The 57,671-nt window shown below is 34.5% G+C and carries 59 protein-coding genes (2 of these 59 running past the window's edge); 50 read left to right on the plus strand and 9 right to left on the minus strand.

All coding sequences use genetic code 11. From position 1 onward, the window contains the following. The 7 genes from Q2T76_RS02455 to Q2T76_RS02485 all read left to right on the plus strand — a co-directional run. Positions 1-460 carry the 3' end of an OFA family MFS transporter gene (locus tag Q2T76_RS02455; RefSeq protein WP_302083763.1) on the plus strand. Its footprint begins 737 nt before the window's first position, so 460 of the gene's 1,197 nt are visible here — the last part of the coding sequence; its start codon lies beyond the left edge, outside the window; it ends in the stop codon at positions 458-460. A 2-nt stretch (positions 461-462) separates the two neighbouring features. Beyond that, on the plus strand, positions 463-1,392 hold the full coding sequence (locus tag Q2T76_RS02460; protein WP_302083765.1) for a 2-dehydropantoate 2-reductase: 930 nt from the start codon (positions 463-465) through the stop codon (positions 1,390-1,392). 277 nt (positions 1,393-1,669) lie between these two features. Next, positions 1,670-2,554 carry an aspartate carbamoyltransferase catalytic subunit gene (locus tag Q2T76_RS02465; protein ID WP_302083766.1) on the plus strand — a complete coding sequence of 295 codons (885 nt, stop codon included), beginning with the start codon at positions 1,670-1,672 and terminating at the stop codon, positions 2,552-2,554. Beyond that, positions 2,554-3,813, plus strand: a complete 1,260-nt coding sequence (locus tag Q2T76_RS02470) for a dihydroorotase (protein ID WP_302083768.1) — start codon at positions 2,554-2,556, stop codon at positions 3,811-3,813. The genes Q2T76_RS02465 and Q2T76_RS02470 overlap by 1 nt, the downstream gene beginning before the upstream one ends. A gap of 101 nt (positions 3,814-3,914) precedes the next feature. Further along, positions 3,915-4,613: an orotidine-5'-phosphate decarboxylase gene (gene pyrF, locus Q2T76_RS02475; protein ID WP_302083769.1), complete on the plus strand. Its 699-nt coding sequence runs from the start codon at positions 3,915-3,917 to the stop codon at positions 4,611-4,613. Next, a complete protein-coding gene (gene pyrE, locus Q2T76_RS02480; protein WP_302083771.1) occupies positions 4,613-5,242 on the plus strand; it encodes an orotate phosphoribosyltransferase in 630 nt (209 codons plus the stop codon). The genes pyrF and pyrE overlap by 1 nt, the downstream gene beginning before the upstream one ends. After that, the gene (locus tag Q2T76_RS02485) at positions 5,243-6,232 is read left to right on the plus strand and encodes a quinone-dependent dihydroorotate dehydrogenase (RefSeq protein WP_302083773.1); all 990 of its coding nucleotides are present in this window, start codon (positions 5,243-5,245) and stop codon (positions 6,230-6,232) included. A gap of 17 nt (positions 6,233-6,249) precedes the next feature. Here Q2T76_RS02485 and Q2T76_RS02490 read toward each other — a convergent pair whose 3' ends face one another. Both Q2T76_RS02490 and Q2T76_RS02495 read right to left on the minus strand, forming a co-directional pair. Next, positions 6,250-7,221 carry a 1-phosphofructokinase family hexose kinase gene (locus tag Q2T76_RS02490; RefSeq protein WP_302083774.1) on the minus strand — a complete coding sequence of 324 codons (972 nt, stop codon included), beginning with the start codon at positions 7,219-7,221 and terminating at the stop codon, positions 6,250-6,252. Between the two features lie 10 nt (positions 7,222-7,231). Next, positions 7,232-7,966 (minus strand): DeoR/GlpR family DNA-binding transcription regulator, encoded by a 735-nt coding sequence (locus Q2T76_RS02495; protein ID WP_302083776.1) that lies wholly within the window; start codon positions 7,964-7,966, stop codon positions 7,232-7,234. Between the two features lie 198 nt (positions 7,967-8,164). On the opposite strand from Q2T76_RS02495, the gene Q2T76_RS02500 reads away from it, so the two are divergent. Genes Q2T76_RS02500 through Q2T76_RS02520 form a run of 5 tightly spaced genes read left to right on the plus strand, consistent with a single transcriptional unit; the run spans position 8,165 to position 11,401 of the window. Then, complete coding sequence (locus Q2T76_RS02500) at positions 8,165-8,644, plus strand: PTS sugar transporter subunit IIA (protein ID WP_302083778.1); 480 nt, start codon at positions 8,165-8,167, stop codon at positions 8,642-8,644. Positions 8,645-8,656: 12 nt separating this feature from the next. Next, positions 8,657-8,971: a hypothetical protein gene (locus Q2T76_RS02505; protein ID WP_302083779.1), complete on the plus strand. Its 315-nt coding sequence runs from the start codon at positions 8,657-8,659 to the stop codon at positions 8,969-8,971. Between the two features lie 28 nt (positions 8,972-8,999). After that, positions 9,000-10,355: a PTS transporter subunit IIC gene (locus tag Q2T76_RS02510; RefSeq protein ID WP_302083781.1), complete on the plus strand. Its 1,356-nt coding sequence runs from the start codon at positions 9,000-9,002 to the stop codon at positions 10,353-10,355. 30 nt (positions 10,356-10,385) lie between these two features. After that, complete coding sequence (locus Q2T76_RS02515; protein WP_302083783.1) at positions 10,386-10,601, plus strand: hypothetical protein; 216 nt, start codon at positions 10,386-10,388, stop codon at positions 10,599-10,601. Further along, the gene (locus Q2T76_RS02520) at positions 10,601-11,401 is read left to right on the plus strand and encodes a class II aldolase/adducin family protein (protein ID WP_302083919.1); all 801 of its coding nucleotides are present in this window, start codon (positions 10,601-10,603) and stop codon (positions 11,399-11,401) included. The genes Q2T76_RS02515 and Q2T76_RS02520 overlap by 1 nt, the downstream gene beginning before the upstream one ends. A gap of 79 nt (positions 11,402-11,480) precedes the next feature. Here the strand turns inward: Q2T76_RS02520 and Q2T76_RS02525 are convergent, their stop codons facing one another. After that, positions 11,481-12,254 (minus strand): class II aldolase/adducin family protein, encoded by a 774-nt coding sequence (locus tag Q2T76_RS02525; RefSeq protein WP_302083785.1) that lies wholly within the window; start codon positions 12,252-12,254, stop codon positions 11,481-11,483. 118 nt (positions 12,255-12,372) lie between these two features. On the opposite strand from Q2T76_RS02525, the gene Q2T76_RS02530 reads away from it, so the two are divergent. From Q2T76_RS02530 to Q2T76_RS02550, 5 genes are all read left to right on the plus strand, one after another. Continuing rightward, positions 12,373-13,128: a DeoR/GlpR family DNA-binding transcription regulator gene (locus Q2T76_RS02530; RefSeq protein WP_302083787.1), complete on the plus strand. Its 756-nt coding sequence runs from the start codon at positions 12,373-12,375 to the stop codon at positions 13,126-13,128. Between the two features lie 106 nt (positions 13,129-13,234). Next, complete coding sequence (locus Q2T76_RS02535; RefSeq protein ID WP_302083788.1) at positions 13,235-15,022, plus strand: L-fucose isomerase; 1,788 nt, start codon at positions 13,235-13,237, stop codon at positions 15,020-15,022. 12 nt (positions 15,023-15,034) lie between these two features. After that, a complete protein-coding gene (locus tag Q2T76_RS02540; RefSeq protein ID WP_302083790.1) occupies positions 15,035-16,525 on the plus strand; it encodes a rhamnulokinase family protein in 1,491 nt (496 codons plus the stop codon). A gap of 16 nt (positions 16,526-16,541) precedes the next feature. Next, complete coding sequence (locus tag Q2T76_RS02545) at positions 16,542-17,885, plus strand: sugar porter family MFS transporter (protein WP_302083791.1); 1,344 nt, start codon at positions 16,542-16,544, stop codon at positions 17,883-17,885. Continuing rightward, the gene (locus Q2T76_RS02550; protein WP_302083793.1) at positions 17,878-18,303 is read left to right on the plus strand and encodes an RbsD/FucU family protein; all 426 of its coding nucleotides are present in this window, start codon (positions 17,878-17,880) and stop codon (positions 18,301-18,303) included. The genes Q2T76_RS02545 and Q2T76_RS02550 overlap by 8 nt, the downstream gene beginning before the upstream one ends. A 53-nt stretch (positions 18,304-18,356) precedes the next feature. On the opposite strand, the gene Q2T76_RS02555 is transcribed toward Q2T76_RS02550, so the two are convergent. The 3 genes from Q2T76_RS02555 to Q2T76_RS02565 are packed head-to-tail and all read right to left on the minus strand — an operon-like array spanning position 18,357 to position 20,848. Further along, complete coding sequence (locus tag Q2T76_RS02555) at positions 18,357-18,983, minus strand: copper homeostasis protein CutC (protein ID WP_302083795.1); 627 nt, start codon at positions 18,981-18,983, stop codon at positions 18,357-18,359. Between the two features lie 4 nt (positions 18,984-18,987). Continuing rightward, the gene (locus tag Q2T76_RS02560; protein ID WP_302083796.1) at positions 18,988-20,139 is read right to left on the minus strand and encodes a MalY/PatB family protein; all 1,152 of its coding nucleotides are present in this window, start codon (positions 20,137-20,139) and stop codon (positions 18,988-18,990) included. After that, positions 20,132-20,848, minus strand: a complete 717-nt coding sequence (locus Q2T76_RS02565; RefSeq protein ID WP_302083798.1) for a GntR family transcriptional regulator — start codon at positions 20,846-20,848, stop codon at positions 20,132-20,134. Before Q2T76_RS02565 ends, Q2T76_RS02560 begins: the two co-directional genes overlap by 8 nt. A gap of 141 nt (positions 20,849-20,989) precedes the next feature. Between Q2T76_RS02565 and Q2T76_RS02570 the strand changes: the two genes are divergently transcribed. The 22 genes from Q2T76_RS02570 to Q2T76_RS02675 all read left to right on the plus strand — a co-directional run bounded on the left by Q2T76_RS02570 (position 20,990) and on the right by Q2T76_RS02675 (position 40,782). After that, the gene (locus Q2T76_RS02570; RefSeq protein WP_302083800.1) at positions 20,990-21,394 is read left to right on the plus strand and encodes a PTS sugar transporter subunit IIA; all 405 of its coding nucleotides are present in this window, start codon (positions 20,990-20,992) and stop codon (positions 21,392-21,394) included. Between the two features lie 2 nt (positions 21,395-21,396). Then, complete coding sequence (locus tag Q2T76_RS02575; protein ID WP_302083802.1) at positions 21,397-21,891, plus strand: PTS sugar transporter subunit IIB; 495 nt, start codon at positions 21,397-21,399, stop codon at positions 21,889-21,891. Between the two features lie 2 nt (positions 21,892-21,893). Next, complete coding sequence (locus tag Q2T76_RS02580; protein ID WP_302083803.1) at positions 21,894-22,694, plus strand: PTS sugar transporter subunit IIC; 801 nt, start codon at positions 21,894-21,896, stop codon at positions 22,692-22,694. After that, positions 22,672-23,478, plus strand: coding sequence for a PTS system mannose/fructose/sorbose family transporter subunit IID (locus Q2T76_RS02585; RefSeq protein WP_302083805.1), 807 nt, complete (start codon positions 22,672-22,674; stop codon positions 23,476-23,478). Before Q2T76_RS02580 ends, Q2T76_RS02585 begins: the two co-directional genes overlap by 23 nt. A gap of 12 nt (positions 23,479-23,490) precedes the next feature. After that, positions 23,491-24,192, plus strand: a complete 702-nt coding sequence (locus Q2T76_RS02590) for an SIS domain-containing protein (RefSeq protein WP_302083807.1) — start codon at positions 23,491-23,493, stop codon at positions 24,190-24,192. Between the two features lie 11 nt (positions 24,193-24,203). Beyond that, a complete protein-coding gene (locus tag Q2T76_RS02595; protein ID WP_302083809.1) occupies positions 24,204-24,791 on the plus strand; it encodes a histidine phosphatase family protein in 588 nt (195 codons plus the stop codon). Between the two features lie 144 nt (positions 24,792-24,935). Beyond that, complete coding sequence (gene yhfZ, locus Q2T76_RS02600) at positions 24,936-25,868, plus strand: GntR family transcriptional regulator YhfZ (protein ID WP_302083811.1); 933 nt, start codon at positions 24,936-24,938, stop codon at positions 25,866-25,868. Between the two features lie 3 nt (positions 25,869-25,871). Further along, positions 25,872-26,222, plus strand: coding sequence for a PRD domain-containing protein (locus tag Q2T76_RS02605; protein WP_302083813.1), 351 nt, complete (start codon positions 25,872-25,874; stop codon positions 26,220-26,222). After that, the gene (locus Q2T76_RS02610; protein WP_302083814.1) at positions 26,222-26,587 is read left to right on the plus strand and encodes a DUF2620 domain-containing protein; all 366 of its coding nucleotides are present in this window, start codon (positions 26,222-26,224) and stop codon (positions 26,585-26,587) included. The genes Q2T76_RS02605 and Q2T76_RS02610 overlap by 1 nt, the downstream gene beginning before the upstream one ends. Positions 26,588-26,642: 55 nt before the next feature. Beyond that, positions 26,643-27,938 (plus strand): YhfT family protein, encoded by a 1,296-nt coding sequence (locus tag Q2T76_RS02615; RefSeq protein WP_302083816.1) that lies wholly within the window; start codon positions 26,643-26,645, stop codon positions 27,936-27,938. Between the two features lie 9 nt (positions 27,939-27,947). After that, the gene (locus Q2T76_RS02620) at positions 27,948-28,829 is read left to right on the plus strand and encodes a phosphotriesterase (protein WP_302083818.1); all 882 of its coding nucleotides are present in this window, start codon (positions 27,948-27,950) and stop codon (positions 28,827-28,829) included. After that, positions 28,829-29,935 carry an aminotransferase class V-fold PLP-dependent enzyme gene (locus Q2T76_RS02625; protein WP_302083820.1) on the plus strand — a complete coding sequence of 369 codons (1,107 nt, stop codon included), beginning with the start codon at positions 28,829-28,831 and terminating at the stop codon, positions 29,933-29,935. Before Q2T76_RS02620 ends, Q2T76_RS02625 begins: the two co-directional genes overlap by 1 nt. A gap of 2 nt (positions 29,936-29,937) precedes the next feature. Next, entirely contained in the window at positions 29,938-31,104 is a 1,167-nt protein-coding gene (locus tag Q2T76_RS02630; protein WP_302083822.1) for an alanine racemase, read from the plus strand. Further along, positions 31,104-32,312: a phosphopentomutase gene (locus Q2T76_RS02635; RefSeq protein ID WP_302083823.1), complete on the plus strand. Its 1,209-nt coding sequence runs from the start codon at positions 31,104-31,106 to the stop codon at positions 32,310-32,312. The genes Q2T76_RS02630 and Q2T76_RS02635 overlap by 1 nt, the downstream gene beginning before the upstream one ends. Positions 32,313-32,456: 144 nt before the next feature. Continuing rightward, a complete protein-coding gene (locus tag Q2T76_RS02640) occupies positions 32,457-35,312 on the plus strand; it encodes a DUF3427 domain-containing protein (protein ID WP_302083825.1) in 2,856 nt (951 codons plus the stop codon). A 130-nt stretch (positions 35,313-35,442) separates the two neighbouring features. Continuing rightward, positions 35,443-36,165 (plus strand): 16S rRNA (guanine(527)-N(7))-methyltransferase RsmG, encoded by a 723-nt coding sequence (gene rsmG, locus Q2T76_RS02645; protein ID WP_302083827.1) that lies wholly within the window; start codon positions 35,443-35,445, stop codon positions 36,163-36,165. Positions 36,166-36,170: 5 nt separating this feature from the next. Then, a complete protein-coding gene (gene noc, locus Q2T76_RS02650) occupies positions 36,171-37,010 on the plus strand; it encodes a nucleoid occlusion protein (protein ID WP_302083829.1) in 840 nt (279 codons plus the stop codon). A 14-nt stretch (positions 37,011-37,024) separates the two neighbouring features. Next, entirely contained in the window at positions 37,025-37,789 is a 765-nt protein-coding gene (locus Q2T76_RS02655; protein ID WP_302083831.1) for a ParA family protein, read from the plus strand. Beyond that, on the plus strand, positions 37,779-38,669 hold the full coding sequence (locus Q2T76_RS02660; RefSeq protein WP_302083833.1) for a ParB/RepB/Spo0J family partition protein: 891 nt from the start codon (positions 37,779-37,781) through the stop codon (positions 38,667-38,669). The genes Q2T76_RS02655 and Q2T76_RS02660 overlap by 11 nt, the downstream gene beginning before the upstream one ends. A gap of 8 nt (positions 38,670-38,677) precedes the next feature. Beyond that, complete coding sequence (locus Q2T76_RS02665; RefSeq protein ID WP_302083835.1) at positions 38,678-38,902, plus strand: DUF951 domain-containing protein; 225 nt, start codon at positions 38,678-38,680, stop codon at positions 38,900-38,902. 11 nt (positions 38,903-38,913) lie between these two features. Continuing rightward, positions 38,914-40,017: a redox-regulated ATPase YchF gene (gene ychF, locus Q2T76_RS02670; protein WP_302083837.1), complete on the plus strand. Its 1,104-nt coding sequence runs from the start codon at positions 38,914-38,916 to the stop codon at positions 40,015-40,017. Between the two features lie 15 nt (positions 40,018-40,032). After that, positions 40,033-40,782 (plus strand): DUF1129 family protein, encoded by a 750-nt coding sequence (locus tag Q2T76_RS02675; protein WP_302083839.1) that lies wholly within the window; start codon positions 40,033-40,035, stop codon positions 40,780-40,782. A gap of 44 nt (positions 40,783-40,826) precedes the next feature. On the opposite strand, the gene Q2T76_RS02680 is transcribed toward Q2T76_RS02675, so the two are convergent. From Q2T76_RS02680 to Q2T76_RS02690, 3 genes are all read right to left on the minus strand, one after another. Beyond that, on the minus strand, positions 40,827-41,864 hold the full coding sequence (locus Q2T76_RS02680; protein WP_302083841.1) for an aldose epimerase family protein: 1,038 nt from the start codon (positions 41,862-41,864) through the stop codon (positions 40,827-40,829). A 2-nt stretch (positions 41,865-41,866) separates the two neighbouring features. Then, the gene (locus Q2T76_RS02685; protein ID WP_302083843.1) at positions 41,867-43,213 is read right to left on the minus strand and encodes a sugar porter family MFS transporter; all 1,347 of its coding nucleotides are present in this window, start codon (positions 43,211-43,213) and stop codon (positions 41,867-41,869) included. Positions 43,214-43,357: 144 nt separating this feature from the next. After that, positions 43,358-44,518, minus strand: a complete 1,161-nt coding sequence (locus Q2T76_RS02690) for an ROK family transcriptional regulator (RefSeq protein ID WP_302083845.1) — start codon at positions 44,516-44,518, stop codon at positions 43,358-43,360. 190 nt (positions 44,519-44,708) lie between these two features. Between Q2T76_RS02690 and Q2T76_RS02695 the strand changes: the two genes are divergently transcribed. The 11 genes from Q2T76_RS02695 to Q2T76_RS02745 all read left to right on the plus strand — a co-directional run. After that, positions 44,709-46,160 (plus strand): MFS transporter, encoded by a 1,452-nt coding sequence (locus tag Q2T76_RS02695; RefSeq protein WP_302083847.1) that lies wholly within the window; start codon positions 44,709-44,711, stop codon positions 46,158-46,160. 12 nt (positions 46,161-46,172) lie between these two features. Then, on the plus strand, positions 46,173-47,813 hold the full coding sequence (locus tag Q2T76_RS02700) for a glycoside hydrolase family 43 protein (RefSeq protein ID WP_302083850.1): 1,641 nt from the start codon (positions 46,173-46,175) through the stop codon (positions 47,811-47,813). 20 nt (positions 47,814-47,833) lie between these two features. Further along, positions 47,834-49,171, plus strand: a complete 1,338-nt coding sequence (gene xylA, locus Q2T76_RS02705; RefSeq protein ID WP_302083852.1) for a xylose isomerase — start codon at positions 47,834-47,836, stop codon at positions 49,169-49,171. A gap of 62 nt (positions 49,172-49,233) precedes the next feature. Continuing rightward, positions 49,234-50,742 carry a xylulokinase gene (gene xylB, locus Q2T76_RS02710; protein WP_302083854.1) on the plus strand — a complete coding sequence of 503 codons (1,509 nt, stop codon included), beginning with the start codon at positions 49,234-49,236 and terminating at the stop codon, positions 50,740-50,742. Positions 50,743-50,853: 111 nt separating this feature from the next. Next, the gene (guaB, locus tag Q2T76_RS02715; protein ID WP_302083856.1) at positions 50,854-52,338 is read left to right on the plus strand and encodes an IMP dehydrogenase; all 1,485 of its coding nucleotides are present in this window, start codon (positions 50,854-50,856) and stop codon (positions 52,336-52,338) included. Between the two features lie 113 nt (positions 52,339-52,451). Further along, positions 52,452-53,162: a helix-turn-helix domain-containing protein gene (locus Q2T76_RS02720; protein WP_302083858.1), complete on the plus strand. Its 711-nt coding sequence runs from the start codon at positions 52,452-52,454 to the stop codon at positions 53,160-53,162. 311 nt (positions 53,163-53,473) lie between these two features. Continuing rightward, the gene (locus Q2T76_RS02725; RefSeq protein ID WP_302083860.1) at positions 53,474-54,160 is read left to right on the plus strand and encodes a response regulator transcription factor; all 687 of its coding nucleotides are present in this window, start codon (positions 53,474-53,476) and stop codon (positions 54,158-54,160) included. Between the two features lie 5 nt (positions 54,161-54,165). Next, entirely contained in the window at positions 54,166-55,260 is a 1,095-nt protein-coding gene (locus Q2T76_RS02730) for a cell wall metabolism sensor histidine kinase WalK (RefSeq protein WP_302083861.1), read from the plus strand. Positions 55,261-55,275: 15 nt separating this feature from the next. After that, positions 55,276-56,796, plus strand: coding sequence for a UDP-N-acetylmuramoyl-L-alanyl-D-glutamate--2,6-diaminopimelate ligase (locus Q2T76_RS02735; protein ID WP_302083862.1), 1,521 nt, complete (start codon positions 55,276-55,278; stop codon positions 56,794-56,796). 92 nt (positions 56,797-56,888) lie between these two features. Then, positions 56,889-57,341: a hypothetical protein gene (locus Q2T76_RS02740; protein ID WP_302083864.1), complete on the plus strand. Its 453-nt coding sequence runs from the start codon at positions 56,889-56,891 to the stop codon at positions 57,339-57,341. A gap of 66 nt (positions 57,342-57,407) precedes the next feature. Continuing rightward, positions 57,408-57,671 carry the start of a metal ABC transporter solute-binding protein, Zn/Mn family gene (locus Q2T76_RS02745; RefSeq protein ID WP_302083866.1) on the plus strand. It continues 597 nt past the right edge of the window, so 264 of the gene's 861 nt are visible here — the first part of the coding sequence; its start codon is at positions 57,408-57,410; its stop codon lies off the right edge, out of view.

The raw sequence follows: 57,671 nt of genomic DNA on the forward strand, positions 1-57,671 counted from the left end.
AGAAGCTGCAGTCATTGTTAGTTCAGTTTCTATCTGTAATTCAGTTGGTCGAATTTTCTGGGGATTCATTTCTGATAAATTAGGTCCATTTAATGCGATTGTCGTTGTTTATGGACTTTTAGGAATTGCAATGGCAGGATTATTAATGATTAATGGTGCTGTGCCTTACTTCGTAATTGCTAGTTTTATTGGATTTACTTACGCTGGTGTCTTAACCATCTATCCAAGTTTAACGAGTATCAACTTTGGATTGAAACATCAAGGAATCAACTATGCGTTTATGTATTTTGGATTTGCAGTCGGATCTGTTTTCTCACCATACGTAACATCATATATTGGAAAAGAAAATCACAACTATGACTTATCATTCATCATTTCAATTGTTTTGATGGTGGTATCAATTGGTTTAATTTTTGTTGCTAAGAAAATGACTGAAAAAATTGTGCATAAAGGAGAATAATCATGAAAATTGGAATTGCTGGATTCGGAGCTATGGGTTCTTTATTTGCTGCTAAGTTATTGGAACACAATAACGAAGTAGTTGCGATTGATGGCTGGGATCAAAATGTTAATACATTGAACGAAAAAGGATTAACTTTTGAAGACAATGGAGAAACAAAAAATTATTCTATCAAGGCTTTATTTCCTAAAGATGTGAATGAAAAATTTGATTTGATTTTATTGTTCACTAAAGCAATGCAATTGGATGAAATGCTAACTAACCTTGGTGATTCAATTGATGATACTTTATTACTTGTACTAGCCAATGGTGTTGGTAACGTGGAAACAATTGAAGGACACTCATCAAGAGATAATATTATGGCGGGAACGACTCTCTGGTCATCAGAATTAGTAGGTCCGGGCTCAATCAAAGCATCAGGGACAGGTTCAATTAATCTTCAATATTTGGGAACAAGTAAAGATGCTAAAGTAGCCGAAGTTGTTGCCGAAATGAATGCTTCTGGTTTGAACGTCACTCAATCAAATGATGTTATCAGTGTTATCTGGACCAAAGCTGCCTTTAACTCAGTTATCAACACTTATTGTGGAATTCTGGATTGTTCAGTTGGTCAATTTGGAACAATCAAAGATCGTGATTTTTTGATGGATTCAGTCTTGGATGAAATCAGCGAGGTTGCCGCCGCTGAAAAAGTTGAATTCCATAAAGAAAAAGTGAAAGCAACTTTGGAAGAACAATTTGACCCTAAGAAGAGTGGTAATCACTATCCATCATTACACCAAGATTTGTCTAAAGGAAGAAAAACTGAAATTGACTTCTTGAATGGATATTTCGCTAAGTTAGGTGAGAAGCACGGCATCAATGTTGATGATAATAGCTTGCTAACAAGTATTATTCATGCCAAAGAAGATTTGAACGAATTGAAGAAATAGTATTGACTTATTAATTTACAATTTGTATTATCTAAACAACATAACTTTTAAATAAGTCCAGAGAGGCTTGAAAGGTATCACAGGAGATAGACTAAATCTATCAAAAATGAAACTTTCTTTGTCGAACTGGCAGAGAAGGTTTTTTGTTGCAGCAAGAATTTTTAATGGGATCCAGTGAGATTCTAAAGATTCTGTCTTTTTAGTGTAAATAATAGGCAAAAACTTTAGGGATACTGGATAACAATCTGGTATCCCTTTTTTATATTAGGAGGAAAAAATGGATAATATCTTAACAATGGACACGGTGGCAACAAACGATGTAATGCGGATTATTGAGAGAGCTTTGGAATTCAAAAAAGGAGCTAAAAGTTCATTTCAAAACAAGAGCGTAATGAATATGTTCTTCGAAAATAGTACGCGGACCAAGACAAGTTTTCAGATGGCCGAAGCTAATCTAGGAATGAATGTTTTAAACTTTGATGTCGATACTTCGTCCATTAAAAAAGGGGAAACATTGTATGACACAGTCAAAACAGTTGAAAGCATTGGTGTTGATGTGGCAGTGATTCGTGACAGTCAAGATGCATATTATCAACAATTAAAAGATGTAAATATCCATATTCTTAATGCCGGTGATGGCAAGGGACAACACCCATCACAAAGCTTCTTAGACCTAATGACAATTTATGAAAAGTTCCACCACTTTGATGGTTTGAATGTAGCAATAGTCGGGGATTTGAAGCATTCAAGAGTTGCCCATTCAAACAGTGTAATTTTAGAAAAACTTGGAGCCAATCTATTCTATGGTGGACCAAAATCTTGGTACACCGAAGAATTCCATCACTTTGGGCCACTGCTACCAATTGATGAATTAGTGGGAACTATGGATGTGGTGATGCTATTGCGAGTGCAAAAAGAACGTCTAGCAACCGATGAACAATTTGCCGCAGATAACTATCTGGAAACCTATGGACTAACTAGTAATAGAGCTAACAAAATGAATTCGGAAGCAATTATCATGCACCCAGCGCCAGTTAATCGCGGAGTTGAAATTGCTGATGAAGTTGTTGAATGCAATAAGTCAGTAATTTTCCCACAAATGACAAATGGCGTTTTTGCCAGAATGGCGATGTTAGAAGAAGTCCTTCAAGGAGAAGCTTAATGCTAATTAAAAATGGTAAAGTTTTCCAAAAGGATCATTATGAAAAACTAGATATTCTGATTGAGGGCGATAAAATTGTCAATCTATCACCAGAGATTACAGTTTCAGATGATGAAGTAATTGATGCACAAGGAAAAATTGTTAATCCAGGATTTATTGACGTTCATGTTCATTTTCGTGAGCCAGGACAAACTGATAAAGAGACGATTCTGACCGGATCTCAAGCAGCAGCCAAGGGTGGATATACTACCGTTGGTGCCATGCCTAATGTTATTCCAGTTCCCGATACATCAGAAAAATTTCAGATACAGCAAATTCTCAATCAACAATCAGTAATTACTTTGGAACAATATGCGCCAATTACAACTAATGAAATCGGCGATGAATTAGTCGATTTTGAAAGAATGCAGAAGTTAGGGGCATTTGCCTTTTCAAACGATGGACATGCAGTTAAGAATTCGCGAACAATGCTACATGCAATGAAAGAGATTGCCAAAATTAACAGTCATTTGGCAGCCCATATTGAAGATGTTGATTTGTTCAATCACGGAGTTATCAATAAAGGGAAAAAATCCGCAGAATTTGGCTTGCCAGGAATTTCTGAAGCAACTGAAACTGCTCAGTTAGCAAGGGATTTGGTGCTTGCTAAAGAAACGGGAGTTCATTATCATGCTAGTCATATTTCTACCAAAACAAGTGTAGAAATGATTCGTTCCGCAAAAAATGACGGGATAAATGTGACTTGTGAAGTGACACCGCACCATTTATTACTGTGCGAAGACGACATTAAAGAAGATAATGCGATGTACAAGATGAACCCGCCTTTACGAACTAAGGAGGATCAAGCAGCGTTGATTGCTGGTCTGCAAGAAGGGGTGATTGATATGATTGCCACCGACCACGCTCCGCATACTATGACTGAAAAAACACGCGGATTCCTGAGAAGTAGTTTCGGCATCTCGGGAATAGAAACAGCTTTTTCATTGTTATTTACGAAGTTAGTTAAGACTGAAACTATCACATTAGAAAAGTTAATCCAGTTAATGTCGGTGCACCCTGTGGAAATATTTGACCTCCCAAGCCCGGAAATTCAAGTAGGAAATACAGCTAATTTGAATATTATTGATTTAGAAAAAGAATCAGAAATTCAAGCGACAAAATTCATTTCAAAAGGAAAAAATACTCCTTTTGATGGAGTAAAAGTTTCTGGACAAGTGACAGCAACTATCTGTAATGGACAAATAGTATATGGAGGTTAGAGATGAAATTGTGGTCGGTTTTTAAAGAAGAAATCTTACAAACTTCCATTATTAATACAAAATGATTTTATGGCGACCATATTATCGAAAAGGAAACCAATATGAATAAACCATTAATTATTGCCCTAGATTTTCAGGAACAAACCAAATGTCTAAACTTTCTTAAGTCTTTGATGCAACAAGGCTATAAGCCATTTGTAAAAGTTGGGCTAGAAATGTTCATTAATTATGGACAAGATTTTATTAAAGCTTTACGAGATTGGGACCTGCCTGTTTTTTTAGATTTGAAATTGAATGATATCCCTAACACGGTGGAGAGAACCTGTGAAGTGATTGCTAAGTGGAATATTACCTATCTAACAGTTCATGCAAATGGTGGATCACAAATGATTGCAGCAGCAAAACGTGGGTTGCAAACAGCCGATAATCGAACCAAGTTATTGGCAGTAACTCAGCTGACGTCTCTAGATGATAATGATTTAAGAAATGATTTCAAAATAGAAATGACGAGCCAAGAGAATGTCTTTAATTTAGCTCAGTTAGCTTTTAAGAGTGGTGCTGATGGAGTTATTTGTTCGGCCGCAGAGAACTTGGAAATTAAGGCTAAGACTTCAACGAATTTTCTATGCATTAATCCCGGAATTAGACCGGCCTGGTCGGATAGGAACGAACAAAAAAGAGTGGTAACACCAACTCAAGCTAAAGTCTTTCAAAGTGACGGAATTGTAGTTGGACGACCAATTACGCAAGCTCAAAATGAAATTGAAGCTTATCGAAAAATTCAAGGAGAGTGGAACTAATGTATACTTCGCAAAAATTAATTCAAGATTTACTAAAAATTAAGGCTGTAACTTTAAGTCCTGATCAACCATATGTTTGGGCAAGTGGTTTACAAGCACCAATCTATACAGATAATCGATTAACTTTTGGCCATACTGAAGTTCGTCAAAACATCGCTAAATTGATGGCTTCCATAATTAGGAAAAACTATCCAGAAGTGACGGTAATTTGTGGCGTTGCCACTGCCGGAATTCCTCATGCCACCGCCGTAGCCAATATTTTGAATTTGCCACTTAGTTATGTGCGACCACAGCCAAAAGATCATGGACGTGGGAAACAAATCGAAGGTTGTGTCACCGCTGATGACAAAGTCGTGGTAATTGATGACTTAATTTCGACTGGTGGAAGTGTCTTGAAGGCAGTGGAAGTGGTTAGAAGAACTGGGGCACAAGTATTGGGGACCACCGCAATTTTTTCTTACAACTTGCCACTCGCTGATGCTAACTTTTCCAAGCACAACACTCAATTAATTTCGTTAACAAATTTTCATGAACTTATTCAAGAAGCAAAAGATAGTAAATATATTAATGACTACGAGTTGTTGCTGTTAAGAAGATGGTATCAAGAATTGAAAGGGTTGGTTAGTTAATTGATATTATATAGATTTTTCAGACCACTAGTTTTCTTGTTCACACCAGAATTTGATCACCACCTAGTAGGATTTTTTCTCAGTCTAATCCATCGAAGCAGATTGCTAACAAAGTTAACTTGTAAACTATTCAAAGTTTCCAGTGCTCAGAATGTTGAAATCGCGAGAATTAACTTTCCCAATCGAATAGGGATGGCTGCAGGTTTTGATAAGAATGGAACTTTTTATAATGGCATAGCTGCCTTAGGTGCAGGTTTTGTTGAAGTCGGCAGTGTGACGCTAACTGCACAACCGGGGAATGCTAAGCCGCGGGTTAAAAGATTGGTTGAAGATGAAGCAATTATCAATCACATGGGTTTGAATAATGTAGGCGTTGAGAAAGCGCAAAAGAATCTCAGTAAAGTGCAATCCATTGTGCCAATTGGTATAAACATTGCTCCCAATCATGGACTGACAACAAAAGAAATGATTCAACAAATGACAAAATCTGCGGAAGCTCTTGAAAGTGAGGGTGATTTTTTAGTTCTGAACTTGAGTTGCCCGAATCAAGACGGTGTGAAGAGTCTCCAAGATGCTGGAATTATTAGCCAATTGTTGGATGAGATTGAAGCAAAAAAACCTATTTTTCTTAAATTTAGTAGTGACTTACCAGATGAAAAGTTGCTAGAAAGCATTGCAAAAAATATTGAACGAATTAGTGGTGTAGTGATGTCGAACACCACGACCACGAGAGAAAACTTGAAATCAAAAAATCAAAAATTTGTTGGTGGATTAAGTGGGAAACCATTATTCAATAAAACACTGAAACAAGTGAAACTGGTACGACAAAAATTCCCAGAAGATTTAGCAGTTATTCATTCAGGAGGAATTTTTACCGTCAGGGATGTCAAAGAATCTCTGGCCGCCGGCGCTGATTTAGTAGAGATATACACATCATTAATCTATCAAGGACCAACAATTTTCAAGGAAATACAAAAAAAGACTGCCTGAGAGGCGGTCTTTTTTGGTTATTTTATTTTTGAAATGGTTATTTTGTTTTTTAAATATTCTACTTCTTCACTTTTTATGAATCCTATTTCAGAGTGCATGGCATTAGAAATGCCACAAGCCATACTTGTTCTGATTAACGACTCATTGTTTAAATCGTTGTCTAGAGCAAAACACAAACCACCTATAGTGGCGTCACCGCTCCCGGTTGGATTAATTGTTGTAATTGAAGGGATTTTTGCTTGATAGTATTCGGTATTGATTTTAAATAAAGCTCCTTCTTCGCCCATTGAAATTATTACATTATCTACAAATTTTAAATTACTAGAATTAATAGCTTTAATAGCCTCAGGCATGCTACTTATTTCTTTCTTGACTAATGTTGATAATTCCGAAATATTAGGTTTTACATAGTTAATACGAAGATTCATTTTTTTTATGTTGTTTAGAGTTGTTTCTAATAAATTACTTGATGTATCCAGAATTATTTTTATCTTTGGGTTTAGTTCGTTGGTTAATTTTATTAAGTGACAATAAATGTCACTTGGTGCCTCTGGTGGCATACTACCATTAATTGATACAACATTTATTTGAGGATTTTTTTTAAGAGTAGATAGATAGAAGTCAATAAATGAGTCTAGTCTTTTTTTAGAAATTGGCTCACCGGCTTCATTAAATTCTGTTTGTTGATCATTTTCGTGCATGACAGTTGTGCACAAGCGTGTTTCACTATCTAGTATTTGAAAACTATTTGTCATCTTATTTTTAGGGGTTAAGTCATTTAAGTGTTCAGCAATGTATCTTCCATTTGATCCACCTATAAATCCAGTTAAAAAGACCTTTGAACCTAGAATTGAAGCTACTCTTCCTGCATTTATTCCTTTCCCACCGATATATTTATTTAGTGACACTCTGTTCAAACTGTTGAGTTGTAGTTTTTTTAATCTATAAACATTATCTACTGATGGGTTCAAAGTGATTGTGAGCAACATATCAAATCTCCTAAATTATTTTTCCAAGTTTTCTATATTTTTTTAATAATTCTTCACTGATTTTGTCATCAGTTATTACGCCATTAATGTTATCTAAAGTTTCAAAAGTATATGTATCGCTACTATCAAATTTTGTGTGGTCACACAAAATGTAATTCAACTCTGATCTTGAAAAAACAGCTGTTTGGATTGTTCCTTCGTTAACGTTTGCAGTTGTGATGTTGTTTTTGTTGATTCCGTTAGTGGAGCCAAATGCAACATCAATATTAATTGTTCTTATAGAATTAATAGCCGCTTCTCCCACGAATTCTTGGGTAGTTTTATGATATTTTCCACCTGTAAGAATTACTTTCTCATTTAAGTTGGTCATATAGTCAAAAACAGGAAGACTATTGGTTATAAAAAGTATATTTCTATTGATTAATTGAGGCATTGAGGCAATTACAGTTGTTCCAGCCCCTAGGAAAATAGTTTGTCCATCTTGAGCGATGCTCGCAACTTTTTTTGCTATTTGTTGTTTAAGGTCGATATTTAGACTTTGTTTTTCTTCAGTAGAAAGCTCTTTGTTGATGATTTTTGCACCACCGTATATTTTTGTGACTTGTCCTTGCTTCTCTAATTCATCTAAATCACGACGAATGGTCATATTCGAGACGTCTAATGTTTTTGCTAGAAATTCCGTTGTACCATATTCATTATCTCTAATTATTTTAGTTATTTTATTTAGTCTTTCTTGTTTTAACATAGTCATTTCCTGTTCTTTCTTGTTTAATCGTGTTAATTCTATCACAGAGATTAAAAAAAAGAAATAATACAATATTGCCGTCATTGAGATAAATTACCATCAAATTTTAAAAAGGTTGACAGAAACGAAGTTAAGAAATAGAATGAAACCGTTAACAAATATAAACAAAAACACAAAATCGAACAAAGGAGGTTGAAAATGATTGAAACAACTTTTTCATATATGGTTCATAACGAATTGATTGATCCTAGCATCGATGTTAATTCTGAGGAGGAATTATTTGAAGTTGTTGGTAAGCGCTTACTAGATTTGGGATATGTGACTGATGGATATTCTGAAGCAGTTAACAAAAGAGAAAAAGAATTTCCCACTGGGTTGAATGCTGATGCATTCACAATGGCAGTTCCACATGTTGATCCAGAATTTATTGTTAAACCTTTTGTTTACATATGTAAGACAAAAAAAGATCTTGATCTTAAGCAAATGGCAATTAATACCGACATGAAAACAAAGAATTTCTGCTTTTTAGGTATTAAAGAGGCTACGGGACAAGCTAATCTTTTGAAGAACATAATTTTTGCCATGAGAGAAGAAGACTTTATATCAAGATTCACTAATGCAAAAACATCAAAAGAATTGGCATATGTAGTAGGTGAATACTTGGATAAAAAATATTAGGAGGAAAGAACAATGAAGACAGTATTGATTTCTTGTGGAAGTGGCGTTGCAAGTAGTGAAACAACAGCATCACTTTTCAATGATCAGATTGAAAATGAAGGATTGGAAAATGAACTAGATACTTTTGTTTGTCCTGTTGGTGAAGCTGCCAGTGTCATGGAACAAAATAAGGATATTGTGGCATATATTGGAATTGAAACAGATGATGTTATCGAACAAGCAGAAAAGATGAATTTGCCCCATTTTAATATGAACCCATATTTAACATTTGATGATGAGGCACAAGAAGAAATTTTTAACTCAATTAGAGAAAAAAGTGGAATTTAATTAATTTAACTGATAAGAGGTGAAAAAAATGAGTATGAACGAAATTGTACAGATGATCCTGTCCCCTGGGGCACAGGTAGTCGTACCGATATTAATTATTATTCTAGGTCTTATTTTTAGAATGTCAGCTAAGAAAGCCGTTAAAACTGGTTCTGACTTAGTGATTGGATTTGTAGGTATGTCAATTTTGATCGGTGTATTAGTTGATCAAATCACACCAATCACTAAGCAATTAGGTAAAGTTACTGGTCTAGATTTGCCAGCAGTTGATGTTGGTTGGACTGGTGCGGCAGCTATTTCATGGGCATGGTCGCTAGCATTTGCATTTTTTGCATTAACAATAGGTATCAATATTTTAATGTTACTTTTGAAATTAACAGACACAATTAATGCCGATATGTGGAATGTTTGGGGAAAAGTTTTAACCGGATATATTGTTTACTATATGTCAGGTGGATCATATCTATGGGCTTTTGGATTAACAGCTGTTCAAGTGATAATCGAATTGAAATTAGGTGATCTATGGGAACCAACAATTAGTGACATGTTTGGCTATCAATCAACAACAACGACTCATATTGAATCATTTACAGCGGTTATTATGTATCCGGTGAATAGATTGATGGACTTTATTCCAATTTTTAATAAAGAAATTGATGCTAAATCTCTTAAAAAGAAAATTGGTTTATTATCAGAACCATGGGCAATGGGATTCATTATTGGGATGCTAATAGGGCTACTTGCTAGAATACCATTTGCACAAGTACTTAATTTCGCAACATACATGTTAGCAATCATGGCACTATTCCCGGTAGTTGCTAAATACTTCCAATCAGCACTTTCTCCTTTTGGAGCTGCAATGAGTAAGTTCATGAAAGCAAGATTTAAAAATCGTAATTTCTCGATTGGATTGGATTGGCCTATTGTGGGTCAAAGCTCAGAACTATGGGTTACTTTGACAATTAATATTATCTTTTTCATGGGTTGGGCAATGGTTCTCCCTGGAAACAAGGTATTACCATTTGCAGGAATCATTAATTACTGTTTAGGTGTTGGTGGATTGCTACTAACTGGTGGGAATTTATTAAGAATGATCGTATTAAGCTTTATCTATACACCAGTATTTCTTTACGGGGCAACATTCCTTGCTCCTATCTTGACCAATATGGGTAAATTAACAAAAGCTATTGATATTCCAAAAGGATCAATGGTTACTTGGAGTTCAATTGAAATACCCGAATTGAGAATTATTTTTGCATACATGACTCAAGGACAATGGTGGGCCTATGTCGGATTTGTCGCATTAATGGGATTATTTGCATTAATGTACAGACATATTAAGAAATCACCATTGCCATCAGAAAGATATAAAGAATTGAGTTAGGGACTTTACTTAAATAAAGGTGGAAATATGATGACAAATATTAAAAAGAAATTAGAAAATTTAAATAATATAACTTGGGATTTCATAATGCTTATTAATGTAGTTTTATTTTTAATATTTACAAGAACAGGCATTGTAATTTTGCCTTTTATTATCGGTATAAGTTGTTATTTGTTTAAAGAATATGGTTATGAAAAAAGATTCAAGAAATTGAATATGAATAGAAGGAAGAAGGCTAAACAATGATTGATGTAGGAAGAATGATTTTTGAACATGAGAGAGAAGACCTTGCCAAGGTAATTAGAGTTGTTTTTGACAGAAATGATACTAATGTCGCTGGTGGTAACTTTTCGTTTAAAGTTACTGACAGGAATGGTGACTACGGCGAAGCCGGAAAAGAATATATTCTTATGACTCCTACTATGATGTCAGAAGCATATTTCGGGAGAATTACAGCTTCACAGATATTAGTTGTAGAGCCTCACACTAGAAAAATTATTGAGGGTGAAGGAAAACTAACTAGAGAAATTAATATGCACGAAGCTGTATATGATGCAAATCCAGACATTAAGACAGTTTTCCATTCACATGCTAAAGAACAATTAGTATGGGCAACGATGGGAGTTCCACTTCCTAATTTGACTGAGGTTACTCAAAAAGTTAAGAGTATCCCTGTATTACCTTTTAGAGAAAATTGTTCAGAAGAATTAGCACAATTAGTTTCTGATAATATTAAAAAAATCGGAGACGATGCCTTGACTCACGAGTATCTTTTAAATTCACATGGCGTGTTAATTACAGTTGGTGGAAAAGGAATGTCAGGTTTGACTGCACTTCATAAAGCAGTAGCTATCGTTGATACAATGGAATATAATGCACATATTGCACTTGAGCAAACAAAGCTAATTAGAGAAGGTGTAACCGATGGTTTTTATTCTAAGGGTATCAAGTTGGGAACACTTGAAGATGTATTTGTAGATAAAAAAGCACTTTATAATGATAAATCAAATGCTGAGCTAGAAAAGATGCAACCTGAAAATAATTAGATTAAACAAATTTTAAAAAAGGATCTCAACACCAATTCATTGTGTTGAGATCCTTTTTTAATTACCTGTGTGAAGAAAATTAATATTTACTTTCGTTTGGGCGTTTGAAGTTTGTTGGGAACTCTTTGGGATAACTTTTAACATCATCTCCTGGAAGGGGAATAGATGCTAATGTTCCTGGTTTCATAGGAGTATTGGCATCTTGTCCACATGATTGTAACTCATTTAATATTCCTATTTTTTTGAAAATAGTTTGTTGATATGCAATTTTCGCATTCCATTCAAGAGTTTCTAATATTCTTGCCGCTACATGTAAATCTGTAGAGGTAATAAGAACTCCGTGGCTATTCAAAAGAAAAACATTTTCCATTGCTTTATCGCCGATATTTGATAAAGCGTTTTTTACTACATCGGCAAGTTCTTCGCTAGTCGCAGGAGCAAAGGGAAGATTTTTGATCTCTCCTAGTTCTCTAGTTGCTTCAGTTAAGTTTGGCATATCCAATCCACTAGTTGCCCAAAACATTGAATTTTCAGCGTGAGAATGATAGACACAACGTATTCCGGGATGGGTTAAATATGCTCTTTCATGCATATTTACCTCTCTTGTAACATCTCCAACACCATCGATTTTTTTATATGTGTTTCCATCAATTACTAAAATTTGAGCAGGATGTAGTTCGGAATAATATGTTTCCGACATCATAGTTGGTGTCATCAAAATGAAAGGATGACCATCCTTATCAAAGACCTTGATTGACATATTACCTCCAGCAACATTGGTGTTTTTTCGATCAAACATTTTTTGAACGGTATGTGCTAAATCTGCCCTTTCTGTTTCGAACATCATTCTCATTATATATTTCCTCCTGAACGTAGACTATAATTTAAATCAAAACAATTATAAAACGTTTTCATTGATTGTTTGTTGATTTCAAAAAAGGTGAATAAAATTCAAAAAAGGGTGAATTGTTATGGAATTTAATGATCGATTGAACACAATTTTAAAAATATTAGATAAGAAGAAACATATAAGTATAAAAGAGTTGCAAAAATTAACATATGAAAGTGAATCTACTTTGAGACGAGATTTGATAAAACTCGAGGAAGATAATAAAGTTGTCAGATCCTCAGGCTATGTTGATTTAATAAAAAAGAATGTAACTGAATTTGGTTATGATATCAGAAAAGGGAAGCAATGTAGTCAAAAAAAATACATATCCGAATTAGCAGCTGATTTTATTGGTGACAGTCAGGCTTTATTTGTTGACTCTAGTACAACCACATCATATCTAGATACTTATATTAAAAAAAAGAAGAGAATGGTTGTGGTTACAAATGGGATTAATATTGCCGCTTCACTAAATAAAAGTAGCAACGTAAGAACTTTTATTTCCGGTGGTTTTTTGAAACATTCATCTGGATCTATAGTAGGAACAACTAGTGAAGCTTTTTTTAAAGAATTTAAGGCTGATGTTGCGTTTATTTCCTGTGAAGCTATTGATGGAAATGGTGTTTACATGGCAAGTGATAATCAGTCAAGTGTAAAAAAACAAATGCTAAAAAATGCCGAATTAAATATATTAATGGCTGATAGTTCTAAGTTTATGACTAAAAATTTTTATGTTTTAAGTGATTTTTCAAGCATCGATGTAATTATTACTGACAAACGTCCTCCTCAGGAAATGATTGATATTTTGGATAATTTAAGAATTGAATTGGTTTATTGAATTGAATGAAATTCAAAAAGAATGAATTCTATTTTATTTAATTCAGAGTGAAATTAAGATAGTTAATGAAAACGCTTAATAATTTAATTTCTATGGAGGTATAAGCATGTTAGACATGAAATTTCCAAAAATAGGTATTCGTCCTACTATTGACGGTAGACGAAAAGGAATTAGAGAATCACTTGAGGATCAAACTATGCAGATGGCTAAGTCTGCAGCAAAATTAATTGAGTCGACTTTGAAATATCCTGATGGAACACCAGTTCAAACGGTTATTGCTGATCGAACAATTGGAGGAGTTAAAGAAGCGTCAGAAGCAAAAGAAAAATTTGATAAAGAAAATGTGTGTGGAACTTTAACAGTAACTCCTTGTTGGTGTTATGGAAGTGAAACTATGGATATGACTAAAGATATTCCACATGCAATTTGGGGATTTAATGGAACTGAGAGACCCGGTGCAGTTTATCTTGCCGCAGTCTTGGCAGCCCATACTCAAAAAGGTATTCCTGCTTTTGGAATATACGGTAATGATGTTCAAGATGGAGACGACACTGAAATTCCAGAAGATGTTAAAGAGAAAATAATTCGTTACGCTAAAGCAGCTTTGGCTGTTGGAATTATGAGAAATAAATCTTACTTATCAGTAGGAAATGTTGCCATGGGAATTGGTGGTTCAATTGTCAACCCTGACTTCTTTGAGGACTACCTTGGCATGAGAAATGAATATGTTGATATGAGTGAAATAGTACGTCGTTGGGATGAAACAATTTACGACGAAAAAGAATTTAAAGTAGCATTAGACTGGGCTCATAAGAATACACCTGTAGGTCCAGACATCTATAACGAGGATAACCCAGAGAAGTTCACTGATGATCAAAAAGAAGAGCAATTACAAAATGCAATCAAAATGACAATCATAATGCGTGATTTGATGGAAGGTAACTCTGAGTTAGAAAAACTTGGATTTAAAGAGGAGTCTGAAGGACATTACGCACTTGCGGCAGGATTCCAAGGGCAACGTCAATGGACTGATCATTTTCCAAATGGAGATTATATGGAAGCACTTTTGAATTCTCAATATGATTGGAGAGGAATTCATGCACCTAATATTTTAGCTACTGAAAATGATTCTCTTAATGGGGCAACAATGCTATTTAATTATTTACTAACAAACACTCCTCAAATTTTTGCTGATGTTCGTACTTATTGGAGTGCTGAAGCTGTAAAACGGGTTACAGGAACAAAATTAGAAGGGAAGCTTACTAACGGATTCTTACATCTTTCTAACTCAGGAGCACAGACACTTGATGCAACTGGACAGGAAAAAATCAATGGAGAATCAGCAATTAAGCCTTTCTATGATTTAGATGAGAAAGAGGCACAAGCAAATCTAGATAAAACTCGTTGGATTCCAGCTAATATCGGGTACTTTAGAGGTGGTGGATTCTCAAGCAACTATGTTACAGAAGGTGGAAAAGATGGAATGCCAGTAACTATGGCAAGAATTAATCTGGTTAAGGATCAAGGACCAGTTCTTCAAATTGCTGAAGGATATGCCGTTGATCTTCCGGAGAATGTATTTAATGCTGTTAATGATAGAACTGATCCAGGTTGGCCTTCAACCTTCTTTGTACCAACCTTGACAGGTGAAGGAGCATTTAAGTCAGTTTATGATGTTATGAATAATTGGGGTGCAAATCATGGAGCAATTAGTTATGGGCATATTGGTGCCGATTTAATAACTTTAGCTTCTATTTTAAGAATTCCAGTCAATATGCATAATGTAAATGACAAGGATATTTTTAGACCAAAAACTTGGGCTTCATTCGGTACAGAAGATTTAGAATCAACGGATTATAGAGCATGTAAGACGTTAGGACCATTATATAAATAAGGAGATAGTAGTATGAAAATGACAAATGCCATTGCTATCGACTTAGGTGCTAGTTCAGGAAGAATAGTATCAGGGACTTATGATGGTACTAGTTTAAAGGTTAAAGAACAGTTTAGATTTTCGAATCAACCAGTTGAAGTAAACGGTTCTTTATTTTGGGACTACTTAAAAATATTTCAAGAAATTAAATATGGTTTATCATTAGCTGAAAAAGACTTAGGTAAGATTTCCAGTATGAGTGTTGATACCTGGGGAGTAGACTTCGGTTATGTTGATAAAAATGGTAATCTGCTAAGCACTCCACATAGCTATAGAGATACTAGGGTAAATGAATACTTGAATGAATTATCCGACGTAGTTAACGATAAAGAACTTTATAAAGAAACGGGAACTATCCCCTCTTCAATTAATTCCATATTACAAATCTATTCTGATTTACAAATTAGTCCTTATTTGAAGGATGAAATATCTAAGGTTTTATTTATGCCGGATTTAATAGAATATTTTTTTAGTGGAATCGCTCAAAATGAATTTACGATTAGTTCAACAAGTGGTTTATTAAGTGCAGAAACTCGCGAGTTTGATACTGAGTTAATTAAGAAACTAGGAATGAATATCGACTGGTTTTTTAAGCCAACAGTTGGAGGGAAAATTCTTGGAAATATTTCTCAAAATATTGTTGATGAAGTTAAGCTTGATAACGATATCAAAGTAATTAGTGGGGTTGGACATGACACTGCCGCCGCAATTAGAGCTATTCCAGAATATTATCAAAACCAGAGTAATAGTATATTTATTAGCTGTGGGACATGGTCAATAATCGGAGCTATTAGCGAAAAAGTTATTAATGATGATACTGCTCTTAGTCAAGGATTAACCAATGAAGGCTGCTTTGATGGAAGAAATCGTTTGCTTAAAAATGTTACAGGCCTCTGGATTTTGCAAGAATTACAAAAAGAGTGGTCGTATAGTGGAGAAGTAGTAACTTACTCCAAAATGGTAGAAGAAGCTAAAAATACAAAATCAATAAATAGTTATATCGACGTGGATGATGAATTATTTGGGACACCAAATAATATGTCAAAAAAAATTAATAAGTATCTTGTTAAAACAAATCAAAGAGTTCCAAAGACAAGGGGCGAACTGATCTTAGTTGTGATAGAAAGTTTAGCCTTTAAATATAAAAGTATTGTCGAAAGTATAGAAAAAGTTACAGGGAGAAAATTTAAATCAATCAATATGGTTGGTGGAGGAATTCAAAACGAGCTATTAGTACAATTAACTGCAGATTTCATAGGTATTCCTGTGAATGCGGGCCCAGTTGAATCAAGTGTGATTGGAAATCTGGTAACTCAATTACAAATAATAGGTGAAGTTCATAATGATGAGATATACAACCTACTTACCAGTTCGTATGAAATCAAAAAATTTACTCCTTCTTTGAGTATTGATGACTCAAAATATGCTACTTTTCTTAATATTTCTAAACTGGATACAGAATAATTGAAGGAGTTTGTATATGGAAAATAAAATCGAGTCAAAAAAAACTGCTCCGATTGTTTATTTATTTGCCATCTTAGGTGGCTTTGCAGGATTGTTGTATGGATATGATTCTGGAGCTATTTCGCTGGCGTTACCTTCTATTACTAAACAATTTGGATTAGATGCTGGTCAAAGAGGAATGGTAGTAAGTTTCCTATTATTTGGAGCTTTACCATCAATTGTTGTGTTTACCATCTTGGAAAAAAGGATTGAACGTAGAAACGTTCTTATACTAGGCGGAGTGATCTTTATTATCGGTAGTATTCTTTCTGCGATTTCAACTTCGACGGGATTCTTGATGTTCTCAAGACTCGTGTTAGGTGTTGCAGCTGGAATTGCCAATATGTACGGATTGATTTATCTTTCTGAATTAGCTCCGGCACATATTAGAGGGTTAATGTCTTCTTTGTATCAACTAAGTGTTAACATAGGAATTCTATGTGCGTACGTTGTAGGTGCATATAATTTGCCTACTGACGACTGGAGATGGACGCTTGGTCTAGGAATAGTTCCGGCTGCAATTTTTACCGTTGGTATGTTAATTAGCCCTCAAAGTCCTAGATGGCTATTGCGTGATGGAAATGAAAAAAAAGCCCGGCTTATACTTATGAAAACTAGAACTTCAAAAGAAGAAGTTGAGGCTGAAATTGTTGATATTAATGATGGGTTAAAAAAACAAGAAGCAGGATTGAAAGAGTTGTTTGGGAAATTTAAACCTGCTATGACAATGTTGTTTATTCTTACATTTTTGCAGGTATTTACAGGAATAAATGCAGCTGTATATTATGCTCCAGAAATTTTCCATAACTTAGGAATGCCAAATTCTAGTATAATTGCTGATTTTGGAGTTGGTAGTGCCCTTGTTGTATCAACATTAATTTCTTTACCTTTCATTGATCGAATGGGGAGAAAAAAACTATTGGAGATAAGTTTAGCGGGACAAGCAGTTCCAGCTGTAGTGCTTTGTCTATGGTCAACTAATGCCACCGTGGCTATTGTTGCAATCTTTCTATATGTATTTATGTTTGGTTTTGGTTTAGGACCAGTATTTTGGTCCTACGTGCCGGAAATTTTACCCCTCAAAGCAAGAGCTATGGGGATGGGTGTAATAACTTTTACACAGTACTTGTTGAATGCAGTCTTATCTTTAATATTCCCAGTAATACTTGAAATGATGGGAATAAATGTTTTCTATATTTTTGCACTACTATCACTATTAGGAGCATGGTATATTCATGAATTTGTGCTAGAAACAAAAGGAAGAACTTTAGAGGATATAGAAAAATACTGGATAGAAAAGGCGGATAAGAAAAATGCTTAATAAAATTCCCAAAGTATTGTCTCCGGAAATTGTTAAATTTCTTATGGAAATGGGTCATGGAGATGAGGTTCTAATATGTGATGCAAACTATCCCGCAAAGACAAACGGAAATATTGTTTTAAGAGCGGATGGTGTCAGCTCAGTAGAACTTTTGAAAGGTGTTTTGGAGGTATTGCCCTTAGACGGCTATTCAGATTATCAAGGAATTCTTATGGAGGTTGTTCCAGGTGATCCACCAGCGCCAGAAGTGTGGAAAGAGTATGAAGAAACGATAGTAAAATCGTTCCCTAACGCTAAAATTAAAAAAATTGAAAGACAAAAATTTTATGATTATTCTAAAACCTGTCTTGGAATAATACAGTCAGGAGAAGAAAGGTTATACGGGAACTTGATCATAAGAAAAGGTGTAGTGAAATAAATATTTAATACAAAAAAGGTCGCTCATTAATACTAAGAGCGACCTTTTTTGTATTAAACTATGTGCGTTCCGTGTGCCTGCTGGGATCCAATTAGGTTACATATTTGATTTACATTGTGCGAGTTAATGCCACCACCTGGTAGAATTTCAAGAGTATTGTTTGACATGGAAATCATTTCTCTAAGATAGTCTATATCCAAATTTCCTGAATAAGGTGTTCCATGGGAAAGAATTCTATTAAATCTTAAATTATTAAGCTGTTCCATCGCCTTTTTATGGTGCTTTCTATCAATTTCGTCAAAAGCCATATGAAACACCAGTTCTTTATTTTTTATATTCTTTGTCAAAAAATCTATAGAATTAAAATCTAATTCATGATTTTCAGAAATTACGCCAAGGGCGAAACCATCTACATTAATGGATGATAAAAAATTAATATCTTCTTTCATTACGTCCAGTTCGTTTTTGGAGTAAACAAAGTTACCTCCACGAGGGCGAATCATGGCAATTACTTTCACATTTTTGCTATGACAATAATCAACTGCCATTTTAGCGGTACCGATTGCGGGAGTTGTGCCACCTTCTGCTAAGTTAGAATTAAGTTCAATTCTGTTAGCTCCTGAATCAACAGCGGTTTTTAAAGCTTCAAAATCTGCAACACATGCTTCTTTTAAGATCATTTTACTACTCCTTAAGAATTGAATTTAGAATATCAATTGAAGTTAAAATGTTAGATTTTTGAGTACCTATATTTATTCTAAAGAATCCCTTTCCATTTTCTCCAAAGTCAATTCCGAGTTGAATACCAAGACCTGCTTGAACACACTTATCATAAAAATAGTTATCGTTTTCAAACTGATCTGGAATTTTTATGAATAGTAAGAAAGTACTTTGTGAGGGGAGTATTTTATATTCACTATTTAATAAATCATGATAGATTTTTATGTTATTAAGTAAATATTTTTTTAAATCATTAACATAATTCAGTCCATTTGAATAAGCTGAAATTGAAGCTTGAATTGCAATTGTATTCATTTTAGGATAACTAAATTTGTCCCTTTGTCCGAGGAAACTCTGTTGTAGATTATCGTTTGAAAATATAACAAAACTAGATTTTAATCCAGCAATATTAAATGTTTTGGTTGGTCCAGATAAAACTGCCATATTTACCTTTTTTGAGAAGAAGTTAACTAAAGAAACGAAATTATTATTGAAAACTAAATCACTGTGAATCTCATCGCTAATAATTGGAAGATTGTATTTTTCAGCTAGATTGACTATACTCTGCAATTCGCTTCTAGACCAGACCTTTCCACCTGGATTATGAGGATTGCACAGTAGAAGAAGTTTAGGATTTTTACTAATAATTAACTTCTCTAATTCTGTAAAATTAATTTTAAAAGTGTTCTTAAAATCGTAAGTTAGATTATAGAACATAGGTTTTCTGTCTGTTTTTTCAACTGTTTTAAAAAACGGGAAGTATATTGGATTAAAAATAAGAACATTGTCATTTGGTTTGGTAAGAATTCTTATTAATATATTCATTGAAGACATAACGGTTGAATTATCAATAATAGGGAAATGTGAAATGTCGTCATTGTGATATTTTAAATACCATTTATTAATTGACTTAAAAAAATCATCTGGAACATAGCTGTATCCAATGGGTGAGGATTTTATTCGCTTTATGAGATCATTGATAATTGTTTGATCAGTCATAAAGTCAGTGTCGGCGACCCACATCGGCAAAACTGGGGCACCAAAGTATTGCATTCGTAGGTCCCATTTTTCACAATTTGTATTTTCTCTGTCTACAGGATTGTTAAAATTAATCATTTTTCAAACCATCCTTTACTAATTTTTGCTTGAAGAATTCAGGTTTAGTGTAAGAAATGATGTATTCTAAAACGTTGTCAGAATAACCGTTAAAAGTGATGCGTTCATGCCGAACAAGAAAACTAGGATTAGAATATTCAAAATGATTTAAAACGAAGGAATCTGTAATTTTTTCAACCGTATTAATCTGTTGGTATGAAAGACGATAAGGATTAATATCAAAGTCACTTTGAAATCTTTTATAAATGGATTCGTAATTATTTGGACTACTTAATTTTTCTTCTTTAATGAATTCAGATGGAATGTAAGAAATGAAGAGGTCCGAAATTGTACTACTTGTGGTTCTTGTGCGGACAATTTTATAATAAAAATCTTTACAATTTAACTTTTTTAAAATATTGGAATCATTCTCTTTAGAAATTGAAAGGACTTTGGAAGTCGTATTTGAGGTTGAAGTGGTTGCTAAATCGGAAACGCGCAATACTTCATCAAAATTATTTTTTGACCGGAATGAACCTTTTCCTCGAAACCTTTCTACTAACCCCATTTCAACAAGTTTATTTAAAACTCTGACTGAAGTAGTAGAACTTACTCCATATATTTCTTGAATATCAGCTTCACTATAAAATTTACTTCCTTTTTCAAAAAAATTGAGGGAGATTTTTTTAAGTAAGTCGTCCATTATTATTTGATATTTTGAATTTGCCATAGACAGTCCTCCACTATTTGATTTTAGCAACATTAACGTGTTAAGTCAATCGTATTATGAAAGCGCTTGCAATTATGGATACGAGGTGTTATATTCTTGTTGTTAACAAGTTAACACATTAACTTAGAAGGAGGGTTCAATTTGAATTATATAGTCTGTTCACACGGTGATTATGCTAAAGCTAGTATTGAAAGTTGTGAAATGATTACTGGTGAGTTAAAGAATTTTTATGCTTATTCTTTTGATGGTGATAAAAATATTGAAAATGTATCGAAAGATTTTTTGGAAATTATTAGAAATAATCATTTGAAATTTGAGGAAACAATTTTTCTAACGGATTTAAAATCAGGAACTCCAAATAATGCTGCAGTTTATATTGCTAATCAATATGCTATAGCAGGTATATATACGGGGACTTCTCTTAGCGATTTAGTGTTTATTGCTATGGGAGAAAATGTTGATTCAGTGTTCGAGCTTAAAGCTGAAAATACTGGAAAGATAAATCTATTAAATTTATCTGAAGAAGAGGAAGAGGAGGAAGAATAACTATGTCGCAAGAATCGCTAGGAATAAAAAATATCAGAATTGACGAAAGATTGATACACGGACAAGTTGCTACTATGTGGACCAACAGTTTAAAGGCAACTCGAATAATGGTTGTAGATGATGAAGTTGTCAAAAATGATATTGAGAAGATGGCTCTTAAGACGGCTGTTCCTTCTGGGATAAAACTTAGTATTTTAACTGCAAAAGGTGCAGCTGAGCGAATTATGAATGGAAACTATGAAGAGCAAAGAGTTTTCTTACTTACTAAATCTCCGAAGCCACTTGTCGATCTTGTAAAAAATGGTGTACCGATTGAAAAAGTTAATGTGGGAAATATGTCTTCAAAAGAGAATTCGAAACAAGTTAAAAAGTCAGTTAGTGTAACACCGAGTGATATTGATAATTTTAAAATTTTGGATGAAGCTGGAGTGGAATTGGTAGCTCAAATGGTGCCAACCGAAGATCCGGTTAACTTTATGAAATTAATGGAGGAATAGACATGCATATAGAAGTTTGGCAGATCATATTATTAACTTTGCTAGCGTTTTGGATGATTATTGACCAATTAACAGTTGTTGTATTAGGTAATTATCCTTTATTAGTTGGACTTGTTGCTGGAATTATCATGGGTGATATTAAAACGGGTCTTGCAGTTGGTGGTACCTTGCAATTAATGGTTCTAGGTGTTGGTACATACGGTGGTGCCAGTGTTCCTGATTTTTTGACCGGGGCGGTAGTTGGAACTGCTTTTGCTGTCGCTAGTGGCAAAGGATTAGACTTTGCGATTGGATTAGCTGTGCCTGTTGGATTATTGATGGTTCAGCTTGACGTTTTAGCACGATTTACTAATACGTTTTTCCTACATCGTGTAGATAAAAATATTAATTTAAATAATACCAAGGGTGTTGAAAGAAATATTATTTATGGAGCATTACCTTGGGGATTGTCCCGCGCAATTCCTGTTCTTTTAATGCTAACTCTCGGTAGCAAAGTGGTTGATGTAATTATTAATAAAATGCCAGAATGGTTGACTGATGGATTAAAAGTTGCTGGTGGTGTATTACCAGTTGTAGGTATTGCTATTTTATTGAGATACTTGCCAACCAAAAAATTCTTTTCATATTTAATTGTTGGTTTTGTATTGGCAGCATATATAAAAGTTCCGATGTTAGGAGTTGCCTTAATTGGGCTTGCAATGGGGCTTGTTTATTACAATAGTAGAAAAGATGGTGTTAAAGGTACTGTGGCTGTAGGATCTGAAAGTGAGGTAGCGACTGATGATGACGAATACGAAGATTAGTAAAGAAAAAGCAAAAGAATTACATAGAGCTAACAGAAGATGGCTTTGGGGTAGTCAAATTTGCTGGAATTATGAACGAATGATGTCTACAGGATTTTTATATGCTGTTTTACCAACTTTACAAAAATTATATAAAGATCAAGAACTCGTGGATATGATGAATGTTCATAACCAATTTTTTAATACTAACCCATTTGTTGGGCCATTAATTGTTGGTATGGATATTGCTATTGAAGAAAAAGAAGGTAGTAAGGCAAAAGAAACAGTTGCTGGATTAAAAACTGGACTTATGGGTCCCTTTGCAGGAATCGGAGATACTCTGTTCGGAGTTATTTTACCAACGATTCTAGGATCGATTGGGGCCTATATGGCGCTTAAAGGGAATGTAACCGGTGCAGTACTCTGGATTTTAGTAAATTTCGCAGTTATTTTTATCCGTTACCCACTGTTAAGACTAGGGTATCAACAAGGAGCGAAATTGGTTAATGAGTATGGTGAGAGACTAAACCTTTTAACCGATTCGGCTATTCTTCTAGGAATGACGGTGGTTGGAGCGCTAATACCAACTGTAGTCAATGCTACTGTCCCCTTTGTTTATCATTCAGGAAAAGTAACTTTAAAAATGCAATCAATGCTAGATCAAATCATGCCTAGTTTAGTTCCGGCATTGTTAGTATTTTTAGTTTATTGGTTATTAGGAAAACCAAAAGTTACATCAACAAAAATGATTCTGTTTGTTTTAGTTCTTTCAATTGTATTGAGTGCATTTAAAATTTTAGGATAGAGGAAATTACTTATGTTGAAGTTTTTTAAAAAAATCGAACAATTATCAAAAGTTTTAGAAGAAAAAGAAGCAGGTCATATTCATGATGCTGCTAAAATTGTGGCAGATGGAATTATGAATGGAGGAATTACCCAAGCATTTGGTAGTGGACATTCATATGCTGCTGCGATTGAAGTGAGTGGCCGTGCTGGCGGATTAATACCTTCGAAAGTGATTAATGACCCAGCTGGTGGGTATTACGAGCAGTATGAAGGAGTTGGAACTCATCTAATGCATAGGGTTAAGCTTGATAAAAATGATGTACTGTTCCTGATATCTAATTCGGGAAGAAATCCGATGATTTTAGAAATTGCAGAAATTGCCAAAAAAGTAGGATGTAAAATAATTGTTGTTACTGCTTTGGAATCTTCTAAGGAGTCAACTTCTAGATCATCACTAGGAACTTTATTGTATCAATATGGTGATGTTGTTTTAGATAATCATTCTGAATTTGGAGACGCTGCACTTTCTGTTGATGGTTTAGACACAAAAGTTTGTGGAACCTCTTCAGCTGCGGCTGTTTTACTACTTCAACAGGTTATATATGAAGCCGTTGAAATAATGGTAAGTAAAGGATTCAACCCGCCAGTATACAAGAGTGCGAATATTGATGGAGGACCAGAGTTTAACGAAGCTCTTGAAGATAAATATGCTGATCGGATTTTTCATATATAATGGATGTATTTTTGATAAGACATGGAAGAACTGAGTTTAACGGTAGAGAATTATTTCAAGGTGGAGGCACCAATTCTAATCTAAACGAGATAGGGAAAGAACAAGCTCGATTATCTTCAGAACAAATTAAAAAAGCTTTGCCGGATAAATATGAAGTGATTTGTAGTCCTCTTATAAGAACTAGCCAGACATTGGAATTACTGAACTTGGATGCAACTAGTATAGTTTTTGATGATAGATTAAAAGAAATAAATTTTGGTATTTGGGAAGGAAAATCTTTAAAAGAGGTAAAAGAAAAATTTCCTAAAGAAGTTAAAGACTATTATAATGATGAACTTAATGTGAGCATTCCTGAAGGTGAGTCAATTTTTATTGTGGTTAATCGAGTAGAGGAATTATTAAAAGAATTAGCCTTAAGGAATATTAAGAATGTTGTTCTGATAACGCATGGAAACATTATTTCATTGATGTTAAGCAAATTAATGATCTCTAATGAGTTTGAAAGAGTTTTTAAAGTTCCTGATAACGTTTCGTTAAGCAAAATCGAATACTCAAATAAAAAAATAACGCTAGATTTTTTTAACAGAGTCTATTATTAAAAGTGACCCGGAAGGGTCGCTTTTTTTAGCGAAATTAAGTAAGTTAATTAAAACTATTGACTTAAGTAAGTTTAGAGAATATTATGAAATTAAAGCGTGAAAGCGCTTTAATATACAAAATTTTGTATATTTGGAGGTTTTCTTATGAATGAAAAAAATTATAGAAAGGAGAGCTTAGCGGTAATATATCTTGCTAAAAGATTTTTGGATCTCACGGTAGGCAGCCGCATACCATCTATTGACGAATTAACAGCCGATAGTGAATTTTCTAGGGGGACAATTCAGAATGGATTGACCACGTTGAAAGAAGAAAAAGCAATTACAATTAAATCTCATGGCTATCAAGGTAGCGTTCTTGTTAATTTGGACAGATTAAAATTACTAAAATATACGGACTTTGACTTTTTGGTTGGTTCAATGCCATTGCCTTATACAAAAAAGTATGAAGGATTGGCTGGAGCTATATACAAATATTTTAGAGCTAATGAAATTAATTTTAATATGGCATATGTTAATGGTTCGGTAAACAGAGTACAGGGGTTGCTAGATAATCGATTTAATTTTTCGATAGTTTCGGAGCTGAGTGCTGATTTTTTTATCAGCAAGTATCCAGAACTTGAAAAAAGTCTAATTCTTGATAAAGAAACGTTTGTCTCAGAACATATTTTAATGGTTACTCAAGGAATTAAAAATGGAATTAAAGAAATTAAAAAAGTAGGTATTGACAATAGTTCTGAAGATTTTCGAGTTTTAACAAAATTAGTCTTCGACAATAGAGAAGTTGAATATGAAGAGATTCCATATAATCAAATAGTTGAAAAAGTAAGACTTGGTGAAGTAGATGCGGCAATTTGGAATAAAGACGAGTTGATCGCACGAAATAATCCGTGTGATTTTATTAATTTAAAAAAGTTTTCAGTTCCAGATGAAGTTATTGAAAAAGCAAATAGTGCAGTCTTTTTAACAAAAGCAAGTGACAAGTATGTTGGAAATACTTTGAGACTTTTAATGAAGAAACAAAGTTTGAAAAAGTTTCAAGAAAGTGTAGAAAACGAAGAAATATTACCAGAATATTAATTTATGCAGAGTGAAACAAAAGTTAAACTAAATATTCTTAAAGATAATAATTTATTATCGGAGCAAGAATATGAAGTTATAAAAAGAACAGATGAGTACTTTGATCAGTTAAATTTAAACGAAGATAGAGACATGTTTTTGATTCATTTTTCTTCAGCACTTCATAGACTAGATAGCGAAGAGAAAATTGATGAAATGCCTAAGATTATGATTGATGAAATTGAAAAAAATTCCAAATACGATAATGCAAAAAAAATTATAGAATCCGTTTTGGAAGAAAATAAAGTTACTTTATCAAATACAGAAGTGAATTATTTATTACTTCACATCCTGAATATATTGGAGAAAAAATAATGGCATACAAACTTGTGGTTGGTGGACAACTAAATAAAGATGAAATTGCAAAACAGATTAAAGAATTAAGCACGCAAGAAATTACTGTTGACGTAAAATCTGATTTAGATGCAGCAATGGCTGTTAAGAACGGTGATTATGACTACTATGTAGGTGCATGTGAAACTGGTGCTGGTGGAGCTTTAGCAATGGCAACAGCATTGATTGGATCAGATAAAACAGTTACCGTGGCTTCTCCAAGTAAAATGTTGGATGAAGATGAAATTATTAATGAAATAAATAATGGAAAGGTTGCATTTGGCTTTACTGCGAATACTACCGATTCAGTATTACCGGCAATTGTAAAAGGATTGGATAATAAGTAGAAATTGTTTTACTTAAATATACAAAATATTGTATTTTGATACGGAGGATAGAAAAATGGATCATTTAGCAATTATTAATTACGTGATTATTGCGTTAGTTGGTGGATTTGGGGCAATTTTAGCAAATAAAGGAATTGCAGTATTTAATGATGGGTTAAGACCAATCATGCCAGAATACTTTGAAGGAAAAATTAGTCGAAAAGAATTAGCTGCAAGTAGTTTTGCAGTTAGTTTTGGGTTGGTTATTGGATTTGGAATACCTGTCTCCATTGGAACGACTATTTTAGTGGCACATAGCATTTTACTAGCCGCAGATATTATTGGGACATCAACCCCTAATAATAAAATTGGAGTGGCATTATCAGGAGTAATTGGTGCTGTATATGGTGTGGGATTAATGTTTGGACTTTCTTTCATTGTTCAAATGTTTAGTAAATTACCGGTAGACTTTTTGCCAGGATTGAGTTTGCTTGGTGGACCGATTCTTTTGGCATTCTGTGCTTTTCCAGCTGTTGCTGTTGCAAGCCAACACAATGGTAAACGTGGAATTGTAACTTTTGTTTTGACTTTTGTTACATTCATTCTTACTGACAAGTTTGGTACTTTCAATGTTGGAGACTACAAAATTACATTGAATTCAATTGGTATGGCTCTATTAGTTGCTATGATTTGTATGATTTATTTTGCAGCAAAAGTGCAAGAAACTGGTGATGGAAATAACAGTGCATTAGTTAATGTTTTTGGTGAACGTGTATCCAGAATTAAAAAGAATTGGATTTGGTTAAGTATTGAAGGAGGCTTAATCACAGCTGCCTCAAGTTTACTTATTTTAGCTGTAGATGTTTTGCCTCAACAATTGTTGGTTAAAGATCAAGTTACTGCAGCGTTAATTGCAACTTTAGCTCGCGCTGTTGGGTTTATTCCTTTGGTATTTTCAACTGCTATTGTAACAGGTGTTTACGGTATGGCTGGAACGACTATCATTTTTGGAATTGGATTGGCACTACAAGGTCATCCATTTATTGCTTTTGTAGCAGGATTTATTTGGATGTTTGCTGAAGTTCAACTACTTGGAGTTACTGCGAAAGGACTAGATAAATTCCCTGGACTTAGAGATATGGGGGAACATATTCGTGACTCGCTATCTCAAACTATCTCGGTAGCTCTTTTAATTGGTGCGGCAATCGCATGTAATAAGATGGCACCAACTCTAGGATATTTCTGGATAGTTGGATTCTATCTAATTAATAAGCAAATGAAAAAGCCTTTAGTAGAGATGGCGGTAGGGCCTATTGCTGCAATTGCTTTAGGAATTTTACTTAACGTTTTACGATTAATTCAACTTTACTAGGAGGCCATAATGGAAAATATTATATATTCACATGAGCATGTTCCCATTGATTTATCAGAATTGAAATACAATGAAGATTGTCTTTTGTATGATGAAGAGAATGTGACTCAAGAGTTTATAGATTTGAAGAACAAAGGGGTGACCCACGTTATAAATATGACAAATAACGGTATGGGGAGAAATCTTGAGTACTTGGAAAAAATTCAAAAAAATAGTGGAGTGACCATTTTAAGCTCTACAGGATATTATCAGCATAATTTTTTGCCATTAGAGGTTTTTGAAAGATCAAAATATCAACTTGCATCAATGATGATTCGAGATATTTCAGAAGGAATTAAAGGAACTAGTATTAAGGCTTCTGTTATTGGGGAAATAGCCACATCTAACGGAAAGTGGACTGAGCAAGAAGAAAAAGTCTTTGATGCAGCGGTTATTGCACAGAGAGAAACAGGAGTTCCAATAAGCACACACACTTCTTATGGAACATTAGCGATCGAACAAGCAAAATATTTCATTGAAAATAAAGCGAATATTGAAAAAATTGTTATAGGTCATGTTGAGCTAGACAATGATTTAGAAAAAATATTAACAGTTCTTAAAATGGGTCTAACTGTTGAAATTGATACTATCGGTAAAAATAATTATTTACCAGATGCAAGAAGAGTCGAAATGATTAAAAAAATTGAAGAGGCAGGTTATGTTGATCAATTAGTTTTATCAATGGATATTACTCGCAAATCAATGCTAAAAGCTAATGGTGGCAATGGGTATGATTATTTATTAACATCTTTTGTCCCAGATCTTTTAAAAGCTGGCGTTTCAGAAAAATTTGTTGAAAAAATGCTAGTTGAAACACCTAGAAGAATTTTTTTAAATGAGGTGAAAAAGTAATGAGAACATACCCAATTCCAAGTATTTCTGTGGATGAGGCATTGGAAAAACAATTCAAATTAGTTGATGAGATGACCAAAGTCTTTAAATCCGAAGAAATCTTATCAAGAGGTGACTTGGGTGTCGTGCAACCACAAAATATGCCTTTGACGACACAAAAAACTGAACAAGTAATAGCAGGTTTTTTTAATGCGGAAGATGCAATGTTAGTGCGTGGTTCTGGAACGGCGGCAATTCAAAAAGCAATTTTTTCTATTGAAAGAATTAAAAATAAAATATTGGTTCACGACGCCCCAGTTTATCCTACTACAGCAACTTCACTTTCAATGTTAGAAATTGAAAGTGTATCTCTTGATTTTAATGAGATTGAAAATATGGATTTTCAACTAGTAAAAGAGACTGTTGATAATGTAGATTCAATTTTAATTCAATATACCCGACAAAAACCAGATGATCGGTATGATATTGAAAAAGTAATAAATTTCTTCAAGAGAAATTTCCCCGAAAAAAGAATTGTCACTGACGATAATTATGCTGTGATGAAGGTTAATAAAATTGGAACAGAATGTGGTGCTGATCTGAGCTGTTTTTCAACATTCAAATTATTAGGACCTGAGGGAATTGGATGTATTGTAGGAAAATCCGACTTAATAAGCAAATTAAGAAAACAGAATTACTCTGGAGGATCACAAGTACAAGGTCATGAGGCTCTGGATGTATTGAAAGGGTTAGTATATGCGCCTGTAGCTCTAGCCAACCAAGCTCGAACTATTGAAAAAGTTATTAAAAAAATTAAGGATGAACACATTGAAGGAATTAAAGATGCCTATATTGCTAATGCTCAATCAAAAATTCTGTTAATAGAATTTGAAAAACCTGTTGCAAAAGAATTTCTTAAGAAAGCTCAAGAGTTTGGTTCTGCAAATCATCCAGTTGGAGCAGAATCACAGTATGAAATTGTTCCAATGTTTTATAGAGTTTCCGGAACTTTTAGAGAGTTCGATCCTAAACTTGATGATAATACTATTAGAATTAATCCTTACAGATCCGGCCCAGAAACGGTTTTGAGAATAATAATGAAAACCTTGGAAGAAATTGGAGAATAAGAATGTTTACGGAAGCTATATTAAAGGAAAATTCTAAATTGCTAGATGTAGCGACAAAATTGCATCAGAACGGAGAAATTTTTCCTGATACTTATGTAATTGATTTAGAACAGTTAGGAATAAATACTAAGAATTTTAGCGAAAAAGCCGATCAACTTGGATTAGAAGCTTTCTACATGACTAAACAGTTAGGTAGAAACCCAGAAGTGGCAAAAAGAATTGTTGAATCTGGATTGGAAAAGGCGGTAGTTGTCGATTATCGTGAAGCAGAAGTTTTGATGGACAACGGTTTGAAAATTGGACATATAGGAAATCTGGTACAAGTACCTCAAACTTTTTTAGAGCGTGTAATTAGATATGGAGTTGACTATATTTCAGTTTTTTCTATTGAAAAGCTCAAATTAATTAATAAAATTTCAAAAGAAAATGGAATTACTCAAAAAATATTATTGAGAGTTGTAGATGAGGGAGACAACGTTTATCCAGGGCAAACGGCTGGATTTAATATTTCTGAATTACCTAAGTTGGCCAAAGAAATACTTCAACTTGAAAATATTTCCGTTAAAGGGTGCACTTCTTTTCCTTGCATATTGTTTGATGAGAAAGAAGACAAATTTACACCAACTCATAATGCTGACACTGTAATTAAAGCAACCCAAATATTAAATGATAATGGCATTAACGCGACAGAACTTAATATGCCATCAGCAACTTGCTATGAGAGCTTAGACTTACTAAAAGAGATGGGAGCTACTCAGGTTGAACCTGGACATGGATTAAGTGGATCAACACCAATGAATGCAGCGAAAGAGATGAATGGGAAAATTTCTTATTGCTATGTTTCGGAAGTTTCTCATAATTTCGAAGGAAAAGCATATGCGTACGGAGGGGGTTACTATAGACGAGGACTTCTAAAAACTGGTTTGATTCCTGAAAAAAATAGATATAGAAAAGTAAAAATGAATAAGATTGACTCGACAAATATTGATTATTATTTAGAAATTGATCAAGAAGAAGATGTCGGTGAGACAGTTCTAATGAGCTTTAGAACACAAATTTTTGTTACAAGAAGTAATGTTGCTATTGTGGATGGTATACAGTCTGGTAATCCTAGATTGGTGGGAATTTATGATAGTCAAGGCAAAAAATTAAAAGGAGGAATTTTATAATGGGAAAGTTTGGTGTTATTGTCTTAGATAGCTTTGGAGTGGGAGCTATGGATGATATCTTTGAAGAAAGACCCCGTGATGAAGGAGCTAATACTGCGTTCAATATTATTAAAGCAGTTCCTGATATCAAGATTCCTAATCTACAAAAATTAGGATTAATGAATGCGATTGGACACGAACGAGGAGATTTAAAGTTCTCAAGGACGGCAAATTGGGGAACTTCTTTACTAATGCATCACGGTGCTGATTCATATTTAGCCCATCAAGAAATAATGGGAACAAAACCTAAAATTCCACTGTTACAACCTTTTAATGAAGTAATTGATATAGTTGAAGACGCCATTAAAAAAGCTGGGTTTAAAACTAGGCGTGATGGCGAAATAGGAAAACAATTAATTGTAGTTAATGAATCAGCTACTGTGGGTGACAACTTGGAAGCAGATCCTGGACAAGTATACAATGTAACTGCAGCACTTGATATCATGGATTTTGAAACGATAAAGAAATTAGGATATGCAGTAAGGAATGTTGTAAAAGTCTCACGTGTAATTGCGTTCGGGGGACGTGGTGTTGATTTGCAAAACATTCTTAATGCCAAGGAAATTGTTCAAGATAAGTATGTAGGCGTTTCTGCACCAGATTCGGGTGTTTATAAGGATGATTTCCATGTTATCCATTTGGGATATGGTATTAATCCAGATGTACAATTACCATCAATTTTGGACAGACATAGCATTGATGTAGCTTTAGTTGGGAAAACATCGGATATTATTATTTCTGATACGAAAAGAAAACATCCCGGAGTTGATACAACGTTCTTATTTGATGAATTCATTAAAGAAAGTAAAGAAATGCAAAACGGATTACTCTTTATGAATATTCAAGAGACGGATTTAGCTGGTCATGCGTTAGATGCGAGAAAATATGCAGATGTAATCGAAATCGCTGACAAAAAAATTGAAGAAGTAATGAAGTTATATACAGATGATGATATATTAATTATTATGGCAGATCATGGTGATGATCCTACGATTGGTTTCGAACAGCATACTCGTGAGAGAGTTCCAATTATGATTTATAAAGATGGATTAAAAAATAAGTATATTGGTGAAAGAACAACCCTCTCTGACGTAGGAGCTACGGGAGCAGATTACTTTAATGTAGAATCTACAGAAAACGGCAGATCATTCTTGAATAGATTAGATTAAAAAACATCCTTAAGGATGTTTTTTTTAATAGTAAATTTAGCAATCTATGAAAAGACGATTCATTATTTTGGTATTTTTTCCTCCCTTTAATGTTATATTTATTAAAAGTCTCAACTCATTAACAAAGATAAAATGGTGGATTGAATGGAAATTTCGAAGTATTTAAGCGAGTCATTAATGGCGGGATTTGTCGACAAAGAAAAATACAGCGCTCAGACTGAATTTGCGCCTAAATTGTTAACTAATTCTAAGAGTGAAAAAGTGAAATTTCATTTGGAAGAAGAACTAGCAACCTGTCTTGGTTTCACGTTTGCCGTGGCCTTTATTTCGGAAGCAATTTTGACTGACTTGAAAGTTAAATTTGCCGATCTAGCTGCTAAAGGTATTCGTGGGCGAATCATTACTTCCACTTATTTAGGTTTCAATAATCCCAAAGTCTTTAAAGAGTTGTTAAAAATCCCCAATGTTGATGTTCGAGTTTTACCGCAAAATGTCGATTTTCATGCCAAAGGTTATATTTTTCAAAAAGAAAATTATCAAACGTTCATTATTGGGAGTTCTAATTTATCTAGCACCGCACTTATCAAAAACTATGAATGGAATTTGAAACTCACTTCACTTGAGAATTCTGATTTAACTAATCAATTATCCCAGCAAATTGAACAGCAGTGGGAAGCAGCCACACCATTGACCGAGAAATGGATTGCAGAGTATTCTAAGTACTATGTAAAACCAACTGTAGCGGCATCTTTTGTCGAGGAACAGGATGCTAACTATTCAACAATTGACCTGATTAAGCCTAATAAAATGCAAATTGATGCTCTTTCATCAATTCAGAATTTGCGGGATCAAGGAAAGAATAAGGCGTTAATTATTTCTGCGACAGGAACTGGAAAGACTTATTTAGGTGCCTTTGATGTTAAACAAGCTAGTCCTAACAAGTTTCTTTTTGTAGTTCATCGTGAACAAATTTTGAATAAAGCTCTTGAAAGTTTTTACCGAGTGATTGGTGGTTCACGTTCGGAATATGGAATTTTGTCAGGTAATCAAAAAGATACCAACAAAAAATATCTGTTTACCACAATTCAAACAATTTCGAAGGACGAGACGTTAAGTCAATTTGCAAAGGATGAGTTTGATTACATCATGATTGATGAAGCTCATAAGTCAGGGGCGAAAAGTTATCGCAAAATTATTGATTACTTTGCTCCCAAATTCATGTTGGGAATGACGGCAACTCCTGAACGAACAGATGATTTCAATATTTACGAATTATTTGATTACAACATTGCTTATGAAATTCGCCTGCAAGATGCGATTGAAGAAGACATGTTGAGTCAGTTTCATTATATTGGGGTGACTGATTATGAGTATGAGGGAAAAGTAATCGATGACAATAGTGGCTTGAAGGAATTGGTCTCTGAGGAACGGATCGACTATGTTGAACAACAAATTGATTATTACGGTCATGCTGGCGAACAAACATCTGGTTTGATTTTTTGCAGTCGTAAAGAGGAAGCTCATGAAATTGCGGAAATCATGACACAGCGAGGGCACAAGTCAGTTGCATTGACTGGAGAAGATAGTATCAATTATCGTGAAGAAGTTGTGGCTCAATTTGAGAATGGTAAGTTCGACTATATTGTCACGGTCGATATTTTCAATGAAGGAATCGATATTCCTCAAATAAACCAAATTGTTATGTTGCGAAATACTCAATCAAGTATTATTTTTATTCAACAACTTGGTCGTGGTTTGCGTAAATATAAGAATAAAGATTTTGTGACAATTATTGATTTTATTGGAAATTACAAAAATAACTACTTAATTCCTGTGGCGTTATCTGGCGACAAATCACGTAATAAAAATAGCTTGCGAAGTGGATTGATAACTAATCAATTGATTGGACTTTCTTCAATTAACTTTAGTGAAATCGCCAAGCAACGAATTTATGAGTCCATTAATAATATTAGTTTGACACAGCTTTCGCAGTTGCGGGATGAATACTTGGATCTCAAACACAAGTTAGGAAAAATTCCTGAGCTTGCTGACTTTTTGAAATGGGGTTCGATTGATCCACAAGTGATTGTTGATAAATACGAGAATTACTATGAATTTCTTTTGAAGATGAAAGAGACTGTGAATTTAAGTAAAACTGAGCAGGCATTTCTAAGTTTTGTTTCTAAAGAATTGATGAATGGAAAGAGAATTCATGAGTTGAAATTATTAGAGCAGCTATTAAAGAGTAACGGCAAAATTAAAAAATCTACTTTTCTAACTGAGCTCGAAAATCTAGGAACATATATCGATAATAAAACTGTTACTTCGTTTGAACGAGTGTTGAATTTGCAATATTTTCAAGAGAAAGATCAAGTTAAGTATGGGGATGTTGAATATGTAACACTTAGCGGAAACGATTATCAACTTGATAAAGATTTTTTTGAGAATTATGAAAGCAGTTCAACTTTTAGACAATTAGTAGCTGACGTTATTAATGTTGGACTCGAGAAAAATCAACAGTATGATTTGACGAATAAATTTACACTCGGAAAGAAATACGACCGAAAAGATGCCAACCGTCTACTGGGATGGGAAAATGAGCAGGCATCGGCTATATATGGATATACGATTAAAGACGATACTTGTCCAATTTTTGTTAAGTATAAGAAACCAGAAAATACAATTGATTATGACAATATTTTCTACAACACCAACACCATTAAATGGTTTACGCGGCCCTCACGTCGGCTAGATTCTCCGGAAGTCAGGAAGTTGATTGATGGAGATAAGAATAAAACCTTAGACATCTATGTTTTTCTTAAAAAGAATGATGACGAAGGTAGTGATTTCTATTGTTTGGGTCAAGCAGATATCGAAGATAATTCGATTGAACAAACTACAATGCAAGTTAAAGGTGTCGATAAAGATATCGTCGCTATGAATTTGAAGTTAAGAGAAGCGATGGAGTATAGTCTTTATTTGAATATTATAGGTTCTTGATGGAATGAGTCGGAGTCGACTCATTCTTTTATTTGCTTCCCCTCTTCCTTGAATTTCCGCCTAAAATCAGATACTATTAATAGAGTGTGAAACACAAAAAATGTTTCATAAAAACAAGATAAGGTGAACGATGAATCCAGAGGAATTTAGACAAGAATTATTAAAAAATAACATTGAATTATCCGATAAACAAATGGAACAGTTCGCTAAATATTTTGAATTTCTAGTCACTGAAAATCAAAAAATGAATTTGACCGCCATTACCGAAGCATCCCAGGTTTATTTGAAGCACTTTTACGATTCGATTACTCTAGGCTTTGAATACCCTGACTTATTGAATCAAGAAATTAGTGTTTGTGATGTCGGTTCAGGAGCAGGTTTTCCAATTATTCCCTTAAAAATTGTTAACCCTGATTTGAAGGTAACAATTGTTGACTCACTAGGAAAAAGAATTAAATTTTTAAATGAGTTAGCAAACAAACTATCACTTTCTGATTGTGAATTTGTCCATATGCGAGCTGAAGATGCGGGCCAAGATAAAAAATATCGTGCTCAATTTGATTTAGTAGTAGCAAGAGCTGTTGCAAGATTGAATGTTTTAGCGGAATTTTGTCTACCACTGATCAAAAGCAATGGTTATTTCCTAGCAATGAAATCCGAGAATGCTCCTCAAGAATTAGATGAGGCACAAAAGGCTATCGCCACTCTAGGTGGTAAAATTATTCAGACTAATGAATTTAAACTTTCTGATAATAATGAACAACGAGTAATAATTGAAATTCAAAAGAAAAAAGAAACACCTAATAAATATCCGCGCAAAGCAGGTACACCAAGTAAAAAACCAATTCAATAGGAGGTATGAGTATGGCTTCAATTTTTGACAAAATTTCTGGTAAAAAAGATGATAAACCAGAAGATGTGAAACAAAATGAAATCAAATCAATCGAAATGAGTCAAATTGTTCCCAATCGCTATCAACCTCGTACTGAATTTGATCAAGAGGCTATTGCCGAGTTAGCGAAGACGATTGATGAACATGGTTTATTGCAACCAATTGTTGTTCGTGAAGCTGATAACGATGGTTATGAAATAATTGCCGGAGAACGTCGTTATCGTGCGGTTAAAAAACTTGGTTGGAAGCAAATTGATGCAATTGTAAATAACTTAAACGATAATCAAACTGCTTCAATGGGAGTAATTGAGAATCTCCAGCGTGAAAATCTCAATCCGATTGAAGAAGCAGAAGCATATTTAGAATTAATGCGAGTGAATGATTTAACGCAAGCCCAACTTTCTCAACAGTTAGGTAAGAGTCAGTCTTATATCGCCAATAAATTACGATTACTGAAGTTATCTGAACCAGTTAAAGAAGCGATTGCTAGTGATGAAATTTCTCAACGTCATGGTCGAGCAATTCTCGCCTTGAAATCTGTTGCTCAACAAGTTGAAGCATTAGGAAAAGTTACTAAGAGTAATTTGAATGTTCAACAGACTGAAAACTTAGTTGAGAAGATGTTGACTCAAAAGACAAAAACTAAGAAAAAAGTTACCAAGACTGCTGTGAATCGCAATATCAAAATTGCGGCTAATACAATCAAAAAATCAGTTTCGATGATTGAAGACACAGGAATGAAAGTTCAAACTCAAGAGCATGATGGCGAAGATGAGTATGAAATTGTTATTAAGATTAAGAAGTAGTGAAAGGAAATAATATGGCTAAAACAATCTCGATTGCAAACCAAAAAGGTGGCGTTGGTAAAACAACTACCACAATTAACTTGGGAGCAAGTTTAACAGAACTAGGTAAACGAGTTTTAATTGTTGATATCGATCCTCAAGGTAATGCCACAAGTGGATTAGGAATCAAAAAAGCAGATGTTGAAAAAGATGTTTATGATGTTTTAGTAAATGAATATCCTTTAAAAGATACTATTATTCATACTCAAAGAAAGAATTTAGATATTGTGCCGGCCACGATTCAACTAGCTGGGGCTGAAATGGAATTAACTTCCATGATCGCTCGCGAAACTAGATTGAAATCTGGTTTGGACACGGTTGAAGATGAATATGACTTCATCTTGTTAGACTGTCCTCCTTCATTAGGACAATTATCAATTAATGCCTTCACCGCTAGCAATTCAATTATTATTCCAGTTCAAACGGAATACTATGCTCTAGAAGGATTGAGCCAATTACTTAATACAGTTCGCTTAGTTCAAAAACATTTCAACAAGAATTTGGCAATTGAAGGTGTATTACTAACAATGCTAGATAGTCGTACTAACTTAGGTGCCCAAGTTGTTGAAGAAGTTCAAAGTTACTTTGGTGATCGAGTATATGAAACAATTATTCCTCGAAATACTAAGCTAGCTCAGGCACCAAGTTATGGATTGCCAATTATTGATTTTGAAAAGAACTCACCAGGATCGAAGTTGTATATGGATTTAGCAAAGGAAGTGATCGCTGATGCCAAATAATAATAAGACTAGTAAAAATGGTAAGGGATTAGGAAAAGGAATCGACGCAATTTTTTCTGATTTCGAAGGTCAAAATGTTGATGCAACCGAGGAAAATGTTTTAGATTTACGAATTTCTGAAATTCGTCCCAATCCGTATCAACCACGTGAAGAATTTGATGAAGATGCGTTGCAAGATTTAGCTAATTCCATCAAAGAAAATGGCGTTTTCCAACCAATTATTGTTCGTCAAAGTGTGAATGGTTATGAAATTATTGCCGGTGAACGACGCTTTCGTGCTAGCAAGATTGCTGATAAGAAAACAATTCCTGCAATTGTTAGGGACCTCGATGAACGCCAAATGCTAGAAATTGCCGTTCTAGAAAACCTTCAAAGAGAAGATCTCTCTCCAATTGAAGAAGCTGAAGCCTACGATACTTTAATTAAGAAATTAAATATCACGCAAGAAGAAGTTTCTAAGCGTTTAGGTAAGAGTCGTCCATACATTGCTAACTACTTGCGTTTGTTGAACTTGCCACCAATGTCCAAGAAATATTTGAAACAAGGCAAGCTTTCAATGGGACAAGCTCGTACTTTATTGGGATTACAAGATAAAGAAAAAATTGACTACATTGCTAAAATGGTGGTTCAAAAAGGCATCACCGTGCGTGAACTAGAAAAGATTGTAGCTGAAGCTAACAATGCTAAACCACGTTCACTCAAACGAGTAGCACCTAAGTCACCATTTGTTAAAGCAAGCGTTGAGGAGTTGATTAGTAAGTTCGATACGCAAGTTGATATTTCCGAAAACAAAGATGGTCACGGAAAAATCCAAATTGATTTCAAATCAACTGACGATTTGAATCGTATCTTAGACATTCTAGGAATTAGCATCGACTAGGAGGAACAATGTATAACTTAGGCGATATTGTTTTAATGAAAAAACCCCATGCTTGTGGGGAAAATAATTGGGAAATCATTCGCATTGGTGCTGACTTTAAAATTAAATGTTTAAAGTGTGGCCACATTGTAATGATGTCTCGAGCTGATTTTGAAAAGAAAGTTAAAAGTATCAAAACCAAAGCTGTTGATGTAAAAGAATCAACAGAAAATTACGTTAAATTTGAGAAATAAGGAGATTAATAATGCCATTAACTGCTGGAATTGTTGGATTGCCTAACGTTGGTAAATCTACATTGTTTAATGCCATAACTAAAGCTGGAGCGGAGATGGCTAACTATCCGTTTGCAACTATCGAACCAAACGTCGGCATGGTCGAAGTGCCAGATCAACGACTAAAAAGAATTGATGAAATTATTCCTGCTAAGAAAATTATTCATACGACCTTTGAATTCACTGATATTGCTGGAATTGTTAAAGGAGCAAGTAAAGGTGAAGGACTAGGGAATAAATTCTTAGAAAACATTCGTCAAGTAGATGCCATCGTTCATGTGGTGAGAGCATTTGATGATGACAACATTACCAGTGTTACTGGCGTTGTTGATCCTATTTCTGATATTGAAACCATTAATTTGGAATTAAGTTTAGCCGACTTAGAAAGTGTTGAAAAAAGATATTCAAAAGTTGGAAAAATTGCTAGAACAACGAAAGACAAAGAAGCAATTGCTGAATTTGCAGTTCTAGAAAAAATCAAACCAGTTCTAGAAGCTGGACAAGCTGTTCGCTCAATTGAATTTAACGAAGACGAACAAAAAATTGTTAAAGGTCTCTTTCTACTAACTTCTAAACCAGTTATTTATGTAGCTAACATTGCTGAAGAAGACATGGGAAATCCAGAACAATCACCTCATTACATGGCCGTAAAAGACTATGCAACTAAAGAAAGCGCAGAAGTAATGGGCGTTTCAGCTCGAGCAGAGGAAGAAATTGCCGAACTTGATGACGCTGATAAGAAAGAGTTTTTAGCTGATGCAGGTGTTAGTGAATCTGGACTTGATCGATTGATCAAATCAAGTTACAAGATTTTAGGCCTAAGAACTTTCTTCACCGCCGGTGGCAAAGAAACTCGTGCTTGGACATTCAAAAACGGTATGAAAGCACCACAAGTTGCGGGAGTTATTCATACAGACTTTGAACGTGGATTTATTAGAGCAGAAACAATTTCATTTGAAGATTTAGATAAGTACGGCAGCGAACAAGCTGTGAAAGAAGCCGGAAGATTGAGATCTGAAGGTAAAGAATATGTCGTTCAAGACGGTGACATCATCGAATTCAGATTTAACGTTTAATTGGAGGAAATACATTTGAGTGAAAAAGCTAAAGAGAAGAATAAAGAAATAATTGAAAAACAAGCTAAGAATGAAGAAGTAAAGAAAAAAGTCAATGAAGCTGAAGTTGCTACTCAAGACATGTCAGCTGATGAAATTGCTAAAAAACTAAGTAAACGTAATGACGAATACTTGTTTAAATTAAGAAAAGAATTAATAGCGGCTGGCAAAACTGAAGAAGAAGCCAAAGAAATGATTGATGGTTTAGTAAGAGATATTTATTTGAGCCAAATCAAAGGAATTACGGCCAACAAACTCTTTGGAACACCTACTGAAAAAGTAGAAGACTTATTGACAGTTAAGAAAAAAGTTAATGAAAAACAACCTTTCTGGAAGTTAGCAGTTGATACGACACTATTATTCTTGGCACTATTTGCGGCAATGTATGGAGTAATGGGCTTAACAGATCAAAGTAAAAAACCTCAAAACCAAACAGGAATTCTTACCTTGCTAACAATTTCAATTATGTGGGGGGTTATCTTAACCTGGTTTAATATTCAAATGAAGAAATCAAAAGAAAATCGACCAGGAATTGGGAAAACATTGGTTTATATGGCTGGTGGCTTGGTGTTGATGTTTGGAGTACTCTACATCACGGCTAACTTACCAGCAGTAATTAATCCAGTACTAGACCCAACAATATATCTTGTGACTGCGATTGTTTCCTTCGCTGGACGTTATATCTTTAGAAAGATGAATAACATCAAAACATCAGCATTATTTTAAAAATGGAAAAAGGCTTTTAATTCATTTAGAATTAAGAGCCTTTTTTAGTTATGTGTATAAGCAATTTTTGTTTGGTAAGTGACACTTTGTCCTTTTTTGAGTAAGATATTGCCAAAATTTTTGTGATTAAGTGTGTCTGGTAATGTTTGTGATTCTAACGCAATTCCCTGATAAGGGTGACCTTTACCAGTAGATAGATTCATATCACTAGTAAATGAATTTGCGGTAAAAACTACCAATCCATTTCTTTGGGAATAAATGTCAATTTGATGATTGAACCGATTAGATTTCAGAGTAGCTATTGGGCAATCACTTGGTTGATCTATATAGAAAACATCATCAATCCCTTTTTCAGGAATAGATTGAAGATCCTCAATAGCATTTTTAAGAAAAGTAAATTTGTGGAAATCATAAGGAGTTCCTGCTGTTTCTTTGAACAATCCAGTAGGAATTTTTTCTTGGCCCATTGATAGAATCTGATGACTGTTAATTTTTAATTCATGATCAAGAATATTATCTGATTGTTCCAGATTAAAATATGCATGATTTGTCGGATTGAAGACTGTATCTTGATCAACCGCTTTTCCGTAATAATTAATAATTACTTCATTCTTGTTATTTAAGATATATTCGATTTCTACATCTAATACTCCTGGATAAGAATCATCTTGAGGACTGACTCTTTTTGAAAAAACAACGCTAACAGTATCATCAGTTTGAAAAGTCTCATAGTCCCAAATAAAAGAATGAAAACCAGTTTCTCCACCGTGGAGAGTGTTAGTATTTTCATTCTGGGATAGATTATAAGTAGTATCATTCAAAGTCAGTTTACCGGCTTTGATTCTGCCACCAGTCCGTCCAATACTCATTCCAATATAAAATGGGTTTGAATAATAGCTATCAATACTATTGAAATTCAACAATAAATTGATTTTTTTATTCTCTTCAACTGGAACGGAAAATTCATTCCAAATAGCTCCCTGACTCAGTAAGGATATTTGAAAATTATTATTGTTTTTTAAAACAATTTTTTCAACCACGTGGTCATTAAAACGACCAAAGTTTTCAATTAATGTTTTCATTTTTAATCCTTTTGAGCTTCTCTGAGTTGAGTTTCAATATCTTCAAGTGAGCGGTTACGTGTTTCAAAGACTTTAGAATGTACAAACCACATAGCAATGAAACATAGAACTGCATATCCAATAAATAGACTTCCTTTTCCAAACATGTTTAATAATGATGGGAAAGTTAATGAGACAATCATGTTAGCAGTCCAGTTAACAAAACTACCAAACGAATTTCCTAGACCACGAATGTTTAATGGGAAGATTTCACCAATCATAACCCACATAACTGGTCCCCAAGTTGCTGAAAAGACGGCAATATATACTGTCATAGAGATAACTGCGATCACAGCAGCAGTGAATGAGTCGTGAGAATATTTCAATCCAAAACTCATTACTAGTAATGAAATTCCCATGAAGAATCCACCCCAGATAAGCATTTTCTTACGGTCGATTTTGTCCATGATGACTACGGCAATTGCAGTAATGATAACGTTGAAAATACCAATTCCAATATGCGCGATTAATGCTGCACTTACGCCAAATCCAGCATCGGTAAAGATGGTTGGTGCGTAATAAAGAACTGTGTTACAACCCATTACTTGTTGGAAGATTGTTAATCCGATAGCAACAATTAAGGCTGGGCGAACAAAAGCGCTGAATAATTCCTTTAAACCACCATTTTGTAGAGCGGCTTGTTCTTTAATTTGTTTCAATTCGCTAGCAACAACTTCTTTGTCATTATGATTCATATTGTTAAGTACTTGTTCAGCTTCTTTAATTGCACCAGTTTTAACAAGAAAACGGGGACTTTCTGGAAGTAGCAAACCACCAAAGAATAATAAAGCTGAAGGAATAGCGGCGAATCCAAGCATCCAACGCCATCCAGTAAACATTCCTGAGAAGGTATAGTTAGTAATATAAGCAATTAAGATACCAGTCATAACCATCAATTGGAACAAACTTGAAACTGTTCCTCGTTTATCCGCTGGTGATAGTTCAGCAAGGTAAGTAGGTATTAGAGCAGAAGCAGCACCAACAGCCATACCTAAAACAATTCTGGAAATGATAAGAGTCCAGAATTCAGGAGCAAAGGCTGATCCTAAAGCTCCAATGAAGAAAATTAATGATGACAATAATAATAGTTTTCGACGACCAAATTTGTCGGAAGAAGGTCCGATAATAACGGATCCTAACATAGCACCAAGTAAAACGGCACTAACGACCCAACCTTGTTGCCAAGCATCAAGGCTCATTTGTTTTTCAATGAACAAGATTGCTCCAGAGATAACACCAGTGTCATAACCGAAGAGTAGTCCACCTAGTGCACCAAAAAAATATACAAAACCTGTAGATATTTTACGCATTAGAAAATCTCCCTCTATAAAATAAAATTCTTTAAGGTTAGTTGTCCGGATATACTAACGTTGTAAATATAAACCCATTCGATTTAATATGCAAGCGCTTTCTAAAATAAAAAATCATTCATTAGAATGATTTTAAAAACGTTTTTAATTATTAAAATTTAATTGATATTTGGTCAATCCTAGGACCTGGTGGGTGATTAGAGAAGCCCCGCCGTATAAAGGGGCGTCTTCGATCATCGAGGATAATTTGATGTGAGTTTTAATTTCGATGTTTGTTAAATCTATATATTGTTCTTTTATGTCATCCAGTAAATTGGGCATTTCTCCAATAATTCTTGATTGTAAGTAGATGACGGTAGGGCTAAAACTTCGACTAATATTAAATAAAATATATGCAGTAGCTCTGATAAATTCATCCATAATTTGATGAGAAATTTTGTCATCAGCACGGTAGTATTCTAAAAAATGATCTCGATCCATGTTTGAAAGGTGTTTCAAATTACCAAATTTTGAAATAATAGCATCTTCACTGTAGAGTGTTTCAATTGGTTGTGTTTTGGCCGTTTTTTCATTCGAAAAATAAAGAGTTCTTCCAATTTCACCAGCTTCGCCATCTTCTCCTCTATATAAAAGACCATTAATAACGATTCCGGCCCCAATACCATTATGGATGTTCAAAGCGATGAGGTTATCAATCTGATTTTTGGAGGTAAAATCTCGAGAAGCAATAGCCGCCAAGTTGGCTTCGTTTTCTAAGACAACCAATACGTTGAATTCTTGTAACTCCTTTACTAAGTCAACATTTTTCATGTCAATAAAAGGAGAATCAAGAATAGTGTTATTCGAGACAATTCCGTTTATAGCAATAGAAATACCCATAAGACCATTCATAGCACTAGGGATGTTAATTTCTCTAATGCTTTGTTTCATGATATCCACAATTTCATAAATATCCATATCCATGACAGGAATAGATGAGAACTTAATTTTTTCTCCGCTCAGCCAATTAATCATCATTCTTAAGTGATGATGGCCGAGTTCAAAATTAACCGTATAACCATAATTATGATTGAATCTGATAAGCGTGGGCTTTCTTCCACCGGTTTCAGTACTAGAGCCTTGCCCCATTTCAGTGATGTATCCACGAGTATTTAACTCATTGAAAAGAGAAGAAATGGTAGATTTATTTAGACTTAGTTGTTTGGCAATCTCAATTCGTGAAGTATCGGGATGATTGAACAAATATTGCAATGTCAGCTTTAAATTCAGATTTCTCATTGAATCTTGATTGATGGAATTTGGCATTATTTAACTCCTTAAAGAAACTTCTATCTTATATATAGTATCTAGTAAAGCGATATATTACCAGCAATATTTTTTAAAAATAGTACTTGCAAATAGAAATGAAAAGGGTTACATTAATTTATGAGGTTAGTTGTTTCGAAAAACAAACCAAAGATAATGACGTTTTAATTTTCAAGGAGAATGATGAATTATGGATAACAAAAATAACGAATTTGCTACCCTAAGTTTATTTGAACGAATTTCCTACGGTGCCGGTGATTTTGCACAAAACCTTGTGTTTGGTACTGTTGGTGGATTCTTACTTTTTTACTTATCGACCGTTAATGGTATCTCAGCTGCAGCTGGTGCCACAATCTTTTTGGTTGTAAGAATTGTAAATGTTTTTTGGGACCCATGGGTAGGAGCGTTTGTAGATAAACGAAATCCTAAGAATGGAAAGTATCGACCATATATTTTATGGTTTGGACTTCCTTTAGTTATTTTCGCAGGATTGCTCTTCTTACCTATTCCATTCCAAGATAATGGACTTAGAGTAGGGTACGCATTTGTTTCATATCTAGCTACAGCGTTAACGTATTCATTTGTGAATATACCTTATGGTGCGTTGAGTGCTTCACTTACTAGAGATAATGAACAAATTTCATTGTTAACAACAACACGTATGACAATGGCTAACACTGCTAACTTGCTGGTATACACTCTATTCCCACTTTTCGTACAAATGCTTTCACCAAATGCTCGTCAAACTGATACAGGACTATTTGGTCTGAAACTTAATTTAGGTGATTATGGTTTACACTCAGCAAGTGGTGCTTGGTTCAAAGTCTATGGTGTTTATATGGTCCTTGGATTGGCTGCTTTGTTGTTAACTTATTTCGGAGTTAAGGAAAGAATTGTTCCAACTAAAGAAGAAACAGACTCAGTTAAATATTCTGACTTAGCTGCTGAATTAGTAAGAAATAAACCTTTAAGAATTTTAGGTGCCTTTTTCTTAGTTGGATTTACCTTCATGTTTTTTGGAAATACTGTATGGCCATTTTATATGCAATATAACATTGGTCATTCTGAATGGATGGCATCAATTGGGTTAATCGGATCAATACCAGGAATTCTTTTAGTATTCTTATGGCCAATCGTTAGAAAATGGCTTGGAAAGAAACAATTCTTCTATGCTTTCTTAGCAATATTTATCCTTGGTAGTTTTGTACTTTGGATTTGGGGATTCTCACAATTTAAAAATTCTCCAGCTTTAGGATACTTAGGAAGATTTTTACAACAATGGGGATTAACCTCAGCTACTGGATATATGTGGGCTATGGTTCCAGAAGTAGTTTCATATGGAGAATACAATTCGAAAAAAAGAGTTGCTGGAATCATCAATGCTTTAATGGGACTATTCTTTAAACTTGGACTTGCATTAGGAGGAATTATTCCTGGATATATTAATGCTTTCTTCCAATTCGATGGTCAAGCTAAAACTCAATCAGCAAATGCTTTGATGGGATTACAAGTTTCAATGATTTGGATACCTATAGTATTAGCAGTTGTTGCAATGATTATCATGTCAAGATATCCATTATCAGATAAAGAAGTTGATGAAATTAATTTGAAATTACAAGATGCCAGAAATGGCGAAAAATAAGGAGATTGAATTATGTTGAAAATTTCTAATCCAGTCTTACCTGGATTCAATGCTGACCCAAGCATTATAAGAGTAGATGATACATATTATATTGCCAATTCGACTTTCGAATGGTTTCCTGGAGTTCAAATTCATGAATCAAAAGATTTAGTTAATTGGAGATTAATTACGCATCCGTTAAGCACTGTTAAACATTTAGATATGAAAGGTAATCCCGATTCAGCAGGTATCTGGGCACCAGATTTATCATATGCAGATGGCAAGTTTTGGTTGATTTTTACAGATGTGAAAGTTACCGATGGTCCATTTAAAGATATGCATAACTACTTAACAACTGCCACTGATATCAGAGGACCTTGGAGTGAACCTATTGAAGTTAACGGTGTCGGTTTTGATGCTTCTTTATTCCACGACGGAGACAAGAAATATTTAGTTCAACAAACTTGGGATCACCGAGAGTATAATCATCCTTTTGATGGAATTACTCTTACAGAATTTGATACTAAAACAATGAAATTGTTACCTGAAACTGCTCGTACTATCTATGATGGTACAGATGTTAAATTGGTTGAAGGACCACATTTATATAAAAAAGATGGATATTACTACATCTTTGCCGCTCAAGGTGGAACAGTCTTTACTCATCAAGAAGTGGTTGGTAGATCAAAGACGTTGGATGCTCATTCATTTGAAACTGAGCCTGGCGATGTATTCTTAACTAATTTTGATACTCCTGATAGTTATATTCAAAAACAAGGTCATGGAGCTTTAGTTGATACTCCAAGTGGAGAGTGGTATTACGCATCACTTTGTGCACGTCCATGGAATCATAAAAATGAAAGTGCTTATGATCCAAGAGGCTGGAGCACTTTAGGTAGAGAAACAGCTATTCAAAAAGTTGAATGGGATGACGAAGGTTGGCCAAGAGTTGTTGGCGGTCACGGTGGACAAAGATATGTTGATGGACCTAAAGATACAAAAGAACATAAATGGGAATCAACTTATCCAGAAAAAGATGATTTTGATAGTGACACTTTGAATGTTAATTTCAATACTTTAAGAATTCCATTTACTGAAAAATTAGGTTCGTTAACTGAAAAACCAGGATTCTTAAGATTATATGGAAACGAATCACTTGGTTCGACATTTACACAATCACATGTTGCTAGAAGATGGCAAGCCTTTAACTTTGATGCAGAAACAAAAGTTAAGTTTAATCCATTCTCATATCAACAATTTGCTGGACTAACTAACTATTACAACACTAAACATTTTTCAATGGTAGAAATAACTTGGGACGAGAAGAAAAAGAAACGAGTTATCGAAGTCATTGAAAACAATCGTAACAACTTAACAAGTTATCTAAAAGAAAATGCAATTGAAATACCTGATGAAGTTGAGTATGTATACCTGAAATCAAAAGTCAGAACTCAGAGTTATTCCTACGCATATTCATTTGATGGTAAGAAATGGACAGATATTCCAGTAACACTGGATGCCGCCATTTTATCTGATGATTATGTGGTACAAACAATGGGTGGTTTCTTCACTGGCGCATTCACTGGAATGGCAGCTGTTGATTACAGTGGATATCACCAACCTGCTGATTTTGATTATTTCAAATATACAGAACTTGATGACACAGAAAAATAGAAAAGGGAGAAAGAAATATTATGAGTTTATTTACACAAGAAAAAGTTAAATATGTTGGAACTAAAGGATTAAAAGCTGGAGATGGATTCCATTATTACAATCCTGATGAAATGATTAATGGTAAGAAAATGAGCGAATGGCTCAAATTCTCAGTTGCTTACTGGCACACAATGGATCAAAGATTAGTGGATCCATTTGGTGACGGAACTGCTCAAAGACCTTGGGACAACATCACAGATCCTATGGAACAAGCTTTGGCAAAAGTAGACTACCTATTTGAATTCTTAGACAAGATGAATGTTGAATATTTTGCATTCCACGATCGTGACCTAGCTCCAGAAGGTGACACACTACGTGAAACCAATGAAAACTTGGACAAAGTTATCGACAAGATTGTTGAAAAGATGCAAGAAACTGGTAAGAAAGTTCTTTGGAATACTTCTAGTTTATTCACTAACCCAAGATTCGTAGCTGGTGGTGCTACTGCTCCATTCGCTGATATCTTGGCTTACTCGGCAGCACAAATCAAACACTCACTAGAAATTGCTAAACGCGTTAACTCCGAAAACTATGTCTTCTGGGGTGGTCGTGAAGGATATGAATCACTTCTAAATACCGACATGAAGCGTGAACAAGAACATATTGCTAAGTTCTTCAAGATGGCAAAAGACTACGCTAACGAAATTGGTTACACAGGTCAATTCTTGCTAGAACCAAAACCAAAAGAACCAACATCACATCAATATGATACAGATGCTGCAACAACAATTGCTTTCCTTAAAGAATATGGTTTGGAAGATATCTTCAAACTTAACTTGGAAGGAAATCATGCTTACCTTGCAGGTCACACTTACGAACACGAAGTTAGAGTAGCTCGTGATGCTGGTCTATTAGGATCACTTGATGCTAATATGGGTGACAAGTTAATTGGTTGGGATATTGATGAATTCCCTAACGACATCTATGAAGCAACACTTGTTATGTATGAAATGCTTAAAGATGGTGGACTAAAGACAGGTGGTTTGAACTTTGATGCTAAACCTCGTCGTCAATCATTCACTATGGATGACTTGTTCCTTGCTCATACAGCAGGTATGGATACTTATGCTGCTGGTCTAAAAGTTGCTAGTCGTTTAATTGAAGACAAAGTATTGGATGATGTTATTACTGACAGATACAGTTCATTTGATTCAGGAATTGGTGCTGACTTCGAATCTGGAAAAGTTACTTTCAAAGAATTAGAAGATTACATTATTGATATACCACAAGAAAAATTAATTGAATCAACTAAATCTGGTCATTTAGAACAACTTAAAGCAACATTGAATAACTACATTTTTTCAACTTTAGGCAAATAGTTCGAGAAAACGAATAGACTTTTGTCTGTTCGTTTTTTTAATAACGTGAGAGGTATTTAGATATGAAAGTAGTTTTAGGTGTAGATTTAGGAACTAGTTCGGTGAAAGTTTCTGCTTTGAACAAAGCTGGTGAAATTGTTGCTCAAGAAAGTTATGATTATCCAGTTTTTCAAGAACAACCAGGTTATTCCGAACAAAACCCCGAAGACTGGGTTTTAGGAACGACGGTAGCAATTGTTAGACTGCTACTTAACGACGGAATAAGTGCTGATGAAATTGAAGGGATTTCTTATTCGGGACAGATGCACGGATTAGTTCTCTTGGACAAGGACAATAAGGTCATTCGTCCAGCAATCTTGTGGAATGATACTAGAACTACTCCACAAGTAAGAGAAATTGAAGAAAAAATGGGTGATCGTTTTATTGAAATTACCCGGAATCGTCCTTTGGAAGGATTTACTTTACCTAAGATTTTGTGGGTTAAAGAAAACGAACCAGAATTATTTGCGCAAGCAAAGACGGTTTTGCTTCCTAAAGATTATGTGAGATTTAGAATGACTGGTAAGTTAGGTATGGATTATTCCGATGCCGCCGGTACAGTTGTTTTAGACGTTAAAAACAAGCAATGGTCTGATGAAATAATTTCTACTTTTGATTTGCCAAAAGAAATTTTTCCAGAATTAATTGAATCAGTTGATGAAGTTGGCACAATTACAGAGAATTTTGCGGAATTTTCTGGACTATCAACGAAGACAAAAGTCTTTGGTGGTGCTGCTGATAATGCTGCCGGAGCAGTTGGTTCAGGAATTCTGAAACCCAACACAATTATGAGTTCAATCGGAACTTCCGGAGTTATGTTGAAGTATGAGAAGGATTCGTCAGTCGACTATCATGGTCAAGTTCATTTCTTTAACCACGCAATTCCTAACAGCTACTATGCAATGGGAGTAACACTTTCAGCAGGAGATGCTAATTCTTGGTTTAAGAAAACCTTTGGCGAAGATTATTCATTTACTGAATGGATGAAACTAGCTGAAGAATCAACAGTTGGCGCTAATGGATTAGTATTTACTCCATATCTGTCTGGCGAAAGAACTCCATATGCTGATGCGGATATTCGTGGGAGCTTCATTGGAATTGATCGCATGCACAAGAAGAATGATTTCATTAGAGCTGTCTTAGAAGGAATTATTTTTAGTTTCAAAGATATTCTTGATATTTTTGAAGAAAAAGATAGCAATATTGATACGGTTATTGCCATCGGTGGTGGTGCTAAAAGTGAGCTATGGCTACAAATTCAGGCTGATATTTTTAATAAAAAAGTCGTTACTTTGAAAAACGAACAAGGTCCTGGACTTGGAGCTGCCATGATTGCTGCTAACGGTGTTGGTTGGTTTGACACTTTACAAGATGCGGTTGATGCCTTTGTAAGTTATGACAAAGTTTATGAACCAAAAGCTGATAACTGTGCTGATTACGCAAAAATGTATCAAATCTATCATCAAGTTTATAGCCAAACAGAAAAGCTTAGCCATGAATTGATGGATTATAGAAGAAGTAATTTGAAATAATAAAAAACCTTTCTAACTTAATAGAAAGGTTTTTTATTATGCAGAGATAATTGTTGACGTGGCAAGCTCTGAAACGTAAACTAATACTTAAAAAATTAGGAGGATTCGATTTTGTCAAATTGGGAAAATAAGTTTAAAAAGAAGGGTTATACCTTTGATGATGTGTTGTTAATTCCAGCTGAAAGTCATGTATTACCAAACGAGGTCGACTTGTCGACTAAATTAGGTAACAACTTGAATTTAAAAACTCCTATCATCAGTTCTGGTATGGATACAGTCACCGAAGCAAAGATGGCGATTGCTATGGCCCGCCAAGGTGGAATGGGTGTCATTCATAAGAATATGTCCATTGAACGTCAAGCTGAAGAAGTTCGAAAAGTTAAGCGTTCAGAAAGTGGGGTTATCACTGATCCATTCTTTCTAACTGGTGATCGTTTAGTTTCAGAAGCTGATCAATTAATGGGCCAATATCGAATTTCTGGGGTGCCAATTGTTGATTCCCCTGAGTCAAAAAAATTAGTTGGTGTCATAACTAATCGTGATTTACGTTTTATAAGTGATTATAACGTCCCAATTTCTTCAGTCATGACAGCTGAAAAACTTGTAACTGCTCCTGCTGATACTAAGTTAAAAGAAGCCGAAGCAATTCTACAACAAAATCGAATTGAAAAACTTCCTTTAGTTAACGACCAAGGACAATTAACTGGTCTGATTACTATTAAAGACATTGAAAATGTTAAACAATATCCTAATTCAGCTAAAGATGACAATGGTCGTCTTTTGGTTGGTGCAGCAGTTGGTGTCACAAGTGATACTTTTGACCGTGCTGATGCTTTGATCAAAGCCAGTGTGGATGCAATTATTATCGATACTGCCCACGGACATTCTGCCGGGGTACTTAGAAAGATTTCTGAAATCAGAAAAGCATACCCAGACGTTACATTGATTGCTGGAAACGTGGCCACTGCAGAAGGTACTCGCGCATTATTTGATGCTGGTGTTGATGTTGTTAAAGTCGGAATTGGACCTGGTTCAATTTGTACAACACGTGTGGTTGCCGGTGTCGGAGTTCCCCAAATTACTGCTATCTATGATGCAGCTAATGTTGCTAAAGAATATGGAAAACAAATTATTGCTGATGGTGGAATCAAGTATTCTGGCGATATTGTAAAAGCTCTAGCAGCTGGTGGTAATGCGGTTATGTTAGGTAGCATGTTAGCCGGAACTGATGAAACACCAGGTGAGTTTGAAATTTTCCATGGTCGTCGTTTCAAGACTTATCGTGGAATGGGAAGTTTGGCTGCTATGTCTCATGGTTCAGCAGATCGCTACTTCCAAGACGGTAAGAACGAAGCTAACAAATTGGTTCCCGAAGGGATCGAAGGTCGTGTTGCCTACAAAGGGACACTGGCTGACACAATTTTCCAACAAGTTGGAGGAATTCGTTCAGGAATGGGATACGTTGGTGCGGCTAATCTTGAAGAATTACGAGAAAATGCTCAGTTTGTAGAAATCACTGGGGCCGGATTAGTTGAATCACATCCACACGATGTGCAAATTACTAAAGAAGCACCAAATTATAGTGTAGAAGATTAAAAAAGAAGAGTAACTTCTTTAGAAGTTCACTCTTCTTTTTATTATGTAACATATTCGTTGCTTGTTTTATACTGAAGATATCCTTTAACTTAAGTAAAACAGGAGATTGATTTATGGATTTAGGACAACGCTTAAGAAAATATCGTGAAAAGCAAAATTACTCTCAAGATGAATTGGCACAAAAATTGTTTGTTACTCGACAAGCTATTTCACGATGGGAAAATAATAAGACTATTCCTAGTCTTTATTCGTTGACACAGTTAGCCGATCTATATCAAATTCCTGTTGAAACATTATTGAAAGAGGATGAGTATACTGTGACTAAAAAAATTGATAAGCAAGTAAATCGTGGAAAAATCTATCGCAACATCATTTTAGGAGCAATAACAATTTTTGTTATTTTTCTAGGTGTTTTGAGTTATGGACGTGGGACGAACAATGACATAATAAATCGTTTTAATCCGTTTTTACCAATGAAAACTGAATACGGAATTGTCCCGGAGAAAACTCCTACAAAAATTGAAACAGTTGAAGTAGAGGGCAAAAATAAAAAAAGACCAGTAGCACAACCAGTCAAAGCATGGGTTACCAATAATCCTTTTGGTGATGGTGAGTGGTTAAAATTTGAAGTAGGAATGATACCGGAAAAAGGAATGAATTATGTGATTTTACAACATAAGGGTTCTTACGTGAAACAGGCTAAGCTAATTAAAAGAGAAGATATCCCAAGAATTATTAGACTTAACATTAGTGACGAATATATGAAATACGATGCAAAAGCAGAGCCAATTAATAGTTGGGAAAGATGGAATCCTTTTAAATAAAAAAGACCGCGTAGGCCTTTTTTTATTTTACTCGGAAACATTGGACAATTCCGTAGATTAAAAATCCGCCGCTGAAGATTTTTAGCAGATTAGAGACTAAGGCAATTCTCCCCGTATGTTGCATAACAAAGTCGTTTTTTGAGAGGGTAAAGAATAAGATTATCGCTGAAAAAATGATGATAAGAATGAATCTTGCACGTTTTTTTATAAAATTCATTTAAGTTCTACCTTTAATTAATAGTGGTTTTTTTAATGTTTGCTATAATATTAACATATGAGAGTTTTACTCAATTAATCTGAGGAGATTTATTATGAAAATCTTAGTCGTGGATGATGATAAAGAAATTGTTGAATTATTAAGCATTTATGTAAAAAATGAAGGCTATGAACCAATTACGGCTTTTTCGGGGCAAGAAGCTATTGAACAATTAGAAAATAATCCTGACATCGCATTGATGATTTTGGATGTGATGATGCCAAATATGACTGGAATTGAAGTGATTAAGAAAGTCCGTAAGGATTCACAAATTCCAATTATTATTGTTTCAGCAAAAACTGCTGATATGGACAAAATTCAAGGACTTATTACTGGTGCTGATGATTATGTATCAAAACCATTTAATCCTTTGGAAGTTATGGCGCGTGTCAAGTCATTACTTAGAAGAAGCGAACAACAAGCTGCTCAAGATGTTCCTGACAAATTGGACATTGGTCCTGTAACTATTAATAAGGATTCACATGAAGTGGTAACTTCTGATGGTAAAAAAGTTCAATTAACCGCTCTTGAATTTGGGGTTCTATATTTATTAGCAAGTCATCCAAATCGAGTATTTTCTGCAGATGAAATATTTGAACGTGTTTGGAAACAAGAGAGTGTCATTTCTGCTAAAACAGTTATGGTGCACGTGAGTCACTTGCGAGACAAATTAGAAGAAGCAACTGATGGCGAAAAAGTTATTGAAACTGTCTGGGGCGTCGGCTACAAGGTGGAGGCCTAAGCTGAATGAGTAAAAAAAGTATCAAATTAACTACTCGGCAAACATTCGTGTTAATCCTAATGGGGGTTGGCACTTTTTTGTTATTAACTGGAATTGAATATTTTTTGTTCCAACCAATGATCGATGCTGATTTTCAATTTTTCTTTGATTATGAACTTGATTTAACAGCCTGTTTAGAAATTTGGGCAAAGTGGATTTTCTTACTTATAGTCAACTTGGCAACCGCTTCTTTACAGGTCAGAAGACAGTACAAAAAGTATGAAGTTAGATATGTAACAAATGCCGTTCATGAGAGTATTGACGGCAGTATGAAACAATTAGATATTAAAGTTAACAAGAATTTACAAACAACGGTATCGGCAATTAACTTATTAATTACTAACACTACTAAACTGGTCGAAGATGAGCGTGAGCTAGAGAATAGTAAAGATGAATTAATTACTAACGTGAGTCACGATATTCGAACACCTTTGACTTCAATTATTGGTTACTTGGGGTTGATTGAGAATTCTCAGAATTTGGGTAAAGAAGAAATTGCTAAATATACTCATATTGCTTATTTGAAATCGCAACAAATGCAAGTGTTAGTTAATGACTTATTTGATTACACCAATGCGCAACATTCTGATGCGGTATTAAATATAAGTGAGTTTGATATGGGCCAATTGATGGAACAATTTGCCGCCGAATATGAGTTAGAAGCTAAGAAGAGAAATATTGAAATAATTTCGCAAACTGATCCACAAGTTTTCAAGATGAAAGCTGACACTGATAAACTAGGAAGAGTCTTTAATAACCTGATTTCTAATGCCTTTAAATATGGAAAAGGTGCCAAATATATTTGGCTAGAAGCAGTGAAGAATAATGAATACGCAGTTATTCGAATTTCTAATGATGGAAAGAAAATTCCTAAGGATTCACTAGACTCATTATTTGAAAGATTTTATCGCGTTGAAGAATCTCGTTCCAAAGAGACCGGAGGAACAGGTTTGGGATTGGCAATTGCTCAAAGCATGGTTGAGATGCATGGGGGTAAAATCATGGTAGAATCAAATGATAAGAAGACAAGTTTTATTATTTATCTACCTTTAGAAAATTAATTAAGTAGGTGCGAAATGAACATATCAATCAAAGAGGCAATCAAGTTGTTACGAACTCACGAATTACTGGTGAGTGTGGAAGCCAATGAAAATCTAGTCAATGATTATATTAGTTACAATTCCAAAGACATCAAAGAGAATACCATGTTTTTTTGTAAAGGGATGTCTTTTAAAAAAGAATATTTACAAGAGGCAATCACTCAGGGAGTGACAACTTATGTTTCAGAAGTTAAATATGACGACGTTGACGATGTTAATGCCATTATTGTGACTGACATTCAAAAAGCAATGGCATTATTAAGTGCCATGTATTTTGATAATCCTCAAGAACGATTGTTTATCATTGCTTACACCGGAACTAAGGGAAAAACCACCTCTGCCTACTTAACCTACTCAATTCTAGAAAAAATGAACCAACAAAAAACCGCCTTGATTTCAACCATGGATACTATTGTGGGTAAAGAACCAGAAATGAAATTCAAGTCGAAGCTAACCACACCTGAATCGCTTGATTTGTTTAGAGAAATGCGGGCGAGTGTTGATAATGGAATGACTCATCTGGTTATGGAAGTTTCTTCGCAGTCATATAAGAAGAATCGAGTTTATAACTTACAATATGACGTGGGAATCTTCTTAAATATTTCTCCTGATCATATTGGGAAAAATGAACATCCAACATTTGAAGATTATCTTTACTGTAAAAAGCAGATCATGGCTAATTCAAACATCTGTATTATTAATAAGGACACCGAACATTTTGAAGATGTATACGATGAAGCAAAAAGTCATGTAACTGCTGAAAATATTTATCTTTATTCGCAGACAGAAACCGAGGTTGATTTCCAGTTCATTGATCAAGAAACAGAACCTACTAAAGGGAAGTTTCAGTTAATTGCTCAAAGTGATAAGGCTAAGAAGATGGGTATCGAAGCCGATTACTTAGTTAATTTGCCGGGTGTATTTAATGAAAGCAACTCAACCGCTGCTGCAATAGCTACTAATATCGCTGGTGCTAATAGGACGGAAATTGCTCAAGGTTTGGCTGAAACGGTCGTTCCAGGAAGAATGGAAGCAATTAAAACTAAAAAACATGGTTTTGTGTATATTGACTATGCTCATAACTACGCCAGTATGAAAGCTCTATTGAGTTTTGCCAAAGAGAATCATGCAAACGCCAAGATTATTGTCGTAGTTGGTAGCACAGGCGATAAAGGAATTTCTAGACGTGAAGGTTTTGCCAGAGCTTTGAACGAATATGCTGATGAAGCGATTCTAACTACCGATGATCCAGGATTCGAAAATCCACAGGACATTTGTGAAGAAATTGATGCCAAAGTTGATCATCAAAAAGTCACTACAAAAATTGTTTTGGATCGAATTTCAGCAATTTCGCAAGCGTTAGAGATGAGTAATGAAAATAGTATTGTTATAATAGCTGGCAAAGGGGCAGATCCTTACCAAAAAATTAAGGGTGTCGATGAGCCTTATCCTACTGATGCAACGGTTGCGCGAACAATTTTAGACGAAATTGATTAAATATTAAGAAAAATGTTAAATTAACAAATTTTGCTTGTGTTACAGTTGTGTTACAGATATGATATAAGGTATCAGGAAAGGGAATGATAATTATGATTAAGAAAATTTCTATTCTAGCATTAAGTATTTTAGCTATTTCAGTAGCTGGATGTGGCAATCAAGCTAGTTCAAGTTCAGATAATGATAAACCAAAAACTGAACAAACTAAGAAGAAAAAAACTCCTGCAAAACCAAAGACAGATACAACAACTGAAAACGATAATCAGACTGATACTAATACAGATAACAATACGCAACAAGAAAACGAAAATAACAACACCAACACAACTCCTACGGTTAATATCACCAATGGAAATGATGCTGTGAAATATTTGTTAGATAAGTTAACAATTGATAAAACAGGACTTTCTGCTTTATATAACGGAACAGTTACTGATAGCAATGGTGCTTCAGCATACTTGATTAACTTGTATCATCAAGGTGAAGGCGCTCCATTCTCACAATATCGTGTTTACTCAAATGGTGTCTATACACAAGTTTGGTAATGATTTAAAATAGATAAGTGAATTATTGCTTATCTATTTTTTTGCTTTTTTAAGAAGGAAGGTCTAATGAAGAAATATCTAACAAGTTTAGTTTTAATTTTAAGTTTATTAATTGTTGCAGGATGTGGGAGTCAAGCCAATTCTGGTAAACACAAAGATGTGACAATCGTCACCTCAATTTCAACCTATGCTGATATTGCCAAAAATATCGTCAAAGATCATGGGGATGTTGAGGCGATTATTCATTCTGCCAATGTTGATCCACATGACTTTAATCCTGATACCAAAACAGCCAAGGAAGTTGCTGAGGCTGATATTTTAATTGCCAAT

This window comes from Lactobacillus sp. YT155, from assembly GCF_030504545.1.
In the GTDB taxonomy this organism is placed as follows: Bacteria; Bacillota; Bacilli; order Lactobacillales; family Lactobacillaceae; genus BQUT01.

Bases quoted from the DNA above. Each gene is read 5' to 3' on its own strand.
- Q2T76_RS02530 (WP_302083787.1), top strand. From the start codon at position 12,373: ATGGAATTTAATGATCGATTGAACACAATTTTAAAAATATTAGATAAG.
- Q2T76_RS02730 (WP_302083861.1), top strand. From the start codon at position 54,166: ATGAGTAAAAAAAGTATCAAATTAACTACTCGGCAAACATTCGTGTTA.
- ychF (WP_302083837.1), top strand. From the start codon at position 38,914: ATGCCATTAACTGCTGGAATTGTTGGATTGCCTAACGTTGGTAAATCT.
- Q2T76_RS02510 (WP_302083781.1), top strand. From the start codon at position 9,000: ATGAGTATGAACGAAATTGTACAGATGATCCTGTCCCCTGGGGCACAG.
- yhfZ (WP_302083811.1), top strand. From the start codon at position 24,936: ATGAATGAAAAAAATTATAGAAAGGAGAGCTTAGCGGTAATATATCTT.
- Q2T76_RS02505 (WP_302083779.1), top strand. From the start codon at position 8,657: ATGAAGACAGTATTGATTTCTTGTGGAAGTGGCGTTGCAAGTAGTGAA.
- Q2T76_RS02700 (WP_302083850.1), top strand. From the start codon at position 46,173: ATGTTGAAAATTTCTAATCCAGTCTTACCTGGATTCAATGCTGACCCA.
- Q2T76_RS02655 (WP_302083831.1), top strand. From the start codon at position 37,025: ATGGCTAAAACAATCTCGATTGCAAACCAAAAAGGTGGCGTTGGTAAA.
- xylA (WP_302083852.1), top strand. From the start codon at position 47,834: ATGAGTTTATTTACACAAGAAAAAGTTAAATATGTTGGAACTAAAGGA.
- Q2T76_RS02625 (WP_302083820.1), top strand. From the start codon at position 28,829: ATGAGAACATACCCAATTCCAAGTATTTCTGTGGATGAGGCATTGGAA.
- Q2T76_RS02660 (WP_302083833.1), top strand. From the start codon at position 37,779: ATGCCAAATAATAATAAGACTAGTAAAAATGGTAAGGGATTAGGAAAA.
- Q2T76_RS02615 (WP_302083816.1), top strand. From the start codon at position 26,643: ATGGATCATTTAGCAATTATTAATTACGTGATTATTGCGTTAGTTGGT.
- Q2T76_RS02550 (WP_302083793.1), top strand. From the start codon at position 17,878: ATGCTTAATAAAATTCCCAAAGTATTGTCTCCGGAAATTGTTAAATTT.
- Q2T76_RS02680 (WP_302083841.1), bottom strand. From the start codon at position 41,864: ATGAAAACATTAATTGAAAACTTTGGTCGTTTTAATGACCACGTGGTT.
- pyrE (WP_302083771.1), top strand. From the start codon at position 4,613: ATGTATACTTCGCAAAAATTAATTCAAGATTTACTAAAAATTAAGGCT.
- Q2T76_RS02555 (WP_302083795.1), bottom strand. From the start codon at position 18,983: ATGATCTTAAAAGAAGCATGTGTTGCAGATTTTGAAGCTTTAAAAACC.
- Q2T76_RS02540 (WP_302083790.1), top strand. From the start codon at position 15,035: ATGAAAATGACAAATGCCATTGCTATCGACTTAGGTGCTAGTTCAGGA.
- Q2T76_RS02525 (WP_302083785.1), bottom strand. From the start codon at position 12,254: ATGAGAATGATGTTCGAAACAGAAAGGGCAGATTTAGCACATACCGTT.
- Q2T76_RS02470 (WP_302083768.1), top strand. From the start codon at position 2,554: ATGCTAATTAAAAATGGTAAAGTTTTCCAAAAGGATCATTATGAAAAA.
- Q2T76_RS02690 (WP_302083845.1), bottom strand. From the start codon at position 44,518: ATGCCAAATTCCATCAATCAAGATTCAATGAGAAATCTGAATTTAAAG.
- Q2T76_RS02740 (WP_302083864.1), top strand. From the start codon at position 56,889: ATGATTAAGAAAATTTCTATTCTAGCATTAAGTATTTTAGCTATTTCA.
- Q2T76_RS02635 (WP_302083823.1), top strand. From the start codon at position 31,104: ATGGGAAAGTTTGGTGTTATTGTCTTAGATAGCTTTGGAGTGGGAGCT.
- Q2T76_RS02640 (WP_302083825.1), top strand. From the start codon at position 32,457: ATGGAAATTTCGAAGTATTTAAGCGAGTCATTAATGGCGGGATTTGTC.
- Q2T76_RS02695 (WP_302083847.1), top strand. From the start codon at position 44,709: ATGGATAACAAAAATAACGAATTTGCTACCCTAAGTTTATTTGAACGA.
- Q2T76_RS02500 (WP_302083778.1), top strand. From the start codon at position 8,165: ATGATTGAAACAACTTTTTCATATATGGTTCATAACGAATTGATTGAT.
- Q2T76_RS02685 (WP_302083843.1), bottom strand. From the start codon at position 43,213: ATGCGTAAAATATCTACAGGTTTTGTATATTTTTTTGGTGCACTAGGT.
- Q2T76_RS02490 (WP_302083774.1), bottom strand. From the start codon at position 7,221: ATGTTGCTCACAATCACTTTGAACCCATCAGTAGATAATGTTTATAGA.
- noc (WP_302083829.1), top strand. From the start codon at position 36,171: ATGAGTATGGCTTCAATTTTTGACAAAATTTCTGGTAAAAAAGATGAT.
- Q2T76_RS02725 (WP_302083860.1), top strand. From the start codon at position 53,474: ATGAAAATCTTAGTCGTGGATGATGATAAAGAAATTGTTGAATTATTA.
- rsmG (WP_302083827.1), top strand. From the start codon at position 35,443: ATGAATCCAGAGGAATTTAGACAAGAATTATTAAAAAATAACATTGAA.
- xylB (WP_302083854.1), top strand. From the start codon at position 49,234: ATGAAAGTAGTTTTAGGTGTAGATTTAGGAACTAGTTCGGTGAAAGTT.
- Q2T76_RS02465 (WP_302083766.1), top strand. From the start codon at position 1,670: ATGGATAATATCTTAACAATGGACACGGTGGCAACAAACGATGTAATG.
- Q2T76_RS02590 (WP_302083807.1), top strand. From the start codon at position 23,491: ATGTTGAAGTTTTTTAAAAAAATCGAACAATTATCAAAAGTTTTAGAA.
- Q2T76_RS02515 (WP_302083783.1), top strand. From the start codon at position 10,386: ATGACAAATATTAAAAAGAAATTAGAAAATTTAAATAATATAACTTGG.
- Q2T76_RS02720 (WP_302083858.1), top strand. From the start codon at position 52,452: ATGGATTTAGGACAACGCTTAAGAAAATATCGTGAAAAGCAAAATTAC.
- Q2T76_RS02545 (WP_302083791.1), top strand. From the start codon at position 16,542: ATGGAAAATAAAATCGAGTCAAAAAAAACTGCTCCGATTGTTTATTTA.
- pyrF (WP_302083769.1), top strand. From the start codon at position 3,915: ATGAATAAACCATTAATTATTGCCCTAGATTTTCAGGAACAAACCAAA.
- Q2T76_RS02560 (WP_302083796.1), bottom strand. From the start codon at position 20,139: ATGATTAATTTTAACAATCCTGTAGACAGAGAAAATACAAATTGTGAA.
- Q2T76_RS02565 (WP_302083798.1), bottom strand. From the start codon at position 20,848: ATGGCAAATTCAAAATATCAAATAATAATGGACGACTTACTTAAAAAA.
- Q2T76_RS02630 (WP_302083822.1), top strand. From the start codon at position 29,938: ATGTTTACGGAAGCTATATTAAAGGAAAATTCTAAATTGCTAGATGTA.
- Q2T76_RS02580 (WP_302083803.1), top strand. From the start codon at position 21,894: ATGCATATAGAAGTTTGGCAGATCATATTATTAACTTTGCTAGCGTTT.
- Q2T76_RS02585 (WP_302083805.1), top strand. From the start codon at position 22,672: ATGATGACGAATACGAAGATTAGTAAAGAAAAAGCAAAAGAATTACAT.
- Q2T76_RS02735 (WP_302083862.1), top strand. From the start codon at position 55,276: ATGAACATATCAATCAAAGAGGCAATCAAGTTGTTACGAACTCACGAA.
- Q2T76_RS02495 (WP_302083776.1), bottom strand. From the start codon at position 7,966: ATGTTAAAACAAGAAAGACTAAATAAAATAACTAAAATAATTAGAGAT.
- Q2T76_RS02620 (WP_302083818.1), top strand. From the start codon at position 27,948: ATGGAAAATATTATATATTCACATGAGCATGTTCCCATTGATTTATCA.
- Q2T76_RS02575 (WP_302083802.1), top strand. From the start codon at position 21,397: ATGTCGCAAGAATCGCTAGGAATAAAAAATATCAGAATTGACGAAAGA.
- Q2T76_RS02535 (WP_302083788.1), top strand. From the start codon at position 13,235: ATGTTAGACATGAAATTTCCAAAAATAGGTATTCGTCCTACTATTGAC.
- Q2T76_RS02605 (WP_302083813.1), top strand. From the start codon at position 25,872: ATGCAGAGTGAAACAAAAGTTAAACTAAATATTCTTAAAGATAATAAT.
- Q2T76_RS02665 (WP_302083835.1), top strand. From the start codon at position 38,678: ATGTATAACTTAGGCGATATTGTTTTAATGAAAAAACCCCATGCTTGT.
- Q2T76_RS02610 (WP_302083814.1), top strand. From the start codon at position 26,222: ATGGCATACAAACTTGTGGTTGGTGGACAACTAAATAAAGATGAAATT.
- Q2T76_RS02460 (WP_302083765.1), top strand. From the start codon at position 463: ATGAAAATTGGAATTGCTGGATTCGGAGCTATGGGTTCTTTATTTGCT.